41 protein-coding genes are annotated in these 50,256 nt (G+C 40.8%); 17 read left to right on the top strand and 24 right to left on the bottom strand.

Translation table 11 applies throughout. The features are described from left to right. Nucleotides 1–103 precede the first annotated feature (103 nt). From BV214_RS05640 to BV214_RS05685, 10 genes are all read right to left on the bottom strand, one after another. Entirely contained in the window at nt 104–1,690 is a 1,587-nt protein-coding gene (locus tag BV214_RS05640; protein ID WP_086476525.1) for an NADP-dependent glyceraldehyde-3-phosphate dehydrogenase, read from the bottom strand. 389 nt (nt 1,691–2,079) lie between these two features. Further along, complete coding sequence (gene ilvA, locus BV214_RS05645) at nt 2,080–3,333, bottom strand: threonine ammonia-lyase IlvA (protein WP_086476526.1); 1,254 nt, start codon at nt 3,331–3,333, stop codon at nt 2,080–2,082. Nucleotides 3,334–3,402: 69 nt separating this feature from the next. Beyond that, nucleotides 3,403–4,878: a ketol-acid reductoisomerase gene (ilvC, locus tag BV214_RS05650; protein WP_086476527.1), complete on the bottom strand. Its 1,476-nt coding sequence runs from the start codon at nt 4,876–4,878 to the stop codon at nt 3,403–3,405. Nucleotides 4,879–4,923: 45 nt separating this feature from the next. After that, a complete protein-coding gene (gene ilvN, locus BV214_RS05655) occupies nt 4,924–5,448 on the bottom strand; it encodes an acetolactate synthase small subunit (protein WP_086476528.1) in 525 nt (174 codons plus the stop codon). Between the two features lie 254 nt (nt 5,449–5,702). Beyond that, the gene (ilvB, locus tag BV214_RS05660) at nt 5,703–7,436 is read right to left on the bottom strand and encodes a biosynthetic-type acetolactate synthase large subunit (RefSeq protein WP_176328462.1); all 1,734 of its coding nucleotides are present in this window, start codon (nt 7,434–7,436) and stop codon (nt 5,703–5,705) included. A gap of 76 nt (nt 7,437–7,512) precedes the next feature. Next, the gene (ilvD, locus tag BV214_RS05665; protein WP_086476530.1) at nt 7,513–9,195 is read right to left on the bottom strand and encodes a dihydroxy-acid dehydratase; all 1,683 of its coding nucleotides are present in this window, start codon (nt 9,193–9,195) and stop codon (nt 7,513–7,515) included. A gap of 429 nt (nt 9,196–9,624) precedes the next feature. Next, the gene (locus BV214_RS05670) at nt 9,625–10,461 is read right to left on the bottom strand and encodes a 5-oxoprolinase subunit C family protein (RefSeq protein ID WP_086476531.1); all 837 of its coding nucleotides are present in this window, start codon (nt 10,459–10,461) and stop codon (nt 9,625–9,627) included. Then, a complete protein-coding gene (gene pxpB, locus BV214_RS05675; RefSeq protein WP_086476532.1) occupies nt 10,454–11,191 on the bottom strand; it encodes a 5-oxoprolinase subunit PxpB in 738 nt (245 codons plus the stop codon). The genes BV214_RS05670 and pxpB overlap by 8 nt, the downstream gene beginning before the upstream one ends. Beyond that, nucleotides 11,188–11,931: a 5-oxoprolinase subunit PxpA gene (pxpA, locus tag BV214_RS05680; protein ID WP_086476533.1), complete on the bottom strand. Its 744-nt coding sequence runs from the start codon at nt 11,929–11,931 to the stop codon at nt 11,188–11,190. The genes pxpB and pxpA overlap by 4 nt, the downstream gene beginning before the upstream one ends. Beyond that, complete coding sequence (locus BV214_RS05685) at nt 11,931–13,124, bottom strand: Nramp family divalent metal transporter (protein WP_086476534.1); 1,194 nt, start codon at nt 13,122–13,124, stop codon at nt 11,931–11,933. Before BV214_RS05685 ends, pxpA begins: the two co-directional genes overlap by 1 nt. A 582-nt stretch (nt 13,125–13,706) precedes the next feature. Here BV214_RS05685 and BV214_RS05690 point away from each other — a divergent pair. After that, nucleotides 13,707–14,150, top strand: a complete 444-nt coding sequence (locus BV214_RS05690) for a hypothetical protein (protein WP_086476535.1) — start codon at nt 13,707–13,709, stop codon at nt 14,148–14,150. 144 nt (nt 14,151–14,294) lie between these two features. Here BV214_RS05690 and BV214_RS05695 read toward each other — a convergent pair whose 3' ends face one another. Together BV214_RS05695 and BV214_RS05700 are read right to left on the bottom strand one after the other, a co-directional pair. Further along, nucleotides 14,295–16,802: an ABC transporter permease gene (locus BV214_RS05695; protein ID WP_086476536.1), complete on the bottom strand. Its 2,508-nt coding sequence runs from the start codon at nt 16,800–16,802 to the stop codon at nt 14,295–14,297. Nucleotides 16,803–16,852: 50 nt separating this feature from the next. Then, entirely contained in the window at nt 16,853–17,542 is a 690-nt protein-coding gene (locus BV214_RS05700; protein ID WP_086476537.1) for an ABC transporter ATP-binding protein, read from the bottom strand. A gap of 78 nt (nt 17,543–17,620) precedes the next feature. On the opposite strand from BV214_RS05700, the gene BV214_RS05705 reads away from it, so the two are divergent. The 3 genes from BV214_RS05705 (at nt 17,621) to BV214_RS05715 (ending at nt 21,127) form a co-directional block, all read left to right on the top strand. Beyond that, on the top strand, nt 17,621–18,313 hold the full coding sequence (locus BV214_RS05705) for an arylesterase (RefSeq protein ID WP_086476538.1): 693 nt from the start codon (nt 17,621–17,623) through the stop codon (nt 18,311–18,313). 133 nt (nt 18,314–18,446) lie between these two features. Then, a complete protein-coding gene (locus tag BV214_RS05710) occupies nt 18,447–19,184 on the top strand; it encodes a YoaK family protein (RefSeq protein WP_086476539.1) in 738 nt (245 codons plus the stop codon). Nucleotides 19,185–19,273: 89 nt separating this feature from the next. Beyond that, the gene (locus BV214_RS05715) at nt 19,274–21,127 is read left to right on the top strand and encodes a Xaa-Pro dipeptidyl-peptidase (protein ID WP_086476540.1); all 1,854 of its coding nucleotides are present in this window, start codon (nt 19,274–19,276) and stop codon (nt 21,125–21,127) included. A 115-nt stretch (nt 21,128–21,242) separates the two neighbouring features. Here the strand turns inward: BV214_RS05715 and carB are convergent, their stop codons facing one another. Then, entirely contained in the window at nt 21,243–24,095 is a 2,853-nt protein-coding gene (gene carB, locus BV214_RS05720) for a carbamoyl-phosphate synthase large subunit (protein ID WP_086476541.1), read from the bottom strand. Between the two features lie 98 nt (nt 24,096–24,193). Then, nucleotides 24,194–24,355, bottom strand: coding sequence for a 50S ribosomal protein L34 (rpmH, locus tag BV214_RS05725; protein ID WP_026809253.1), 162 nt, complete (start codon nt 24,353–24,355; stop codon nt 24,194–24,196). Nucleotides 24,356–24,565: 210 nt separating this feature from the next. Between rpmH and BV214_RS05730 the strand changes: the two genes are divergently transcribed. Further along, nucleotides 24,566–25,471, top strand: a complete 906-nt coding sequence (locus BV214_RS05730; RefSeq protein ID WP_086476542.1) for a DUF6263 family protein — start codon at nt 24,566–24,568, stop codon at nt 25,469–25,471. After that, the gene (locus tag BV214_RS05735; protein ID WP_086476543.1) at nt 25,452–25,967 is read left to right on the top strand and encodes a hypothetical protein; all 516 of its coding nucleotides are present in this window, start codon (nt 25,452–25,454) and stop codon (nt 25,965–25,967) included. Before BV214_RS05730 ends, BV214_RS05735 begins: the two co-directional genes overlap by 20 nt. 159 nt (nt 25,968–26,126) lie before the next feature. On the opposite strand, the gene cls is transcribed toward BV214_RS05735, so the two are convergent. The 3 genes from cls to BV214_RS05750 form a co-directional block, all read right to left on the bottom strand. Further along, entirely contained in the window at nt 26,127–27,590 is a 1,464-nt protein-coding gene (cls, locus tag BV214_RS05740; protein ID WP_086476544.1) for a cardiolipin synthase, read from the bottom strand. Next, a complete protein-coding gene (locus tag BV214_RS05745) occupies nt 27,591–28,556 on the bottom strand; it encodes a lytic transglycosylase domain-containing protein (RefSeq protein ID WP_086476545.1) in 966 nt (321 codons plus the stop codon). It abuts the gene before it with no gap. A gap of 96 nt (nt 28,557–28,652) precedes the next feature. Next, nucleotides 28,653–29,315, bottom strand: coding sequence for an alpha/beta fold hydrolase (locus tag BV214_RS05750; RefSeq protein ID WP_086476546.1), 663 nt, complete (start codon nt 29,313–29,315; stop codon nt 28,653–28,655). A gap of 138 nt (nt 29,316–29,453) precedes the next feature. On the opposite strand from BV214_RS05750, the gene BV214_RS05755 reads away from it, so the two are divergent. After that, on the top strand, nt 29,454–29,747 hold the full coding sequence (locus BV214_RS05755; protein WP_086476547.1) for an N-acetyltransferase: 294 nt from the start codon (nt 29,454–29,456) through the stop codon (nt 29,745–29,747). A gap of 119 nt (nt 29,748–29,866) precedes the next feature. Here BV214_RS05755 and mtaB read toward each other — a convergent pair whose 3' ends face one another. The 3 genes from mtaB to BV214_RS05770 all read right to left on the bottom strand — a co-directional run bounded on the left by mtaB (nt 29,867) and on the right by BV214_RS05770 (nt 32,841). Further along, nucleotides 29,867–31,198, bottom strand: coding sequence for a tRNA (N(6)-L-threonylcarbamoyladenosine(37)-C(2))-methylthiotransferase MtaB (gene mtaB, locus BV214_RS05760; RefSeq protein WP_086476564.1), 1,332 nt, complete (start codon nt 31,196–31,198; stop codon nt 29,867–29,869). 147 nt (nt 31,199–31,345) lie between these two features. Next, complete coding sequence (locus BV214_RS05765; protein ID WP_086476548.1) at nt 31,346–32,521, bottom strand: GlmU family protein; 1,176 nt, start codon at nt 32,519–32,521, stop codon at nt 31,346–31,348. Nucleotides 32,522–32,589: 68 nt separating this feature from the next. Further along, complete coding sequence (locus BV214_RS05770; protein ID WP_086476549.1) at nt 32,590–32,841, bottom strand: type B 50S ribosomal protein L31; 252 nt, start codon at nt 32,839–32,841, stop codon at nt 32,590–32,592. 168 nt (nt 32,842–33,009) lie between these two features. Between BV214_RS05770 and BV214_RS05775 the strand changes: the two genes are divergently transcribed. The 7 genes from BV214_RS05775 to fumC all read left to right on the top strand — a co-directional run bounded on the left by BV214_RS05775 (nt 33,010) and on the right by fumC (nt 42,627). Beyond that, nucleotides 33,010–33,534, top strand: a complete 525-nt coding sequence (locus BV214_RS05775; RefSeq protein ID WP_086476550.1) for a DUF4199 domain-containing protein — start codon at nt 33,010–33,012, stop codon at nt 33,532–33,534. 35 nt (nt 33,535–33,569) lie between these two features. Next, on the top strand, nt 33,570–34,532 hold the full coding sequence (locus BV214_RS05780; RefSeq protein WP_086476551.1) for a glycosyltransferase family 2 protein: 963 nt from the start codon (nt 33,570–33,572) through the stop codon (nt 34,530–34,532). A 40-nt stretch (nt 34,533–34,572) separates the two neighbouring features. Beyond that, nucleotides 34,573–36,282 carry a phospho-sugar mutase gene (locus BV214_RS05785; protein ID WP_086476552.1) on the top strand — a complete coding sequence of 570 codons (1,710 nt, stop codon included), beginning with the start codon at nt 34,573–34,575 and terminating at the stop codon, nt 36,280–36,282. Beyond that, on the top strand, nt 36,282–38,102 hold the full coding sequence (locus BV214_RS05790; RefSeq protein ID WP_086476553.1) for an ABC transporter ATP-binding protein: 1,821 nt from the start codon (nt 36,282–36,284) through the stop codon (nt 38,100–38,102). The genes BV214_RS05785 and BV214_RS05790 overlap by 1 nt, the downstream gene beginning before the upstream one ends. Nucleotides 38,103–38,350: 248 nt before the next feature. Further along, entirely contained in the window at nt 38,351–40,525 is a 2,175-nt protein-coding gene (locus tag BV214_RS05795; protein ID WP_086476554.1) for an endonuclease MutS2, read from the top strand. A 125-nt stretch (nt 40,526–40,650) separates the two neighbouring features. Continuing rightward, complete coding sequence (locus tag BV214_RS05800; RefSeq protein ID WP_086476555.1) at nt 40,651–41,061, top strand: thiol-disulfide oxidoreductase DCC family protein; 411 nt, start codon at nt 40,651–40,653, stop codon at nt 41,059–41,061. Between the two features lie 165 nt (nt 41,062–41,226). Then, entirely contained in the window at nt 41,227–42,627 is a 1,401-nt protein-coding gene (gene fumC / locus BV214_RS05805) for a class II fumarate hydratase (RefSeq protein ID WP_086476556.1), read from the top strand. A gap of 70 nt (nt 42,628–42,697) precedes the next feature. Here fumC and BV214_RS05810 read toward each other — a convergent pair whose 3' ends face one another. Continuing rightward, nucleotides 42,698–43,585 carry a hypothetical protein gene (locus tag BV214_RS05810; RefSeq protein WP_086476557.1) on the bottom strand — a complete coding sequence of 296 codons (888 nt, stop codon included), beginning with the start codon at nt 43,583–43,585 and terminating at the stop codon, nt 42,698–42,700. Between the two features lie 162 nt (nt 43,586–43,747). Here BV214_RS05810 and BV214_RS05815 point away from each other — a divergent pair, with 162 nt between their 5' ends. Both BV214_RS05815 and BV214_RS05820 read left to right on the top strand, forming a co-directional pair. After that, a complete protein-coding gene (locus BV214_RS05815) occupies nt 43,748–44,221 on the top strand; it encodes a GNAT family N-acetyltransferase (RefSeq protein ID WP_086476558.1) in 474 nt (157 codons plus the stop codon). 11 nt (nt 44,222–44,232) lie between these two features. Further along, complete coding sequence (locus BV214_RS05820; protein WP_086476559.1) at nt 44,233–45,033, top strand: MBL fold metallo-hydrolase; 801 nt, start codon at nt 44,233–44,235, stop codon at nt 45,031–45,033. Nucleotides 45,034–45,112: 79 nt separating this feature from the next. On the opposite strand, the gene ettA is transcribed toward BV214_RS05820, so the two are convergent. The 3 genes from ettA to BV214_RS05835 all read right to left on the bottom strand — a co-directional run bounded on the left by ettA (nt 45,113) and on the right by BV214_RS05835 (nt 48,388). Continuing rightward, the gene (ettA, locus tag BV214_RS05825) at nt 45,113–46,804 is read right to left on the bottom strand and encodes an energy-dependent translational throttle protein EttA (RefSeq protein WP_086476560.1); all 1,692 of its coding nucleotides are present in this window, start codon (nt 46,802–46,804) and stop codon (nt 45,113–45,115) included. Between the two features lie 318 nt (nt 46,805–47,122). After that, nucleotides 47,123–47,305: a CAL67264 family membrane protein gene (locus tag BV214_RS05830; protein WP_086476561.1), complete on the bottom strand. Its 183-nt coding sequence runs from the start codon at nt 47,303–47,305 to the stop codon at nt 47,123–47,125. 72 nt (nt 47,306–47,377) lie between these two features. Next, nucleotides 47,378–48,388, bottom strand: coding sequence for a Gfo/Idh/MocA family protein (locus BV214_RS05835; protein ID WP_262483063.1), 1,011 nt, complete (start codon nt 48,386–48,388; stop codon nt 47,378–47,380). Between the two features lie 180 nt (nt 48,389–48,568). Here BV214_RS05835 and BV214_RS05840 point away from each other — a divergent pair, with 180 nt between their 5' ends. After that, nucleotides 48,569–50,197, top strand: coding sequence for an acyl-CoA carboxylase subunit beta (locus tag BV214_RS05840; RefSeq protein ID WP_086476563.1), 1,629 nt, complete (start codon nt 48,569–48,571; stop codon nt 50,195–50,197). The last annotated feature ends 59 nt before the right edge of the window (nt 50,198–50,256 follow it).

Raw genomic sequence — 50,256 nt, forward strand, 5'->3', positions numbered from 1 at the left:
GACTTTCACCACCTAGCGAATTACCATGCACGGCACACAACTAAGAGACCTGTTGGATGATCATCCAACAGGTCTCTCTTAACTTACCTAAAGTGGTATTAGGCTATAAAATGTAATCGGTGCTTATAAAATTCGATAATTTAGCCTCCAATAGTTGTTCAACGGTAGCAGTGTTAAGCTCATTGTCTTTAAATGCTACAAAGGTCCTTACCGAGAACGATCGCAAAGCATCGTAAACACTCAAGGTAGCTTGTGCAGAATCCTTTCTTCCCGTAAAGGGGTATACATCGGGTCCACGCTGGCAAGAGCTATTAAGATTCACACGGCACACTAAGTTCACCAAGGTATCAATTAAGGGCGCAATGGCATAAATATCCTTCCCAAATAAACTTACTTGTTGTCCGTAGTTAGACTCGGCCATATCGTCTAGTGGCTCCTCTATATCTTTAAAAGTAAGAACAGGGATCACAGGACCAAACTGCTCTTCCTGGTATACCCTCATGCTCTTATCTACAGGGAATAACACTGCCGGCCAAATGTAATTGTCCATGTGTTGCCCGCCTTTTTCATTAAGGACGCTAGCCCCCTTCTCCACAGCATCATCAATCAATTCCTGAATATAGGCTGGCTTCCCCGGTTCTGGCAGGGGAGTGAGTTTTACACCCTCTTCCCATGGATTTCCAAATTTAAGGGCATCTACTCTTTCGGCAAATCGCTTGTTAAATTCGCTGGCGATATCCTCGTGCACATAGATTACTTTTAGCGCGGTACAACGCTGCCCATTAAAAGAAAGGGTTCCTGCAATACACTCATCAATGGTAAGGTCTAAATCAGCATCTGGAAGGATTATAGCCGGATTTTTGGCTTCCAACCCAAGTACTAATCGCAGTCTATTGCTCTTTGGATGCTGATTTTGAAGTGCATTTGCAGATTTACTGTTTCCAATTAGGGCAAGGACTTCAACTTTTCCTGTTTGCATAATAGGTCCGGCTACAGCCCTCCCCCGTCCAAAGACAATATTGACCACACCTTTTGGGAAACTACTCTGAAAAGCCTCTAGAAGAGGTGTAATAAGCAATACCCCATGCTTTGCTGGCTTAAAAATAGTGGTGTTCCCCATTATAATTGCCGGGATCAGCAAGGCAAAGGTTTCATTTAATGGATAGTTATAAGGTCCTAAGCAGAGAACTACTCCTAGCGGCCCTCTTCTAATATGGGCGTACACCCCATCGTGCTTCTCAAATTTGGCGGCAGCACGGTCCATATTCTTTAAATCTTCCATGGTATCCTCAATGTATTCCACGGTACGATCGAACTCTTTTTGGGAATCTGCCAAAGACTTACCAATTTCCCACATCAATAGTTTTACAACTTCATCGCGTTTGGTCTTCATTTTTTCCACAAAGGCCTCCATACATTCTAACCTTTCACGAACATGCATAGTTGGCCAAATTCCTTGGCCTTTGTTATAGGCTTTATAGGCAGCATCCAATGCTTCCATAGCCTCTTTCTCCCCCATATCCGGGATAGATCCCAATAAGGTGGGCGCATAGGTTTCCGTAGCGGAAATGGTAGAGTACACCTCGGTAGTCTGACCATTCCATTTCTTTAATTCCCCATTAATCAAATACTCCTTTTGGTGAATTTCAGAGGTAATCTGGAATTCCTCAGGTATGATTGTTTTACTCATACGTTTACTTTTAAATATTGTTATGGTAGCTTAAAAACTACTTTGATTGTACTAAATTAGTAAATGTGGTTTTCAAAAAATAATAAAAAATCCCGCTTGCTTGGCCAGATAAGACCGAAAACGGTTTCGCTTATTGAAAAATAATAAAAATGCGCCAAATTGTTACTATAATGAGACGCCGATTGGCCAAGAACCACCCTTGGTCCATAAAATTGAATTGTAGAATTTCACCAATGGCTGTTTTAAACCACCAAGGCAAATAAGACTTCTAATAAGAAAGGCAGTAAGGTGCTTAGCTTGCCGTCACTTTTTAGTAAGTCTACTATAAAACCTGCCCCCTTATCCAGGAAGCAGGGGTATTGTATAAAAGAAATGCTTACTTATAAATCTTAGATCAGATATTCAAAAAGATCTGGCTTATCGTTTATATATTCCCCGAAAAAGTTATTCTCTTTCATTCGCTTTATCAGGGGGGCCAAATCTTCTGGTCTGCTTAGTTCTATGCCCACTACGGCCGGGGCGTTTTCACGACTCGATTTTTTTGAGTATTCAAAATGGGTAATGTCATCGGTTGGACCTAAAATTTCGGCAACAAACTGTTTTAACGCGCCTGGACGCTGAGGGAAACGTACTATAAAGTAGTGTTTCAACTTCCCATAAAGCAGGGCTCGTTCTTTAATTTCTGCGGTTCTGGTAATATCATTGTTACTACCACTAACTATACAGACAACATTTTTACCTTTAATTTCTTCCTTATAGGTATCTAGAACCGCTAGGGTAAGTGCTCCCGCAGGTTCCACCACAATAGCATCCCTATTGTAAAGGTCTAGAATGGTTTGGCATACCTTTCCTTCTGGAACGGTAACCATATCGTGCAGATACTCCTTACAGATAGCAAAGGTAAGGTCCCCTACCCGCTTTACTGCAGCCCCATCAATAAACTTATCTATTTTCCCCAATTCGGTATTTTCTCCACGCTCTATGGAGGTTTTCATGGAAGGCGCGCCTTCTGGCTCTACCCCAATAATCTTCGTCTGTGGAGAAAGGGCGTTAAAAACCGCACACAGCCCAGAGGCCAATCCACCACCACCTACGGCTACAAACAGATAATCTATGGGTGCCTTAGATTGCTCCAAGATTTCCAATCCCACCGTTGCTTGTCCCTCTATGGTCTTAGGATCATCAAAAGGATGGATAAAGGTTTTGTTATTTTGGGTGCAAAATTCCTTGGCTGCCTGGGAAGAATCGTCAAAAGTATCTCCTTCTAGGACTACGCTTACCCATTCGCCACCAAATAGCTTTGTTTGCTCCACTTTTTGCTTGGGCGTTACGGAGGGCATATAAATAGTTCCATTAATGCCCAAATGGTTACAGGCAAATGCTACCCCTTGTGCGTGGTTTCCCGCGCTAGCACACACCACCCCATTTACCAGTTGTTGGGGGTCCAAAGAAGAAATCTTATTGAATGCCCCTCTTATTTTATAACTTCGGACACGGTGTAGGTCTTCCCGTTTTAATAATATATTGGCACCAAGAGCACTAGAGTAACGAATACTCTGAATTAACGGAGTTATGTCCGCTACTTGACGAATCGTAATTGCCGCCTTTTGGACATCTTCAATTTTGGGTAAATACGAACTCATTTAATTTTAAAAAAAAGAAGACCTGTCCAGTTTAAAAACCCGACAGGTCTTACCATTGTTTACTATAAGTTATACAATAGGTTTCATTGCGGTCATAGAAGCACGTAAACGCGCCCCTACAATCTCAACTGGGTGCTCACGTAGCGCCTTGTTCACAGCGATAAGCTTAGCATTGTCTACACCTAGATGTTTTTCATCTCCAAATTTCTTACCAATAACATCCGTGTCAATCTTCGTCATAAAGTCGGCCAACAACGGCTTACAAGCATGATCGAATAAATAACAACCGTACTCTGCCGTATCGGATATTACTCTGTTCATTTCAAATAATTTCTTTCTGGCAATGGTGTTGGCGATCAAAGGAGTTTCATGCAAGGACTCGTAATAAGCAGATTCTGCAATTATTCCAGACTCTGTCATGGCTTCGAAGGCCAATTCTACACCGGCACGTACCATGGCTACCATTAATACCCCATGGTCATAATACTCTTGCTCTGAAATTTCGTCGGATCCAGCTGGAGTTTTCTCAAAAGCTGTTTCTCCGGTAGCTGCTCTCCAAGTCAATAGATCTTTATCATCATTGGCCCAGTCTTCCATCATTGTTTTGGAGAAATGTCCGCTCATAATATCGTCCATATGCTTGTGGAAAAGCGGACGCATAATGTCTTTTAGCTCTTCAGAAAGCTCAAAAGCCTTTATTTTGGCAGGATTGGACAAACGATCCATCATATGGGTAATTCCACCATACTTTAATCCTTCGGTAATGGTTTCCCATCCGTACTGTATCAATTTAGAAGCGTAGCCTGGCTCAACCCCTTTCTCCACCATCTTATCAAAACAAAGAATGGAACCGGTTTGCAACAATCCACAAAGGATAGTCTGCTCTCCCATAAGGTCCGATTTTACTTCGGCAACGAAAGAAGACTCTAATACACCTGCCTTATGTCCGCCTGTAGCAACCGCATAGGCTTTAGCTTGTGCCAATCCCTTTCCTTCGGGATCATTATCTGGGTGTACAGCAATTAGAGTAGGTACTCCAAAGCCTCTTTTAAACTCTTCCCTAACCTCGGATCCAGGACATTTTGGGGCTACCATTATTACGGTAATATCCTTTCTAACTTCCATGCCCTCTTCCACAATATTAAATCCGTGAGAGTAGGATAAGGTAGCTCCTTTTTTCATTAGTGGCATAATCGCGGAAACTACTGCCGTATGCTGCTTGTCTGGTGTTAAATTAATGACTAGATCTGCCGTTGGGATCAATTCTTCGTAGGTCCCTACGTTAAAACCGTTCTCAGTAGCGTTAACATAAGACTGTCTTTTTTCTTTAATAGCCGCCTCCCTAAGCGTATAAGAAATATCCAATCCGGAATCGCGCATATTCAATCCTTGGTTTAACCCTTGGGCTCCACATCCTACGATTACAATTTTTTTACCTTTTAAGGCCGATACTCCATCAGAAAATTCTGTAGATTCCATAAACCTACATTGTCCCAATTGAATTAATTGCTCCCTTAATGATAGCGTATTAAAATAATTTGTCATTTTCTTAACTCGATTTATTATCCTGACAGCTGCCAGGGTTCCTATTTATTGATTAAACTCATTTATTAATGCCGAAATCTGCATCTCGGCTTTGGAAACTGCAATTCTTCCAGAGCGAACAAATTGCATGATCCCATAAGGTTTTAATTGCTGGTACATTTCCTCTATTTCGTTCCTTCTACCGCTTTTTGCCAACACAAAAAAATCTCTAGATACGGTAACGATCTGGGAATTGCTTTCCTTAATTATATTTTGGATCTGACGCTCATCGAATAATAAACTCGACTTCACCTTAAATAAAGCGGATTCCTGATAGATGATCTCTTCATCCGTATGATAAAAAGCTTTGATCACCTCGATCTGTTTCTCTACCTGTCCAACAATATTACGTACCCAATCTTCTGTGGTATATACCACTATAGTGAACTTGGATACATTTTCTATTTCTGATTTTGAAACATTTAAACTCTCTATGTTTATATGTCGCTTTAAGAATATACCAGATATTCTATTCAGTAATCCTACGCTATTTTCGGAGTATACTGAGATCGTTATCCACTTTTTTTCCATCTCCTAAACTCTTGCCCCGTTGCTATCTATGGCAACATTCAGGGCAGTTTTAATTATTATTTATTTTTTATCTCTTAACTACGGCACACCATCTTTTGGACAACCCTTAGGGCTTTACTAGTAAAATCTTATAAAACTTACCTCAGTAGCATGGGGATACCCAGCTTTTATGATCCGATGTAGACGTCTATAGACTATAAGGTAAAAGTCCCCATGATTGGTTAAAATGCCCAACTATTGGTGCGTACCTATGCTTATTTTAATCTAATGTCCGAAACCGAAGCTCCTGACGGAATCATAGGGAAGACATTGTCTTCTTTCTCTACACGCACCTCCAGGAAATAAGCGTCTTTAGATGCCATCATTTCCGCTACCGTGGCCTTAAGGTCTTTTCGCTCACTTACTTGTTTTGCTTGAATCCCGTAGCCTTCGGCAATCTTAATGAAATCTGGATTCACCATTACGGTAGAGGCATATCTGCTTTCGAAAAACAATTCTTGCCACTGACGTACCATACCAAGGTGTTCATTATTAAGCACCACAATTTTAACTGGGGTCTTGTTTTGAAAAATGGTCCCCAACTCCTGAATAGTCATTTGGTAACCACCATCACCGATAATAGCCACTACTTCGCGATCCATTGCGCCCATTTTGGCCCCTATGGCTGCTGGTAGTGCAAAGCCCATGGTTCCCAGACCTCCAGAAGTTACGTTACTTTTGGTCTGCTTAAATTTGGCATATCGGCAAGCGATCATTTGATGCTGCCCTACATCCGAAACGATGATAGCCTTGTGATCTGAAGCAATATTAATCTCCTCCAAAACCTCGGCCATGGTCAGTTTTTCCTTAGTAGGATACACATCGTTTTTAATAACCTCTTCGAACTCTATTTTATACTTTTCTTTAAAGACGTTATGCCAAGCTTTATGTTCATTGTTATTTACAAGTGGCAGCAAGAGCTCCAAGGTTACCTTGGCGTCTCCCAATACGGCCACATCGGCCTTCACATTTTTGTTTATCTCTGCGGGATCAATGTCAAAATGGATAATTTTCGCTTGTTTGGCGTAGGTATCCAATCTACCCGTAACCCGGTCATCAAATCGCATCCCGATAGCGATTAACACATCGCACTCATTGGTTAGCAAGTTAGGTCCATAGTTACCATGCATCCCAACCATCCCCACGTTTAAGGGGTGTTCGGTATCCATTGCAGAAAGCCCCAAAACGGTCCAAGCTGCAGGGATTCCCGCTTTTTCTACCAAGGCTTTTAATTGCTCCTCTGCCTCTCCCAAAATTACTCCTTGTCCAAATACAATCAGGGGCTTTTTAGCCGCGTTGATCAATTCGGCAGCAATTTCGATCGATTTAAGATCTGGGGTTGGGTACGGGTTATAACTACGTACTCCCTTACATGGCTCATAACTAAAATCGAACTCCTCAAACTGAGCATTCTTAGTGATGTCTACCAATACCGGTCCTGGTCTCCCAGACCTAGCCAAATAGAAAGCCTTTGCCAATACTTTAGGAATATCGGCAGCCTCGGTAACCTGACAGTTCCATTTAGTAACTGGGGTTGAAATACCAATAATATCCGTCTCTTGAAAAGCATCGGACCCCAATAATTCCCGGGGTACTTGTCCTGTTATACACACCATAGGGGTAGAATCTATCTGAGCATCTGCCAACCCTGTTACCAAGTTGGTTGCTCCTGGTCCAGAAGTAGCTACGGCCACTCCTACCTTACCAGTGACTCTTGCGTACCCTTGCGCCGCATGGGTAGCACCTTGTTCATGACGTGTAAGAACATGGGTTAATTTATCCTGAAATTTATACAGTTCGTCATATAGCGGCATAATTGCCCCACCAGGGTAACCATATATTAATTCTATCCCTTCAGCCAATAGGCAATGGATAATAGCTTCGGCACCACTAATCCTAAGGGTCTCCTTTTTTTCTGATTTTGCCTTCTCCTTTTTCAATGTTTCCATAATCACAAACCTAATCGGTTAACATATTGGTATTTCTACCTTTAAATTTCCTTGTACGGAAAATAGTTGTTTACAGTTAAAATTCATCTGTAATACACCCTTTGGATGCAGACGATACTGTTTTTGCATATTTATAGAGGACACCACGTTTAAACTTTAGTTCTGGTGCTGTCCAGTTTGCTCTTCTTTTCTCTAATTCTTCTTCCGAAATCTCAATATTTATAGTGTTTTTCACGGCATCAATGGTAATGATATCCCCATCTTCCACTAAGGCAATATTACCTCCATCCTGAGCTTCCGGTGCTACGTGACCCACAACAAAACCGTGTGACCCACCAGAGAAACGACCATCTGTAATTAAAGCAACATCTTTCCCCAGGCCTGCTCCCATAATAGAGGAGGTTGGTTTAAGCATCTCCGGCATTCCGGGTCCACCTTTAGGTCCTTCATAACGAATGATAACCACATCGCCTTTTTTAACCTCACCGTTTTTAATTCCCTCATTTACAGCATCTTCCCCGTCAAAAACATTGGCAGTCCCTTTAAAATAAAGTCCTTCTTTACCAGTAATTTTAGCAACAGCCCCTTCGGTGGCCAAGTTTCCAAAGAGAATTCTAATATGTCCTGTCTCCTTAATGGGCTTGTCCAAGGTACTTATAACATCCTGACCTTCAATTAAGTTTGGTACGTCTTTTAAGTTTTCTGCCAAGGTTTTCCCAGTAACTGTTAAACAGTCGCCGTGAAGCATATCGTTTTCTAACAAGTATTTTAATACCCCAGGAATTCCACCCACCTTGTGTAATTCTTCCATAGAATATTTACCACTTGGCTTTAAATCTGCCAACAAAGGTGTATTATCACTAATTCGTTTAAAGTCTTCTAAATCAAATTCGATATTGGCTGCTTTCGCAATGGCCAAGAAGTGAAGTACTGCATTGGTAGATCCCCCAAGGACAGTAACCAATCTAAAGGCATTTTCCAAAGATTTTTTGGTTACGATATCGGAAGGTTTTATATCTCTTTCCAATAACAATCGCAATGCTTCCCCTGCCCTTACAGACTCTTGCTCTTTTAATTTATCCGAGCTTACAGCCGGATTGGAGGAGTTAAAAGGAAGCGACATCCCCAAGGCTTCAATCGCAGACGCCATGGTGTTAGCGGTGTACATACCTCCGCAAGCACCTGCACCTGGACAAGCCTTATGGATAACCTCTTGGAATTCTGACTCATCTATGGTTCCTGCAACCTTTTGACCATACGCCTCGAATGCAGAAATAATATCTAATTTTTTCCCGTTATGGCATCCAGATGCAATGGTACCCCCATAGACCAAAATAGACGGCCTATTTAAACGTAGCATTGCCATTAAGGCACCTGGCATATTTTTATCACAACCTACAACAGTAATTAATCCATCGTAACTCATCCCTTCTACCACGGTTTCCATGGAGTCTGCAATAATATCCCTAGAGGGCAAGGAGAATCGCATCCCCGGAGTTCCGTTGGCAATACCATCACTAACTCCTATTGTATTAAAAATCAACCCGATCAATCCAGCATTTTCAGTCCCCTTCTTAATATGCGTAGCCAAATCATTTAAATGCATATTACAGGGATTGCCCTCATAACCAGTACTTCCTATACCAATTAATGGTTTTTTTAAATCTTCGTCCGTTAAACCAATTGCGTGCAACATAGCTTGAGCTGCGGGCAAACTGGGATCCTGAGTTACTTTTTTACTAAATTTATTTAATTCCATTGAACTATTTCTATCAATTTTTATACAGTACTTAATACAATACGACTTCCAAAGATAAATTAATAAAATCCCCTAAATTCCCAACCAATGGGAATGATTTAAATTCAGCAACACCAATAACCACTTAATAGACTAATAATCAGCTACTTAACGTTACAATTCCTATCATATTCAGTAGGATTTTATTCATCTTTTTTTCAATATTCCCAAGGTGCACTTAGGGGTTATTTTCACCTTCGATAAGGTGCAATTAAAAAGCCTGTATCTTTTTTATCTGATACAGGCTTTTTTTTAAAAAAAATAAAAACAAATCCGCATCATCCCCTCTAAGGGATAATAATAATCACATTAATGATGCTGTTGTTTATTTTCATAATGGTAAAATTAGGTATTAAATTTAAAACCACAAAAGTTTCTTCTAAATTAATACTAGAGTTTAAAGCGGATTGCGTCTCCCGATTTTTTTTGCGCCAATAGGCCGATGGCTTTATCTGATAGCTGTAATATTCTAGGGTATCCCCCTGTGGTCTGCCCGTCCATCATCAGGATAATTAATTTCCCTGATGGGGTTAACTGAACCGTACCCGGTAAGGTTGCAGAAGTAAGCATGGACAAGTCACTACCTGTTATGGTCTCATTTAACTGATACGCCATCCTGTTGTTTTGGTTAGCAACAGTAAATTCCCGAGCAAACAGTTCTTTCAGCTGCCCATCTGTCAATTCCCCAAACTCCGGCCCGTGAAAAACTTTTAGACTCTCTTTTGCAAGTCCAGAATCGACTTTCATTTCGGAAATCTTAGGTGAAAAATCGGTTATAGGGTCATAAGGCAATTCCACCATATCTTTTATGGAACTGAATTCCGTTATTGGGAAGTAAAAAGACCTACTCCCTAAAACAGCGGGGGTTTTAAAACCATTCTTGATCCCTAAATAGGCTCTAAATCCGCCTTCTAGCTTACCATAGGATAGCACATCCCCTTTTTCAATTTTTATAACCGTATAGTTGGAGACAGGCGAATCGTTTATTGAGGCCGACATAAGGGCTCCACCGAGGGCAATATAAGTTTCTTCGGAAAACTCCAGGGTAGGTCCGGTCATGGTTATTTCCAATACGGCCGCTGTCTCCTCGTTTTCTAGGAGGGCGTTTACTTTAGATACTGCATTGGCATCCATCACTCCAGAAACCGGTACTCCTTTATCCCTAAAGCCAAATCTTCCATTATCCTGAACTGTGGAGAAAAAACCAGGTTTTAAAATTTTAAGCATCCAACTCTAATTTTTCAATTTTATAAATTCCCACTTCATTTTCAATGAGCTGTAGTTGATACTCCCCCTTTGAGATGGGATAAAACTGTATTTTATCGCCCACCTTAACAAAGCAGGGATCGTCCTTACTGGAATTGAACATGGGCACTCCACAACTACCAATTATATTCCACCCCCCGGGGGACTCTTGCGGATAGATTCCGGTCTGTTTTCCGGCAAGTGCAACTGCTCCCCTAGAAACCTTGGGCCGTGGTGTTGCTTTTCTGGGCACCTCTAAAGCCGCCGGGAGTCCTCCTAAATACATAAATCCAGGCAAAAACCCTATACCATAGACGGTGTATACAGAAGAGGTGTGCAGCTTAATTATTTCCTCTACAGAAAGCTGTAACTGACGAGCAATATCCTTTAGGTCTATTCCAAATTCCTCCTCGTAGCAAACGGGAAGCCTCCATAAACTTCTACCTTTTAAGGGTACCACAGTTTTGCTTTGATACCATTTCAATATTTGCGCTTTCAACTCAGCGTAATCTAGATTCTGCTTCCTAGAAACCAAGGTAAGCGAATTATAGGCAGGTATAAACTCCCACTCCGGTTCCCGCAAATGATTCTCTTTTAGGTAACGGACAAACTTTAGAATATCCAGCAATATATCCTCCTCCACTTTTTTAGGCCACTCTACCAAAAGGGCGTGGCGTCCAAACTGCCGGATTGATATCTTATAATTCTTCAATGTTTAGTAAAGATTTTATGCTTTGGTAACTCTTGGGAAAGATACGCTAATATTTGCAATGTTGCTGCTTCATCCCCATGAATACAATAGGTATCTGCCATTAATTTTATGGAGGACCCATCGATGGTTTTTACGGCTTTTTCCTTAACCATATAACTCAAATGCTGTAAAACGGCCTTAGGATCATCAATCATAGCATTGGGATGTTTTCTACCTACCAGGGACCCGTCCGGATTATAGTTTCTATCCATAAATCCTTCGTATTTCACCTTAAAGCCTTTAACTAGGGCCAATTCTCCCATTACTGACCGGTACGGCGCGTACAGCACTACTTCCTCCTTATATTCTTCAATGGCTAACAAAAAAATATTGGCCACCCTTTCTTCTATGGCAGCGTCATTATACAAAGCGCCATGGGGCTTTATATGGTCCAACGGAATTTGAAGCTCCGCTAGCACCCTTGCTAAGGTAGAAATTTGAGACTTAATACTATTAATTAGTTCTTGCTCTGGAAGCTCTATGGAAACACGTCCAAAGTTTTCCTTATCTGGATAGGATGGATGCGCCCCCACCAATACCTTATGCTCTTTGGCCAAGTCAGCTACCATTTTCATAGTCTGAACGTCTCCGGCGTGCCCGCCACAGGCAATATTACAAGATGAAATATAAGGCATTATCTGCGCCTCATTATTGGCTCCCTCTCCCAAATCGCAGTTAATATCAATGGTGTAAACAGTCATTAAAAATATCCTAATACGGTTAAAATACTCCTAGCCCCTAAAACGATGGCCATACCTATAATTACAATGCCAAGGATGTTTTGAAATTTGGAATTGTGATGTCCTTGCATCACGGCTTTCAAATTTACCATCCATAAGAGGAACAAGGCAATAATAGGCAACAATAAGCCATTGGCCAATTGTGCTAGTTTAATTATTTCTATGGGCCTAATTCCAAAGGACATAAAAATTACTCCCATGGCAATAATCACCATCCACACCATTTTAAATCGCAGGTCTTTCATCCCTTCCTCCCATCCAAAACAGTTCTTAACCACGTAGGCGGCCGCTAGCGGAGCCGTTATGGCACTAGTGAGTCCGGCTGCAAAGAGCCCAACACCCATTATATACTTCGCTGCCTCTCCATAGAGTGGTTCTAGCCCTATGGCCATATCCATGGCAGTGACTATCTCTTTTAACGGAATCCCCGATGCTGTGATAATAATGGCCATAGACACCAATCCGCCTAAAACAACGGAAATCACCGTATCCCTCCTTGCCGCAGCTAGATCAGTTTTAGATTTCCATTTTTCACTCACCAAAGAAGCGTGCAAAAACAAATTATAAGGTACCACAGTAGTCCCTACCAAAGCTAGAATTGTGAGCAAACTCCCCTTGGGAATGGTGGGGACGAACATCCCCTTTAAAAGTTGCACCACATCTGGCTTGGTAATAATGGCAGTCAACAAAAAAGACAAGCTCATAATAACCACCAAGAGCACCAAAGTCCGTTCTAGGAATTTATAATTGCCCAAGTATAAAAGCACAAAGGCTACTATGCCCACTGCCAACGGATAAAAAGTAGAAAATCCTGAGCCAAAAACAGCCTCCAGGCCTAAGGAGGCCCCACCAATATTCCCCCCTTCATAAGCGGCATTACCAAGGACAATTGCCCCTAAAATTAAGCCTAAAACGGTATATCTAATCCACGAAACCTGCAATTGTCCCTTAATAACGGTGGCTAGTCCACTTTGGGTAACCACTCCTAACCTAGCTGCCATTTCCTGTAAGACCACCGTAGCAACAATAGATAAAATCATGGCCCACAAAAGCAGGAATCCAAATTGAGCCCCCGCCAAGGTACAGGCCGTAACAGTTCCTGGACCTATAAAGGCAGCTGCAACCAACATTCCAGGACCTACTTTACGAAACATATCCAGAAGAGTTTTGTGAATACTGCATAAAGAGCTAGTGATCCCTAAGCCCTAGCGTATAAAAATTATTAAAAGGTTTAAGTTTTGGAACCATAGGTATAGGTGTATGAGCCCTTAAACAAAAATATTCTTCTACTTGGAGAGCACTTTTTAGTTCCCCATGTTTTCCAATTTTTTAAACATCCAAAAAAACACGCTAAGGCCCGGCACTACGGTAACAGAATTATATTACTTAGGATACTGAAATCCTTGCAACGGAGCAATTAATAATCACTTTCCAAGTCAAATCCCTCAGGACAATCCCGCCTTAACAGTACAGGCTGGCCCGCCTGAACAGTACGGGCAGTCCCGCCTGAACAGTACGGGCAGGCATTCAAATTTCACTTAGTGAGTAAATATAAATGTATATTATTTAAATAGGAAGATTGATAAAAATTAAAATAAAGTTTACACAAATCACATACTGATTAACAGAAAACCTGCAGTTCATCTAAAACTTGACATTTTAACTTCCTCCTTACATAATAATCACATAATATTGAGGTTATATTAATCCCAAACTAATTTTCTTAACCTACTCAAATGATCTGTTTAGAATGTAAAGAAAGACTTACTTATAGTGACTATAAAAATGCGATGGACCTTTTTGGATTAGCATTGTGTAAAAAACACAAATCCAGAGTGGATAAAATAACCAAACTTAAAGGCACCCCCAAAGAGGCCATACGGTTATATTACGGTCTAAAGGATGCCGGCATGGATCCTACCCTAGAGTGGTGGGACGGTAAAAAATCCATTGATATAGCCATTTCCAGAGTACGGCTCAATATTGAAATAGACACGGAATACCATCGTATCTCCCACCAACAGGCTATTACTGATTTGGAAGAGGCGATGCACTCCTTTAAAAATGGCTTTACCACGATTAGGATTCCCCATGTCATCATCCAATTTTATTTTAAGGAGACTATACAAAATATCCTAGGCATAGCAGAAGGACTAAAAGCCAATATCAAGGCCATATAAGTCCCACAGCCATAACAATCCAACTAGGCCGACTAACTTATTTTCTAATAAAAGTTAAACCTATGGATTATAAAAAATAATGAGTTTGCACAAGCGGAGGGGTGTCCTAGTAAGGTCGCCCATGATAGCGGCCAATCTAAAACGCTATCTAGCACCCCCCTCCTTCCTTAGCACATCTAAGGGCGGACTCAAAATTACGCTTCTGCTATTTAAAAGACCAATAAGCAGTACCAATAATACAATGGCAGGAAATAAAACTACAAAAGGCACCTTAGACGGCACAAAGGGGGCATCAAACATATACCATGCTAAGAGTTGACTCCCAAGTAACGAAAGCAATATCCCTGATAGACTGCCCAAAACTCCCAAATAAAGATACTCCAGTGCGTTTATCTTTAATATCTGACTGCTTTTAGCACCTAAGGTCCTAAGCAGTACACTTTCCCTAATCCGCTGATACTTACTAGTCCTAATGGCACCTATAAGAACAAGTATACCTGTAAGTATACTAAACAGGGCCATAAAATTAATGATCCAGGAAATTTTATTTAACAAGCCCTCTACCACATTCAGTATTTGCCTTAGGTCCAATACTGAGATATTGGGAAAATTGCGCACCAGATCTCGTTGCAAGTTAGCAGATTGTGCCTGAGTGGGAGCATTGGTGGTGAGCACCCTAAATTGAGGCGCACTCTCTAAAACCCCTTTGGGAAAAACAATGGTGAAATTTGGCTGCATTCTACTCCAATCTACACTTCTGATACTTGCTACCTTGGTCTTCATCACCACCCCTTGTACATTAAATATTATTTTATCGTCCAAACCAACTACGGCATCCCTCGCAAAATTGTCACTGACAGATATTGGGATCTCTTCCTCCCCGGCTACTTCTTTAATCCACACCCCAGACTCCAAAGTTTCTGAAGCGGTTAAACTATCGCGATAGGTCACCCTAAACTCATGGTTCAATATCCACCTTCTCACTTGGGTGGTGGTATCCTTCCGCAGTTGGTTCACGGGGGTTCCCTTTAGATTTTGAATCCTCATGGTAACAATGGGAATATCATCCAATACGGAAAGATCCTTGTTTCGAATAGCTCCCGATACAGCTTCGCGCTGATTGCTTTGAACGTCTAGTAGGATTATATTGGGACTATCTGCCTGCTTTTCCACACTGGTCTGTGCCAGCAAGAGATCCTTTGTAAAATATAACGTACTAATTAAAAAGGTGCCTACCCCGATAGATAATATTAGAATTAAAGTCTGATTCTGGGGTCGGAATAAATTTAATAAGCTTTGCCGTGCCGTAAAGCTCCAAGTAGAAGGAAAATAGAACTTTATTCCTCGCATTAAGAAATGGGCCACTGCAGCGAGTATCGCAAAGGTGGTTAATATCCCTGCAACAAATCCCATAGCATCACGCCAATCCCTTAATAGCCACAGGGAGAAGAGAAAAATAAAAACAAACACCCCTCCAGATACCAGGACACCAGACAAGGTAGAGGCAGACGCATTGTTATTTCCAATCCGCAAGGCTTGCAAAGGAGACACATATAGGGTTCCCATTAAGGGATATAGGGCAAACAAAATGGACATAAATACCCCTAAAGTCAAGCCCATGAAAATTGCTTGGGGCGCCCAAGACAGCTGAACCTCAACAGGTAACAATCCCTCCAAAATAATTGGAAACCCTTGTTGCAATAGCAAGCCTAATGCAGTCCCTAAAATTCCGCCCAACAGTCCTATCGCTGCAATTTGGGTTAAATAGATCAAGAAGGTCTGTCTTTTTGTGGCTCCCAAACACTTTAACACCGCTACGTTAGGTAATTTTCCTTTAATATAGACATGGATGGCGCTTGCTATTCCAATACAACCCAACAACAGCGCTATAAAAGCTACTAGATTAAGAAAATCGCCAAAATTCTGGTACCGACGCCCCAAATTTCTGCTGGTAGACAAATGGGTATCCAAGTCTGCCTCTTCGGTTCGCAGCATGGGGTTTAATGCTTTCTCCATGGCTTCCAGATTCTCCCCCGAATTGGCCAGAAAATAGTACTCGTATTTTAAACGGCTTCCCTGTTGTATCAATCCCGATTCTTCTATAAATCGATGCGGAATTACTACTGGCGGGGCAATGGAACTAAATACCGAGGAACTCCCCGGAATGGATTGGATAGCCCCTGCAATTGGCAGTACCACCTCCCCTACTTTTATACTATCCCCGGGAAATACTCCCAGCTGAAGCATAACAGTAGCATCTACCAAGGCCGCACCTTGTTCCTGATAGTGTAGGGCTGCCTCTTTAGGCTCTGTATCTATTTCTCCGTAAAATGGGAATCCACCTTCAATTCCTCTAATTTGCACCAGTTTAGAGCTACTATTATTCGTAAAAGCAACCATGGAGGGGAAGTTAACTTCCTTAGCATTGGCACCTCCCAAGGAGTCCATAATTTGCACAACCCGCTCATTGGGCAGTCCCCTACTATCTATTTTAAAGTCGGCTCCCATGAGGGATTTGGACTGTTGGCCAATATTTTTCTTAAGGTTATCTCCAAAAGACTGGATAGACACAACTGCGGCTATCCCAATAACAATAGATGCCATAAAAAGCACCAGCTTCCTGGCACTGGCTTTCCCATCGCGCCAAGCCATTTTTAATATCCACAGAAAGTTTGCTTTGGAGTAATTGTTTGGTTGCCTATTCACGATATGGATGGATTTTGGTCCTGAACTATCTTTCCGCCTTTTAATCGCATTTGATGCTGCGTCATTTCTGCCAACTCCATGTCGTGCGTAACTATTACCAAGGTAGTCCCGGTATCCACATTTAGATCGAACAGCAATTTTATAATTTTATCCCCGGTCTTAGCATCTAGGTTCCCCGTAGGTTCATCGGCAAATAAAATAGTAGGTTTATTGGAAAACGCACGTGCCACCGCTACCCGCTGTTGTTCCCCGCCAGAGAGCTGGGAGGGATAGTGGTGTAAGCGACTTCCTAGACCTACCTTTTCCATTAGCTCAACCCCTACTTTTGAGGCGTTTTTAGCACCCTGCAACTCCAAGGGAACCACCACATTTTCTAAAGCCGTCAGTGTTGGTAACAACTGGAAATCCTGAAAAACAAACCCCACTTCCCTACTCCTAAGTAAGGCCCGTTCATCTTCGCTCAATGCTCCCAAATCCGTTCCACAGAGTTCAATACTCCCTGTATCGGCCCTATCCAGACCGGCACAAAGCCCCAGTAAAGTGGTTTTACCACTGCCTGAAGGCCCTACGATGGAAAAGGTGCTGCCCTTTTCAATATCAAAAGTAATCTCTTGTAATACCGGAAGCTCTTTAGAACCACTGGTGTAGGATTTCCCTAGTTTGCGTACGTTTAATATCTTTGTCATTATTCTTCTAAAGTTGCTTTTCCCTTTTATTGCAATAAGGCAAAATAAGAAAATGATTTGAATTAAATCCAATGTCACATGCGTAGTCTGTTAAGCTTTTGTTATTTATTTACCTTATCCCTATTGATATCCTGTGGGGAAAAATCACCAAAAAAATCTGAGGATGTCGAGGTGACTACCAAGCAGGAGGATACAGCCACCTCCCCTACCACGGACCAAAAAACTATTTTATTCTATGGAAACAGTCTTACCGCAGGTATGGGGTTAGATCCTACCGAAGCCTTTCCCGAATTAATACAGAAAAAACTGGATTCATTGGGATTTAAATACCAGGTAATTAATGCTGGTCTAAGCGGAGAAACATCGGCCAGCGGTAAGAACAGGGTTTCTTGGGTACTGAAGCAAAAAGTAGACGTATTTGTTTTGGAACTGGGTGCCAATGACGGATTAAGAGGGATCCCCCTCCAGGAAACCCGTACCAATTTGCAAGCTATAATAGATACGGTAAAGGATATAAATCCAGAAACAGTCATTATTTTAGCTGGGATGCAGATTCCTCCCAATATGGGACCAGAATACACTAAGGAATTTAGAGAGCTTTTTCCCCAATTAGCTAAGGAAAACAATTTGCCTCTAATTCCATTTTTGTTGAAAGATGTGGCGGGTGTTCCCGAACTAAACCAAGCAGATGGAATTCACCCTACCGCAGAGGGACAGCGTATAATAGCCAAGAATATATGGCCCATTATCGAGAAATCGATATCTAAGTAGTGCCCTAAAACCACTACCCTCCAAAAGATTATAAAATATTAAACATGGTCCTAACAGGGACTGTGTACAAATTTCATATATTAACAACTCCGATCTATCTCTACCCTATGGAATTTATTAGAATTAAGTAGAAATGTTTAGACATCAAGGTAAAAAAAGAACTGCCAAACACAATTTAAAAATTGCCACCTTACTTTCTTTTATTGCAGGAGTTGTAAACGTTACGGGCTTTTTGTCTATCCACAAACTCACTACCAACGTAACGGGGCATTTTGCTTTTTTTATTGATGAAATACATAGGTGGGAACCCTGGAAGGGAATGATTTATTTACTCTATATCCTTGCTTTTCTAGTGGGTTCTTTTGCAAGCAGTGCCTTAATTGAAATGAGCAGTCTTGGCGGACGGATAAAAAATTATGTATTGCCCACTCTTTTAGAAGCGGTGACCTTGGTCTTAATTGCCGTCCTAGCACAAGTAATGCTAGATCCCTCCCCAAGCTTAATTGCCTGTCTTTTACTATTTGCCATGGGGGTTCAGAACTCTTTTGTTACTAAAATATCCGATGCTGTGGTGCGTACCACCCATTTAACCGGACTCTTTACAGATTTAGGGATAGAATTATCCTATTTATTATTCCCTAAAAAGCATTTAAACAAAAAACAGTTATGGACCACCATTAAATTAAGACTCTATATCATCAGTTTTTTCTTTTTAGGAGGTATTATTGGGGGCTTTCTATATACTTTGATACACTTTAATGTTCTCTTGGTGGCCGCTGCCCTACTTATTTTTGGTCTCTTGTACAGTAGAATAAAATACCAAGCCCTCTTAGTCCGTAGACGGTATCAAAAAAAATCCATTGAAGCCTGATGGGGAATTCACATTTAATCCCTTCTATAAAAGGTTTTATGTAGCTTTATCAAAAAAATAATCCGTTCTGAATAAATAATAGAAACACTATGATTAAAACTTTAAAACACTCACTTTTTCTCACATTGCTTTTGGGGGTTGTAGGCCTAGTAAATGCCCAAAGCATAGAGGGCTCTACCACTACCAAGACCCTCCCTATAATTGAAAATGGAGAGGCCCAAATTGTCCCGGAATTTAAAGATGCTAGCAAATGGATTAGGCATGACCTCTGGGTAGAAACCGATTTTGATACGGATGGTGATGGAAAGAAAGATAGGATGCACGTAGCTGTCACAAGACCTTACCAGACCGACACAGAAAATTTAAAACTACCGGTTATTTACATCACCAGCCCTTATTTTGCAGGGGTTGCTCCTTTTAAAGAAGGAAGCTTCTGGAATGTTAAGCACGAACTGGGACAGCCAGCCCCCCCAAGGATACACCCAGAAGTAGTCCGCAAGGGAGAAAGACCTATTATCTCCAATTCCCATATAAACACCTGGGTACCCAGAGGGTTTATCGTAGTACACTCCTCCTCCCCGGGAACGGGTCTTTCCCAAGGTGCTCCTACCGTAGGTGGCGAGAACGAATCCTTGGCCCCTAAAGCGGTAATAGATTGGTTATGCGGGCGTGCCAAGGGGTTTACGGAACCCTATGGAAAGAAACGCGTAAAAGCCTATTGGTCTACTGGAAAAGTAGGGATGACCGGAACCAGTTACAACGGCACCCTTCCGCTAGCTGCGGCCACCACAGGAGTTAAAGGGTTAAAAGCCATTATTCCAATTGCACCCAACACCTCCTACTACCACTATTATAGGTCTAACGGCCTGGTACGATCACCAGGAGGCTATTTAGGGGAAGACATCGACGTGCTGTATGATTATATCCATAGTGGCGATGAAAGCAAGAGAGCGCATAACAATGCCACAGTACGAGACACCGAGATGAAAAACGGAATGGATCGTATTACCGGAGATTACAACGACTTTTGGGCGGGTAGGGATTACTTAAATAAGATGGAACCTATGAAAGCAGCCCTGCTGATGGCACACGGATTTAACGATTGGAATGTGATGCCAGACCACAGTTATAGGATATTTAAGGCTGCCAAAGAAAAGGGATTGCCGGTACAAATCTATTACCATCAAGAAGGCCACGGTGGAGAACCTCCATTATCTATGATGAATAGATGGTTTACCAGGTATTTGCACGGAGTAGAGAACGGGGTAGAAAATGACCCCGAGGCGTGGATCGTTAGAGAGGATGCCCCTAGGGATCAACCTACTCCCTACCCCCAATATCCACACCCCGAAGCGGAAGCTGTATCTCTATATTTGACAAAAGGCGCCCCGGAAGTCGGGGGACTAACCCTTAACAAGAAAACTGGGGAAGGAAAAGAAAAATTAATTGACAATTATTCTTTTTCTGGGGCAGTACTTGCACAAGCAGAATACACAGATCACAGACTCTTATATCTAAGCCCTAAACTAACCCAGGACCTACATATTTCTGGAATACCAAAAGTTACAGTTACCCTAGCAAGTAGCAAGCCTGCGGCCAATCTTTCCGTTTGGTTGGTTTCCCTTCCATGGAACACTTCCAAAAAGGCAAAGATAACCGACAATATTATTACCCGCGGCTGGGCAGATCCACAAAACCACAGTTCATTAACAAATGGGGAACCTTTAGAGCCCGGCATCTTTTATGAGGTTTCGTTTGATTTAATGCCAGATGATCAAATAATACCTAAAGGCCAACAACTAGGTCTCCTCATTTTCTCTAGCGACAGGGAATTTACGCTATGGCCAGAACCTGGCACCGAATTGACGATAGATTTAGACAAAACCCATTTAGAGGTTCCTATTGTGGGAGGTACGGAAAGCTTTAAGAAAGCGACTAAATAAGTTTATAGCTTTAAGGGCACTCTTGCGCTGTGATACCCCAAATAATAAAATCTCCTTTGCCAATCCAGGCAAAGGAGATTTTTTATTTAGGAGCAACCCCATAATTTGTATAGACTTATTTGCTTAGATACATCTTTCGCCTCGCATACAAGTTATAGAATTGATCGTCTTTTAAATTATCGATAAACAAAATACTCTCGCCGGTACTCTTCATTTCCGGACCTAAGTTTTTGTTTACATTCGGGAACTTTTCAAAGGAGAATACGGGTTGTTTAATAGCAAACCCTTCCAAAGATGGGTTGAAATTAAAGTCCTTCACCTTTTTTTCGCCCAACATTACCTTGGTAGCATAGTTAACATAGGGTTCCTTATAAGCTTTTGCTATAAAGGGAACTGTTCTAGATGCTCTAGGGTTGGCTTCAATGATATATACAATATCATCCTTAATTGCGAACTGAATATTGATTAATCCCACTGTATTTAAGGCAAGGGCAATTTTCTTAGTGTGATCTTTAATTTGCTGCATCACAAATTCCCCAAGATTAAATGGTGGAAGAATTCCATGGGAGTCGCCCGAGTGGATTCCGCAAGGCTCTATATGTTCCATAATTCCGATGATATACACATCTTCCCCATCACAAATAGCATCTGCCTCTGCCTCAATAGCACCGTCTAAATAATGATCTAGCAACAACTTATTGTTTGGAATCTTTCTCAACAAATCAACCACATGCTCTTCCAGTTCATCTTTATTGATTACAATCTTCATTCCTTGTCCGCCTAACACATAAGAAGGACGTACCAAAAGTGGGAAATCTAGCTCATCGGCAAGTTGCAATGCTTCGTCTGCGGTTTCGGCTACTCCAAACTGTGGGTAAGGAATATTGTTTTGCTCCAAAAGTGTGGAGAAACTACCTCTATCCTCAGCCAAATCCAGGGATTTAAAACTAGTACCTATGATTTTTATCCCATATTTATCTAGCTTCTCGGCAAGTTTAAGTGCGGTTTGCCCACCTAGCTGTACAATAACCCCTTCTGGCTTTTCGTGCCTGATAATATCATAGATATGCTCCCAGAAAACTGGCTCAAAGTAAAGCTTGTCTGAAATATCAAAGTCTGTAGAAACCGTTTCAGGATTACAGTTAATCATTACGGTCTCATAGCCACATTCTGATGCGGCCAACACTCCATGTACACAGCAGTAATCAAATTCTATTCCTTGTCCTATCCTATTGGGTCCGGATCCAAGAACTACAATTTTCTTCTTATCACTAACCACACTATCATTCTGCACATAGGTAGTACCGTCCGGTCTTTCTATTTCCGCTTCAAAAGTGGAATAATAATATGGGGTCATCGCCTCAAATTCTGCAGCACAGGTATCTACCAACTTATAAACCCTATTTATATTGAGGTTTACCCTTTTGTTGTACACTTCACTTTCGTAGCACCTCACCATATGAGCTATCTGTCTATCGGCAAAACCTTTTTGCTTGGCCTCTAGCAGCAGATCCTTGGTTAGCGATTCTATAGTGTACTCGGAAATCTTCTTTTCCAATTGGTAAAGCTCCTCGTATTGGCGTAGGAACCACATATCTATTTTGGTAATCTCATGGATACTACTTAGAGGAATCCCCATTTGTATAGCATCATAGATTACAAACACCCTGTCCCAACTGGGTACGGTTAGTTTTTGAATAATTTCATCGTAATTGGTGTAACCTTTTCCGTCTGCTCCCAGCCCATTTCTTTTTATTTCTAGGGACTGTGTAGCTTTATGCAAGGCTTCTTGGAAAGAACGACCAATACCCATTACCTCTCCCACAGATTTCATCTGAAGCCCCAAGGTTCTGTCCGACCCCTCAAATTTGTCAAAGTTCCATCTTGGTATCTTTACGATAACATAATCCAAGGTAGGCTCAAACAAGGCGGAGGTAGATTTGGTAATCTGATTGCTAAGCTCGTTTAAGTTATATCCGATAGCCAATTTTGCGGCTATTTTTGCAATAGGATACCCTGTTGCCTTAGAAGCCAAGGCCGAGGAACGCGACACACGAGGGTTAATCTCGATAGCGATAATATCTTCTTTTTCATCTGGACTAACGGCGAACTGAACATTACATCCACCCGCAAAATCCCCAATACTTCTCATCATCTTGATGGCCATATCGCGCATTCTTTGGAAGGTACTGTCAGACAAGGTCATTGCAGGAGCTACGGTTATGGAGTCTCCAGTATGGATTCCCATAGGATCCATATTTTCAATAGTACAGATAATCACTACGTTGTCATTCTTATCACGTAGCAGTTCTAGCTCGTATTCTTTCCATCCCATTAAGGCCTTGTCTATCATGACCTCATGGATAGGGGAAATTTCTAATCCTTGGGAAAGCATTTCATCAAAATCCTTTGGATCATAAACTATAGATGCTCCTGCACCTCCAAGGGTGTAAGACGCCCTAATCACCAATGGAAAGCCAAACTCTTGTGCTATTTCCTTTCCCTTTAAAAAAGAGGTAGCAGTAGCTTGAGGGGCCATACCTATCCCGATCTTCAACATCAGCTCACGGAACTTTTCACGATCTTCGGTAATATTGATGGCATCTATATCCACGCCAATGATCTCTACTCCATAATCTTCCCAAATGCCCTTATTATCTGCCTCGATACATAGGTTTAAGGCAGTCTGGCCTCCCATTGTTGGTAAAACAGCATCAATATTGGGGTGTTTATCCAATATTTCTCGGATAGAATTGGTGGTCAATGGTTTTAAGTATACATGGTCTGCCATGGTTGGATCCGTCATGATCGTAGCGGGATTGCTATTGATCAATATCGTTTCTATACCATCTTCCCTTAGGGACCTAAGCGCCTGTGTACCTGAATAATCAAATTCGCACGCCTGTCCAATTACGATGGGACCAGAACCAATAATTAAAATAGAGTTTAAATCTTTTCTTTTGGGCATTGTAGTGAATGTTAAAAATATAAAAACAAATTGGGCAAAAAAAAGGTGCTACTCTGGAAAAAGTAACACCTTTGTTAATTATAAGAACAGTATTATCATTATTTTTTATGCTTCAATTCAGAAGATACGGATAATTTCTTTCTTCCTTTTGCTCGTCTTCTAGCAAGAACTTTTCTACCATTGGCAGTAGCCATGCGTTCTCTAAAACCATGTTTGTTCTTTCTCTTCCTTTTTGATGGTTGAAATGTTCTTTTGCTCATCGTGGCGTATTTTTTATGATCTTCTTAAATTTCTTTTTTTGACTTCTCTTCGGATCTTGCGTAGTATCGGACAAAATCCGGCTGCAAATATACAAAGAGTTTTTGCTTTGGCAAATCTAATTAAAAAATTATTTTTTTATAGTTGCCCACCTTAAAGGAGGTACTATTTTATTACTTTTGCAACGGCTAAAATAAGATTCACCAGATAACATGAAACGCTATATATTATTAACATTTCTCTTCCTCTGCCACCTAGTGGTATTGGGGCAAGTATCATTAGCGTATCATTTGCAGAAAGGGGATATATACAGGGTGAAACAGGAAGCCCAACAAATCATCACCCAGGAACTAGACGGAGCCTCTCACCAAATTACGAATCTTATAGATGGAGTTCTGGAGTTTAAAGTACTGTCCGAAGTCCCTGAAGGGTATAAACTATCACTTACTTTTAAGGATTTAAATCTTAAGATGACCTCTAGCATAGAAGGAACATTGATGAATGTACAGGCAAAGAAAGTGGTGCCAGGGGATATACAATCCAAAATTTTCAATACCATTTTGGAGAATCCGGTTACCCTGCTACTTTCCAAGACAGGAGACATTCTGAATGTAAAGGGTGGAGACAGCCTTGTATCTAAAATGGCAAAAGTTTCTGGACTTACGGACGAATTTGCCATTAACCTGATGAAAAAGTCGCTGAGCAAGGAGTTTGGATCAGAAGCATTGGCCAACAGCTATAAGCAGATGACCTTTATATATCCCAACAAAACGGTACAGTTAAAAGACAGCTGGGAAAACACCTATACCGGAAAACTAAAGACCCATAATAAGTGGACCTTAAACGAAATTAATGGTCAAAAAGCCTTGATTAGCGGAATGGCCACCATAGAAATGAATATAAAAGACCCCAATACCACCATGCGTTTAAAAGGAACTCAGAAAACATCGATCCAATCCAATATCGATACCGGGTTTATCTTTACTATGACCGTGGAAGGGAGGTCTTCCGGGGTATCTACCCTAGCACAGTTGGGGGCTCAAGAACTACCCACCACCATACAATCTAAAATCACTTACAAATTAATTAACAAGGAACATGTTCAACAAAAACTTTAAGTTAATCATTGCCGCACTTATTATTGCTTATGCGGTGTACCAATTTATAGAAGGCAATATAGGAAATGGGATCTTCCTGATTCTCTTGGCTTCTATTTTTGTATTTCTTTATTTTAGAAATGAGATTATCCTCTTGGCATTTTTAAAAATGCGTAAACAGGATCTTGAAGGGACCAAAAAGTGGTTAGATAAAATTAAAAATCCCGAAGCAGCCCTTACCCAAAAGCAACACGGTTACTACAACTACCTAAACGGAATCATTTTTTCCCAAACCAACCTTACCCAGGCAGAAAAATACTTTAAAAAGGCTTTAAAATTGGGTCTTAACATGGATTACGATGTAGCTATGGCAAAATTGAGCTTGGCTGGTATTGCCATGCAAAAACGCAGAAAGAGGGAAGCCACTACCCTACTAAGGGAAGCCAAAAAACTAGACAAACAGAATATGCTTGCAGATCAGATAAAGATGATGCAACAACAAATGAAAAAGATTTAGGGATTAAGGACTTAACCAGGCTAGGAACCGACCTACATGTTCCCTGCTTTTTGTTTTTAGCGCTAAAAATTTCGCAGTTATTATTTATATTTTATCAATGCCAATACGAGTCAATTATGAATCGTGTTGGCATTTTTTTATTCCAACAAACACTTCAGATTATAACAAGGGCGCCCAAAGTCTACTGAAAGACTCTTTTAATTTGCGTTTAAGCCCCCTATTTTCCCATCGCTCTAAATCTACCTCTTCACAATCTTCCAGATCTAACTGAAATTGGTTTCCCATCTGCTGATTTACCTCCCTATTATAGAGTAAGGCATTAATCTCGAAGTTCATGGAAAAGCTTCTATAGTCCATATTAGCCGTACCAATACTGGTAAACATATCATCTATGACCAAGGTTTTAGCATGCACAAAGCCTTTGTGATACCGGAATATTTTAATCCCGGAACGCAAACACTCCTCTATATAGGAATCGGTAGCATATTGTGCCGCCCAAGAATCCGATTCGTATGGAATGATGATCTTCACCGCTACCCCACTCCTAGCAGCCGTAGTAAGCGCAGTAAGAATGGAATCGTTAGGCATAAAATAAGGGGTGGTGATTAATACGCGATCTTTAGCGGTATTAATCATACAGAATATGGCCTCCATAATATTGGCCCAATCACTGTCTGGACCACTTGCTGCCATTTGGATTGCAACAGGTTCTTTGGTGTTGGGCTTCTCTTTAGGCAATAGGGCCGCTTCTATTTCCTGTTCTTCCTTAGAAACGAAATTCCAACTTAGGATAAAGGAAGACTGCAAGGCTCCAACTGCACCCCCGGTAATGCGCAGATGGGTATCCCTCCAATATTTTTCGTTGTCAAAGCTATTGTCATACTTTTGATCTACGTTGATACCGCCAACATACCCTATCTCCCCATCAATCACCACAATTTTTCTATGGTCCCTATAGTTGAGCTTACTGGTAGAATTGGAAAATAAGACCGGTAGAAATGCAAAATGCTGCACCCCGCTTTTTGTAAGTCTCTTTTTGTTCTTGGACGAGATATCGCTCCCTACATCGTCGTAAATCAACCTAACCACAACCCCTTCCTCGGCCTTTTTACAAAGGAGATCAATGATACTTTCTCCCAATTCATCATCGAAAACCACAAAATATTCCAAATGAATATGTTCTTTGGCTGCCTCCAAATCTTTTCTGAGGTGCTTAAACTTCTCTTCCCCGTTTATAAGGATATTCACCTCATTATCGAAAGTAAGAACTGCCCGCTCATTATTCTTCAACAGGCGATAAACCTTAAATATCCCTTCCCCGAACAGCGATTCAAGGTCGTCTCGCTCTTCTTTATTGAGACTAATTTTATCTTTCCACTTCCTCAGTCTATCATCATCTAGCAGGTACTTTTTTTCAAATATCTTGTCCTTTCTGTAATCCTGCCCAAAAAAGTAATACACCAACAGCCCCACAAAGGGAAGTACGGCCAAGACAAAGATATAAGAGAGTGTTTTTACCGGATTCTTATTTTTAAGTACGATAAAAACGGAGAAGAATATTACCAATACATAATTCACCCCTAAAAGGATCTTCCATACATTTCCTTCTAGGAACCCAAGCATTTATTTGGAGAGTTTATAGTATCCTTTGTTAGGTATTTCTATGGTATACTTCTTTTTGGAAGCATTGTTAAGATGCGCCTCCCTTAACCATGGATTATGACGCTTTAATATCTTATAATTGATTTCATATGAATGGGCGAAGTCTGCAAAATCTGCAATAGGTTCATCAATTTCAACGGAGAAAGTGGGAACCATTTTATATAAATCCTCCTTCTCTAGATGAAAGCCATATTTCTCGGGATTGGAGAGAATCTCTTTTATTGCCAATATGCGAAACACATAACGTCCTGTCTCCTGCCCTAATAGAAGATCGTAATAATCTTCTACTTTCTGGGTCCTCATATATCTTTGCATTCCTGCAGCTCCGGCATTGTATGCAGCAGCGGCCATCGTCCAACTCCCAAATCTCTCTTTAGAACGTTTCAGGTACTTACAGGCCACTTCGGTAGATTTTTCCAAGTGATATCGTTCGTCCACATTTTTATTGATCTCCAAACCGTATTCCCTTCCGGTAGCACTCATTATTTGCCAAAACCCGGTAGCACCTGCAGGAGAAACCACATTTTGCAGTCCGCTTTCCGCTAAGGCCAAATATTTAAAATCGTCCGGAATCCCATTTTTTTTCAATATAGGCTCTATAATTGGGAAATATTTGTGGGCTCTTTTTATAAACAACAACGCATTGGACTGCCAATAGGTATTCACCAAAAACTCTCGGTCTACCCGCTCCATGATATCCGGATCATCCAAAGGCACCGTTTCACCAGCAAAATTTAATCCTTCAGGTATATCAACGGCCGTAATTCGGTATCCCGTATTCACCTCCGACTCACTGGCAATACTTTTTTCATTGGCCAACTCCGCTGCCGAAGCCTCATCCACAGTACTGTTTTTAACGGCAAATACCAACGTACTCCCCACAAAAACAACTCCTAAAATCATCAAAATATTCTTCAAAATCTTCATATCGAACGTTCTTTAATTCTTTCCTACCCAGTTAACGGTTGAGGCATATACAACTTTAACACTCAACTCTTTCCAAAGATATTAAATCCGACGGGCTTATCGCAAAATAATTGACGGCAAGTTTTCATTAAACCAGCGATATCTGTGAATTATCATGGTATGGGTGCCATTTTTAACCTGTATACAATCTTTAATATGATTTATGGGAAAAACAGGATCCTTTTCCCCATGGATATGCACCACATTTTTGGCCGGTTCCGTCTGGGACCAATTTACAATTTTGTCTATAGACCAATCCAGGTAAAATTTATTCCTAACCGAAAGGTATCGCTCATAGAGTTCCAGGCGTTTTAGGACCGGTTCCCCAAAGGCATATTTTGCCACTAACTCCATATTATTTACCAAACCCGTTGGCAAGAGCTTATGCAGCTTGGTGTATTTAGCAAAAACCATTCGCTTTGGCAGTTCGGAATTCTTTTTTACACTAGAGATAATAATCACTTTTTTTACTGCAATATGCTTAGCCATTTCCTGCACCAATATTCCCCCAAAGGAAACCCCCACCAAGACCGGTTCTGGATGTTTAATGAGCTTACACATTTGCAGGGCATACTCTTCTAAACCTATATCGGCAGTAGGGATTTCCCAATCTAGGTAATGTTGAACAAAGGCATCCTCCGATAGCTGTATATTTTCAAAAATTAAACTATTCGCAGCCATTCCTGGCATAAAATAAACATGTGTTTTACTACTGTCCATCACGTTAAGGATATGCTATTTAAATAGGAAAATATCTTTTTTATCATTAAATTTACAATTGGTAATTCTTTATGCACTACCTGGTTTGATAATTCAGCATTATACTCCAAAACTAATGATTAATAAAATTCAACCCCTATGAATGAAGTGGAAATTACAGACAACAGTTTCTTGCGTCAATTTGAAGCTAGGATCAATGGGCATTTGGCCAAGATAGAGTACGCGTCGCAGGAACGTAAGGTCTTTTTAACCAAACTGCATATTCCGGAAGAATTACAAGAAATAGAAATACAGGAAGAGTTTATTAGAAGTGTTTTAAATCACTTACAGGAACAAAATCTACGAGTAGTCCCTACCAGTCCTGAAATAGCTAGCTTTTTGAAAAAGAATAGGCAGTATCACGAAATGCTCCCGGTCGGAATTAGAATATAATATAAAAACCGCTTTTTAAAGCGGTTTTTTTTGTGTTTTACAGTCAGTTTCCTTAGCCTTTTTCTCTTAATATAGCAGCAACAATCAATCCTTCTCGCAGTCGCATATACTAAGGATTACTACACACTAGCACGCACCGATTCTAAAATAGTACATCTAACGAGGCCATCTTCTGCTATTTCGGTCAGCTTCACCTCTTGCAAGGTATTGCTTAAACTAGGGTCCCACGGAAATTTAACTTTTACGTAATTCTCGGTAAATCCGTGTATATAACCTTCTTTGTTTTCACTTTCAAACAAGACCGTACGCGTGGTACCCAGTTGCCCTTCATAAAATGCCCTTCTTTTTTTAACAGAGAGGCCACGGAGCATTTTAGATCTTTTACTTCTTACTTTTTTGGGCACCACCCCTTCCATTTCCGCTGCTAATGTGTTATCCCTTTCCGAATATGTAAATACGTGCAAGTAGGAGATATCCAATTCGTTTAAGAAATTATAAGTGGTTAAAAAGTGCTCTTCGGTTTCACCTGGAAATCCTACGATGACGTCTACCCCGATACAAGCATGGGGCATTACCTCCTTAATTTTGTTAACGCGATTTACATATAAATCGGTTAAATAACGCCTGCGCATCAATTTTAAAATTTCATCGCTACCACTCTGAAGGGGAATATGAAAATGCGGTACAAATGAATTACTATCCGCAACAAACTCTATGGTTTCATTTTTTAGCAGGTTGGGCTCAATGGAAGAAATCCTTAATCGATGTATACCCTCTACTGTATCTAATGCCTTTACCAAGTCTAAGAAAGTATGGTCGTGCTTTTTGTTGCCAAATTCACCCTTGCCATAATCCCCAATATTCACTCCCGTTAGGACAATCTCTTTAATATCTTGTTCTGAGATTTCCTTAGCATTCTTCAATACATTCTGTAAACTATCACTACGAGATATTCCTCTAGCCAAGGGAATGGTACAGTAGGTACATTTATAATCACAACCGTCTTGCACTTTTAAGAACGCCCTGGTTCTATCTCCAATAGCATAACTACCAACATAAAAATCGGCCTCCTCAATCTCACAGGAATGCACCTCTCCGTAATCGTTTTTGGACAGGTCGTTCACATAGTCGGCAATATTAAATTTCTCGGTAGCCCCCAAAACAAGATCTACCCCATCCACTGCCGCCAAATCCTCGGGTTTCAATTGAGCATAGCAACCTATAGCCGCAACAAAGGCATCCGGATTTACTTTTTGGGCCTGCTTTACTATTGTCTTAAAGCGCTTATCGGCATTATCCGTGACCGAACAGGTATTTATTACATACATATCTGCATATTCCGAAAAATCTACCCTAACAAACCCCTCATCCGTTAGGTTGCGCGCTATTGTTGAAGTTTCTGAAAAATTGAGCTTACAGCCCAATGTATAGAAAGCGACCTTTTTTTTCATATCCATCTCTCTTTCACCAAATTGCGATCCAATATGGTTCCCTTTTAAATTCTGCTAATTGCGATGCAAATATACCAATAATCCAAAACCTAGTCCAAAGAATAGTGATAGAGTATTTAGAGGTAGCTATTTAAAACAGCCTTAAGTTTATTCATTACGCCATTTCTTGGTATCCTCATAAACTTGCGTCAGGATTTTGGCATCCATCTCATTAAACTCCACATTTCGTCTGGCCATCATCACTTTAGCCGCTTCAAAAGCCTTTTCGGGTTGGTAGGTAGTAAAGCCTGTTGCACCACCCCAACTAAAACTAGGAATGAAATTTCTGGGAAATCCTGGTACATAGATATTGCAGTTCACCCCAATTACGGTCCCCGTATTAAACATGGTATTAATAGCCGTTTTACTGTGGTCTCCCATCATTAGCCCACAGAATTGCAATCCTGTTTGCTCAAAGGTCTCGGATTCGTAATTCCACAATTTAACCAAGGCATAGTTATTCTTGAGATTGGAGTTATTAGAGCTAGCTCCAATATTACACCACTCCCCCAATACTGCATTTCCCAGGTATCCTTCGTGCCCCTTACTGGAATAACCAAATATTACCGAATTACTGAGCTCTCCAGACACTTTACTATAAGGGCCTACGGTGGTAGCCCCATAAATCATGGTTCCCATTTTTACTACTGCCTTTTCACAAAGCGCAAAACCACCTCGGATAAGATTCCCTTCCCATACTTCCGAGTTTTTGCCTAAATAAATAGGCCCATCAGTAGCATTTAAAACACTGAACTCTACCTTTGCCCCTTCTTCCAAGAAGATGTTTTCCGGACAAATTAGGCTATTGGTTTTAGAAATAGGAGCACTCTTCCTGCCTTCGGTGATCAATTTAAAATCTGCCTCCAAGGCTTCGGCATTTTTTGAGAAAATATCCCATGTATGCTCTATCCTTAAAACCTCACCATTATAATCTATAGCATTATAGGTGGAAAAATCTATCTCCTCCTGTGTTTCTTTAGCATAAAAAGCAAGAATCTCCTCATCATAAAGGATAAGTTCATTCTCTTTAAGTTGGGTAACCAGCTCTACCAGGGAAGGATTAGGCAAAAAGGAAGCATTGATCAGGACATTATCTTCCATTTCCACCAAGGGAAATTTCTCGGACAAATAATCTTCTGTAATTGTGGTAGTAGTACTACCTAGATATTTCTCCCACTTTTCCCTAATGGTAAGAATACCAATTCTTATATCTGCTACTGGCCTGGTATAGGTAAAGGGCAATAATGCCGTTCTAACCGATCCGTCGAAAAGAATGTAATTCATACAACTAATTTAAAACAAAAAAAGTCACGCATAAGCGTGACTTTCCAACTTTTTAATAAAAAAAAGTCTTATTTCTTAAACTTACTGTATTTGTTCTTGAACTTATCAATACGTCCAGCGGTATCCAACACCTTGGCTTTTCCAGTGTAAAAAGGGTGTGACGTTCTAGAAATCTCTAGTTTTATCAACGGGTATTCCACTCCATCAACATCTAAAGTCTCCTTGGTGTCTGCCGCAGACTTAGTAATAAAAACCTCTTCATTGGACATATCCTTAAAGGCTACCAATCTATAATTTGCTGGATGTATATCTTTTTTCATTGTAATAACGTTAATTCCTTCTTGATTTCGAGCTGCAAATTTAATTGTTTTTCTGAAATTAGCAATTTATAATCTCAAAAAAAGAAAAATAAAAATTACTTACCTTTCTTTGTAACAAAGATAGTGAAAGAAACACTAACATTAAAAACATCTAAATCTTAAATAAATATGGAAATGGTTAAGCCCAATACTGGGAAATTTGCCTTGACGTACGGAGGTATCCTAGGCGCATTGAGTATTGTATTTGCATTAATGCTATATTCCTTGGACATGCATTACCAAGGAGGAATGATGGTACTGGCGGTAAGCCTTATTTTAACAATTGCCCTCATAGTCCTAGGAATGATCCAATTTAAAAAAGCCAATAACGGTTATATGTCTTTTGCACAAGCCCTAAAGATTGGCGTGGGCATTGGATTGGTAGGTGGTATCATTGGGATCCTCTTTAACCAACTCATGGCTGGGGTTATAGATCCCGATATGATGGACAAGGCCATGACCTATCAGCGAGCGCAACTTTTAGAAACCACCAAAATGACTCCAGAGCAAGTGGACGCTCAAATGGAAATGGGTAAGAAATTCACAACTCCCTCCATGCAAATAGTATTTGGTCTTATTTATAGTGTGGTAATTAGCTTTATATTTTCTTTAATCCCTGCTTTAATTCTAAAAAGATCGGAAACTATTCAGTAATTTGTACTTTTGAACAGATTTTGCATTAGTACTGAATGAATATATCTATAATAATTCCCTTACTCAACGAAGAAGAATCGTTACAAGAACTGCATGATTGGATTGTAGAGGTTATGCAATCCAATCATTTTTTATATGAGATCCTTTTTATAGATGATGGGAGCAGCGACCGTTCTTGGGAAATCATCTCCCAATTGGGCAAGCTAAACCCCAATGTTAAAGGCATACGGTTTTTAAAGAATTTTGGGAAGTCGCAAGCCTTGCATGCCGGATTTAAAGAGGCCAAGGGCGATGTTATCATCACAATGGACGCAGACCTTCAGGATAATCCGGAGGAGATTCCAGAACTCTACAAATTGATCCATGAGGACGGGTTTGATTTAATATCGGGCTGGAAGAAAAAAAGGTATGATTCTATTCTCGCTAAAAACCTTCCCTCCAAATTATTCAATTGGGCAGCACGAAAAACCTCTGGGGTAAAGCTCCACGATTTTAATTGCGGACTAAAGGCCTACAAAAAAGAGGTAGTCAAGACCATTGAAGTATCCGGGGAAATGCATCGTTATATCCCCGTATTGGTAAAATCGGCAGGTTTCTCTAAAATAGACGAAAAAGTAGTACGGCATCAAGCCAGGAAATATGGTAAGACCAAATTTGGTATGGAACGCTTCATCAATGGCTTTCTAGACCTGATCACCATTTGGTTTGTGTCCAAATTTGCACGACGCCCCATGCACCTCTTTGGTGCTCTTGGGGTAATGATGTTTACCATTGGCTTTGGATTTGCCATTTATCTAGGAATAGATAAACTCTTTATAAATCCTTTTGGAAGCCTACTTACGGATAGGCCACAGTTCTTTTTTGCACTTATTGCCATGGTGATAGGGTCCCAATTATTTTTAGCGGGATTTCTAGGTGAAATTATGGTAAGGTCCAGAAAAAATGAAACACGCTACACAATATCGGAAGGAATTAACCTTCCACAAAACAAATTATAATTCTTTGTATTTTTAAATACATAATCAAACCATTGAGACCATGGATACAATCGTGAATAAGGCAAAAAGTTGGTTAACGGATTTCTTTGACCCCAAGACCAAGGAGGAAATACAACAATTAATAAACAACAATACCGAGGAATTGAAAGATCGTTTTTACAAGGATCTTGAATTTGGAACCGGGGGCATGCGGGGTATTATGGGTGCCGGGACCAATCGCATCAACAAATACACCCTTGGGAAAAGCACGCAAGGATTAAGCAACTACTTAAAAATTGCCTATCCAGATACCGAATTAAAGGTGGTAATTGCGTACGACTGTAGGCACAACAGTGATACCCTTGCACGAACGGTAGCTGAAGTTTTTTCTGCGAACGGTATTAAGGTCTTTCTTTTTTCCGAATTAAGGACCACTCCAGAACTATCTTTTGCGGTGCGTCATCTAGATTGCCATGCAGGCATTGTACTAACCGCTTCCCATAATCCACCAGAATACAATGGATACAAGGTTTATTGGACCGATGGGGGACAAATTGTTCCTCCACAGGACGGGCAGATAATTTCGGAAATAGACCAAGTTTCCTACGAGGATATCAAGTTTGAGGCAAACGAAGATTTGATACAGCTAATAGGTAAGGAAGTAGACGAGGCCTTTATCAATGCCTGTGTAGAGAACGGAAACTTCAACGCACAAGGAAAGGACAATTACAAAATAGTATTTACCTCCCTCCACGGTACCTCCATTACTGCCATCCCAGAAGTGCTTAAACGGGCAGGCTACAAAAATGTAACCGTTATTGAAGAGCAGGCAAAGCCCGACGGAAATTTCCCTACGGTAAAGTCGCCCAACCCAGAAGAACCGGAAGCCTTATCCATGGCCATAGAAAAGGCCGAAGAAATAGGAGCGGATATTGTAATTGGTACGGATCCGGACTGTGACCGTTTAGGGGTTGCAGTACGTAACTTGGAGGGGAAGATGGAAATTTTGAACGGAAATCAATCCATGATTATGATGACCAAGTTTTTATTGGATCAGCGCAAGGCAAAAGGAATTAACGGGAACGAGTTTGTAGCTTCTACCATAGTTTCTACCCCCATGATGGATTCCCTAGCCAAAGCCTATGGGGTTGAGTGTAAAACTGCCCTTACCGGTTTTAAATGGATCGCTAAAATGATTAAAGACTACCCCGAGCAACCCTTTATAGGAGGTGGGGAAGAGAGTTTTGGTTTTATGGTAGGTGATTTTGTACGGGATAAAGATGCAGTAACCTCTACCCTATTGGCTTGTGAAATTGGTGCCCAGGCAAAAGCCAACGGCAGTTCTTTTTACAAAGACCTGATAGATTGCTACGTGGCCTATGGATTTTATAAGGAAAAATTGATTTCCCTTACTAAAAAGGGCATGCAAGGCGCCGAGGAAATTAAACAAATGATGAACGATTTTAAGGAGAATCCCGTAGCTTCCATAGACGGTTCTAAAGTAATCACCATTGAAGATTATAATACCGCTACTTCCAAGAATGTAGTAACCGGGGAAGTAACTGAACTGGATATCCCAAAATCCAATGTGTTGATATACATCGCAGAGGACGGCACAAAAATGGCCGCAAGACCCAGTGGAACAGAACCCAAAATTAAATTCTATTTCAGTATCAATGCTCCTTTGGAAAAGGCGGCCGACTTTAAAAAGGTGGATGCCCAATTGGATGCAAAAATCGATAGAATCCTAAATGAACTGAAAATTGATTAATGGAGTACTTTAAAAAGATCCTTCGTTTTGCGAAACCATACCGTAAATACGGTTTTTTAAACATTTTCTTTAACATTCTTTACGCCCTTTTTAGTGCGCTTAGCTTTGCCGCTTTGATCCCTATGTTGGACGTGTTGTTTAAGCCCGAAAAAAAGGTATTGCAAGAACCGGTCTATACCAGTTTTGGACAGTTGAAGGATTACTTGCAGGATTATATAAATTACCAGGTAACGGCCTATTCCGGAGACGACGAGATGAAAGGTCTGGTCTTGGTCATAGGCCTGGTACTAGTACTTTTTCTTTTAAAGAACTTCTTTAATTACTTGGCCATGTACTTCATCACCTTTTTAAGGAACGGAGTACTCAAGGACATCAGGAACAGTATGTACCAAAAGATAGTAGACCTACCCATCTCCTTCTATTCGGAAAAACGAAAGGGAGATGTTATTGCTAGGATTACTTCCGATGTACTAGAAATTCAACACTCCTTCCTTTCCGTGCTAGAATTGATTGTTCGGGAGCCTCTGACGATCGTTTTCACCATTTTGATTATGTTCGGAATCAGCACCGAGCTTACCCTCTTTGTCTTTATATTTATTCCTATTGCTGGCATGATAATCTCCAGGATCGGAAAATCGCTTAAAAGGCAATCTGATAGAGTACAAAAGGAACAGGGTGAATTCCTTTCCATTGTAGAGGAAACCCTGGGCGGACTACGAGTAATTAAGGCCTTTAATTCGGAATCCAGGTTTTTTAAAACCTTTAGCAACTCTACCAGTAGATTTTTCCATTACTCCAATCAACTGCTAAACCGGCAGAACCTAGCTTCTCCCACGGGAGAATTCTTAGGGATTTTAGTAATTGGGGTGCTATTATGGTTCGGAGGGAAAATGGTATTAATAGACCAAACCCTGGATGCTTCCTCTTTTATTGCTTATATGGGGTTGGCGTATAATATCCTTACCCCAGCAAAGGCAATTAGTAAAGCTTCCTATGGAATTAAAAAAGGAAATGCTGCTGCCCAACGGGTACTTGATATTTTGGAAACAGAGAATCCCATTGTGGAAAAAACCAATGCCCTCTCTAAGACCGATTTCAATACAGGAATCACCCTTCAGGATATCTCCTTTAAATATGAGGACGAATACGTGTTGAGAAACTTTAACCTAAAGCTCCCAAAAGGCCATACGGTAGCCCTAGTAGGGCAGTCTGGAAGTGGAAAAAGTACCATCGCAAATTTGGTTACTAGATTCTACGACGTAAATGAAGGGGTTATTGAAATAGATGGAACCAATATTAAGGATTTCACTAAAAAATCGCTCCGTAATTTATTGGGATTAGTCACCCAAGACTCCATCCTTTTTAATGATACAGTAAAAAACAACATTGGATTGGGTAAGGAAGGTGCCAGCGAAGAGGAAATTATTGAGGCTGCCAAAATTGCCAATGCCCACGATTTTATAATGGAACTTCCCAATGGGTATGACACCAATATTGGCGATAGTGGAAATAAACTAAGTGGGGGACAGAAACAGCGTCTCTCCATCGCCAGGGCCGTACTAAAAAATCCGCCAATCATGATATTGGACGAGGCAACCTCAGCCCTGGATACGGAAAGTGAGCGTTTGGTACAGGATGCCTTGGAGAAAATGATGAAAAACCGAACCTCCATAGTCATTGCCCACCGACTCTCTACCATACAGAATGCAGATAATATAGTGGTGCTTCAAAAAGGAGTCATTGTAGAACAAGGATCCCATTCACAATTATTGGAAGCAAACGGGGTGTACAAAAACCTGGTAGCAATGCAGCAACTCTAAAACCAGTATTCATATAAAGGTAGGCCCTCCAGAAGTCATTTCGATTTTCTGGAGGGCTCTCTATTTATGGGAAACTAGCTTAGAGTGTTAGATTCCTAATCATACAAAGCAGAAAACATTCCGGTTTTTCTTGGGTTTGCGAAATAAATAATTAAGGCCGCACCACTAAAAATTCAGCGATACCGCGGTAATATTTAGGCTTTCCATATCGCTCCTATTCCTTACCTTTGAACCGATTAACAGTTACTATGGCAAAAATAAGTTCCAAAACACTTCAAGATTTAGAGTTTCACACCGTTCTTCAACAGCTCTCCGTTAGATGTACTACGGAATTGGGGAAGGAACAGGTCCTAGATATAGCCCCAATAAGAGCCAAAGAAGAGCTCTTGGCCACCTTGGGACAAACATCGGAATACCTATCTAGTTTTACCAATGACAATAGGATACCCGGTCATGATTTTGATGCGATATCCCAAGAACTAAAACTTTTAAGGATAGAGAACACTACCATAGAGATCAGCGGTTTTAAAAGGATAGCAGGTATCTGTAATTCGGTAGCAACACACACCAAGTTCCTTAAGAAGTTTAAGGACTACTACCCATTGCTCCTTCAAGTTTCTGAAGGGATCACCTACCACCCAGAGATTGTTAAATCTATAAATGACGTCATCGATAAATTTGGGGAGATTAAGAATACCGCATCCCCTAAATTACAAGAAATCCGCTCTCAAATAGGGACGGTAAAAGCCAAGATCAATCAAAGTTTTGCTTCTGCCCTTACCACCTATCAGGCATCCGACTTATTAGATGAAATTAGGGAGTCTGTAGTAGACAATAGGCGGGTATTAGCCGTAAAGAGTATGCACCGTAAAAAGGTAAAGGGCTCTCTAATGGGTACTTCCAAAACGGGCAGTATTGTTTATATAGAACCAGAAGCTACCTTAAGATACAGTAGGGAACTCAATAACCTGGAGTTTGAGGAAAGGGAAGAAATCCAGAAAATATTAAAGGACCTTACCCAGCAGACTCAGCCTTATTCCCAGGATTTGTACGACTATCAGCAGTTTTTGACGCAGATGGATATTACGGCGGCAAAGGCCAAATACGCCTTGGAAATGGATGCCTTATTGCCAGAAATCACCGAGGAAAGAGAACTCTATTTAAGAGACGCCTACCACCCCTTACTTTTCCTAAACAACAAGTATAAAAAGGAAAAAACCTACCCACAGACTATTACCCTCCATCCAGAGAACAGAATCATTGTTATTTCTGGTCCAAACGCAGGGGGGAAAAGTATTACTTTAAAAACCATAGGACTGCTTCAATTAATGCTGCAGAGCGGCTTATTGATTCCGGTACACGAACGATCTAAAGTATGTTTATTCACCAATATACTAACGGATATTGGCGACAACCAATCCATTGAAAACCACTTAAGTACCTATAGCTACCGACTTAAGAACATGAACTACTTTCTGCGAAAAGTCAACGACAAGACCTTGTTCTTAATTGACGAATTTGGAACTGGTAGTGATCCCGAACTGGGCGGTGCTTTAGCCGAAACATTTTTGGAGGTATTTTATGAACGAGGTGCCTATGGCGTAATTACTACCCACTACTCCAATTTAAAACTTTTGGCAAACGAACTCCCCCATGTCACCAATGCCAATATGCTTTTTGATGGGAAGTCTTTAGAACCCACCTTTCAATTAGTCTTGGGCCAGGCAGGTAGTTCCTTCACCTTTGAGGTAGCGCAAAAAAATGGGATTCCCTATAGCTTAATCAATAAGGCGAAAAAGAAAATAGAACGCGGGAAGGTGCGTTTTGATGCCACCATTGCCAAACTACAGAAAGAACGTAGTAAAATGGAGAAAACTGGATCTAGATTACAGGAAGAGGAATCTAAAGCTAGGACGGAGGCCCAGAAGTTGGAAGACCTCAACTCCAAAATTAAATCCAAATTGGAAAATTACCAGGAGTTATATGACCACAACCAACGGATGATCTATTTGGGAAATAAGGTAAACACCGCTGCCGAGAAATATTTTCAGGATAAAAAAAGGCGCCCCTTAATCTCAGAACTACTCAAGATCGTTGAGACAGAAAACAGTAAACGGAAAAAGAAATCCCCAAAGGAGGTAAAGGCACAAAAGGAGAAAAAAGCCAAAGTAGAACAAGAGGTAATAAAAAAGGTAGAGGTAATCCGCGAAAGAAAAAAGGTGGCAAAAAAGAAGGCCGCGGTAGTAGAAAAAAACAAGCCTCGCCCTATTTTCAAAATTGGCGATCGGGTACGGATGATGGATGGAAAAGCGGTAGGAAGTATAGACAACCTAGAGAAGGACAAGGCCATCGTAAATTATGGCATTTTCACTACCAATGTGAACGTAGATCAACTGGAATTGGTGCAGGCGGCTAAAAAATAACTCCGAACCCCTAACTTCTTGCAACTAAGCATTGCGGGGATGACCCCTAAAAACACGATTATTAACCCTATAAGAAGTATTTATAACTATTGGAATTTAGCTTCCAGCCACTATATCTTTGCAAAATGGAAACAAATCAAAAGAAAATTCTATTGTTTGACGGTGTGTGTAATTTATGCAACAACGCTGTTCAATATGTAATAAAAAGAGATAAGAACGATTTGTATAGGTATGCCGCTTTACAGAGTGATATTGGGCGTAAATTAACTGCCGACCGTCATATAGATACCTCCCAGGTAGACTCCATCATTTTGATAGAACCTGGAGTGGCTTATTATACGAAGTCTGCCGCCGCTCTAAAAATTGCTAAGTCTTTTGGCGGACTATGGGGTTTGGCAGCTATTCTGGAATGGATTCCGGAAGGCCTAAGCAACGTGGTGTACGATTTTGTTGCTAAGAACCGCTATCGTTGGTACGGGAAAAAAGAGGCCTGCATGGTTCCCACCCCAGAACTGAAGGCCAAATTCCTGGACTAGTCCCCATACCTTAAAAAAATAGCAGTCCCTAAGATTCGTAACCTACTAATGAGATAATTAAAAGACATAAGTAATAGGAACTAACACGGCAAAGCTGAGGAATAAACTTTCTTTCTTGGGCATATAAGCTTAAATTTGTAACAATCATTAAACGGAATATCAATTATGGAATATCGCATTGAAAAAGATACCATGGGCGAGGTAAAGGTGCCGTCCAACAAATATTGGGGAGCACAAACCGAACGCTCCAGAAACAATTTTAAAATTGGTCCTCCGGCTTCCATGCCTTTGGACATCGTTTATGGTTTTGCCTATTTAAAGAAAGCGGCCGCTTACACCAACCATGAGCTAGGTGTTTTAGAAGTTGAAAAAAGAGATCTTATAGCCCAGGTCTGCGATGAGATCTTGGAGGGTAAGCACGATGATCAATTTCCGTTGGTAATTTGGCAAACAGGTTCTGGGACCCAAAGCAATATGAATGTGAACGAGGTGGTTGCCAACAGGGCCCATGAAATTGCTGGCAAGAAAATTGGCGAAGGGGAAAAGACCATTCAACCTAACGATGACGTTAACAAGTCGCAGTCCTCTAACGATACTTTCCCAACTGGGATGCATATTGCCGCGTACAAGAAGATTGTAGAGACCACCATCCCTGGAGTTACACAACTAAGAAACACCTTAGATAAAAAAGCAAAGGAATTTGCAAAGGTGGTAAAAATAGGACGTACCCATTTAATGGATGCCACTCCCCTAACCTTGGGACAGGAAATTTCTGGTTACGTTTCTCAATTAGATCACGGTTTACGAGCCCTTAACTACACACTAGACCACCTAAGTGAATTGGCTTTGGGAGGTACGGCCGTAGGTACTGGTTTAAACACCCCAGAGGGCTATGATGTATTGGTAGCAGAGTACATTGCCAAATTTACAGGTTTACCCTTTAAAACCGCTGAAAACAAGTTTGAAGCCTTGGCTGCCCATGATGCCATGGTGTCTACCCACGGAGCACTAAAACAATTGGCTGTAGCCTTAAACAAAATTGCCAACGATATAAGAATGATGGCTTCTGGCCCTAGGTCTGGAATTGGCGAAATTATAATTCCGGCCAATGAGCCTGGGAGTTCCATTATGCCTGGAAAGGTTAACCCCACTCAGTGTGAAGCCCTAACCATGGTATGTGCCCAAGTAATGGGGAACGATGTTGCGATTTCTGTTGGGGGAACACAAGGCCATTATGAGTTAAACGTTTTTAAACCAATGATGGCAGCCAACCTATTGCAATCTGCTCAACTACTGGGTGACGCTTGTGTAAGTTTTGATGAGCATTGCGCATCGGGAATAGAGCCCAATTACGAGGTAATAGAGGAGTTGTTAAATAATTCCTTGATGCTGGTAACTGCGCTTAATACAAAAATAGGGTATTATAAAGCTGCAGAGATTGCCAATACGGCCCATAAAAATGGCACCACCTTAAAAGAGGAGGCTATTAACTTGGGGTATGTAACCGCTGAGCAGTACGACGAATGGGTTAGACCGGAAGATATGGTAGGAACCCTCAATAAATAAACTTCACAATCTTCAATAAAAAAGGCCGATCTGTTGCAGATCGGCCTTTTGATTTGATGGGTGGATTTCCTTATTTCAATTCGAACTTGGAAGTGCCCAATAGTTTCAATCCATTATCATAGACATTCACCATATAATTTCCTTTCTGAAAATCACCGGCAGGCTTATCTATAAAGTCGCACACATCTAAGGCACGGTTCTCATAATAGAATTCGGTCCCCTTACTATAGGTTATAGATGCTCCCGACTCTGAGGTTTGGGAGAAGCTTTCACCCAAAACATTTCCTTGTGGATCCAAAACCTCGATAAAAAATTGTCGGTCTCCCGCCTGAGCAATAACATTGTCTGCAACAGTGAAACAAACTTTTAGTTTATCTGTAGCTCTTGCTCTAGAAGTAGAAACCAATTTACCATTTCTTCTTTCCCTTACCGCATCTACGCTAAACTTAGAAAGATTTAAGGTAGATCCTTTTTCAAGTACGTCGGCCAATTGGGTGTTCTGTACCACTAAAGAATCATTAAAAATAGTTTGTTTCTCCAATTCTACATAGGTACTATCCCTTTGCATAGCCAAGAAGGTGTTAGATCTGGTTAAGGAATCTACTTTTCTCAATAGCTGCTCGCGCTCTTTGGTTAAAATTCCAACTTGCTTTCTATATCTGTACAGACTTGCGATGTCGGATTTCATGGTTTTAACGGAATCTATGTATTTTGCAATATTATCCCTAGCCGTTACCAATTCTTCGTTGGTAGCATTGCTTTCCAAAATTGCTTTGTCATATTCCGATTTTAAACTAGTGAGATCCTCAACCACCAATTCTTTCTCTTTAGTGAGCAAGGCCTCATTTTTTTGCTTATCCTGATAAAGACTTACGGTATATATAATTACACCCAGTAAAATTACAGCGAGCAGCCCCGCTATAACCTTCAACCCATTATTGCTTTTTGTTTCAGTCATGATTTTAGTAATTAATTAATTTTCTTTGGTTAACTTTAATTTGTTTGTATCATACATATATACGAAAAGGTTTCGTTTTTAGATTTTTTTGGCAAAAAAAATAATTTATCCCTAAAAACTAAGATCCTTATATTAACTTTATAAAAACCGAATTTCAATACCATGTCCTTAGAAATTCTTCCTTTTGAGTCAGGCAATTCCGATCATGCTCACAGTTTTAAAATCTTAAACGAAGCATGGTTAACCAAACATTTTTATCTAGAGCCTAAGGATCAACAACTTTTAGCCAACAGTGAAGCTAATATAATCAATAAAGGCGGTTATATTTATTTTGCTCGGTTGAATGGAGAAATTATTGGTTGCTTTGCACTATTGCCCCATGCCTTTGGGGAGTATGAATTAAGTAAAATGGCGGTAGATCCCACTTACCAAGGAATGAAAATTGGGCAAGCCCTATTACAGCATGCCGTAGAAGTAGGAAAGAAAAATAAATGGAAGAAGCTGATGCTATACTCCAATACCCGCTTAAAAAATGCCATTCACATCTATAAAAAAATTGGTTTTAAAGAGGTTGTACTGGAAAATGACCTGCCCTACGACCGGTGTGATATAAAAATGGAATTGGCTTTAACCTAAAATCAACTATCATGAAAAACAACTATCTGTGTATCACGTTTTTATTTTTATGTATAGTTCTTAACGCGGGCTGCAAGGAAAAAACAAAGTCGGCCCCCGTCCCAACCAATACCCCACCATCCATCCAAGAGAAGGAGGATAGTTCCCTAAAAATTATACCAATAGAGCATGCATCAGCAGTTCTCATCATGGAGGATACTACCATATATATAGACCCTGTTGGGGGAGCGGAAAATTATAAGGAGGTGCCAGATCCGGATATTATCCTCATTACCGATATTCATGGCGATCATTTTAGCTTGGAAACCTTGGAGGAATTGAACACCCAAAATTCCAAAATTATTCTTCCTCAGGCTGTTGCCGATCTAATGCCTGCAAAGTTTACGCCTCAAATAGACATCTTAGACAATGGTGATCAAAAACTACGATCGGGTATTTTAATAGAGGCTATTCCCATGTACAATTTAAGGGAAGAGGCATTGCATTTGCATCCTAAAGGCAGGGGAAATGGCTATGTAATTAGTAAGGACGGTCAGCGTATTTATTTTTCTGGGGATACCGAGGATATTCCGGAAATGCGAAATCTTGCGCATATAGACATTGCCTTTATTTGTATGAACCTACCTTATACCATGACTGTAGAAAAAGCAGCCGATGCCGTCTTGGACTTTAGACCAAAACAGGTGTATCCCTATCACTATCGCGGTAAGTTTGAGGTGAGCGATGTAGCCTTATTTAAAGAATTGATAAATGAGAATAAGCCAGATATAGAAGTGGTTCTATTAGATTGGTATCCCAAGGCCGATTATTAATTCCTAAGCAGGAAACCCACTAAAAAAAAATCCGCCATAACCTTTGGGCTAGGGCGGACTCTTAGAACAGAAGTTAATTCTAGCGGATTAACTTTTTGTATTTTAATCGCTTTGGAATGGTATCCCCACCCAAGCGCTTCTTTTTATTCTCTTCGTATTCGGAGAAAGACCCCTCAAAGAAATAGACCTGAGAGTCTCCTTCAAAAGCTAGGATATGGGTACAAATCCTATCCAAAAACCATCGGTCGTGGGAAATAACCACCGCACATCCGGCGAAATTTTCCAATCCCTCTTCCAAGGCACGTAGGGTATTCACATCCAAATCGTTGGTAGGCTCATCCAAGAGCAATACATTCCCTTCTTCCTTTAAGGTCATGGCTAGGTGCAAACGGTTACGCTCACCACCAGAAAGCATACTTACCTTCTTGTTCTGTTCACTTCCAGAGAAATTAAATCGACTTAAATAAGCCCTGGAATTCACCTGTCTGCCTCCCATTAAAATAAGCTCTTGCTCATCACTAAAATTCTGCCAGATGGTTTTCTCTGGGTCAATATTAGAATGACTTTGATCTACGTAAGCGATCTTTGCCGTTTCCCCTACCTTAAACTCTCCTTTATCTGGAGTTTCCTCTCCCATAATCATACGGAAAATAGTAGTCTTACCCGCTCCGTTAGGACCAATAACCCCAACAATACCCGCCTGTGGAAGATTAAAATTAAGGTCTTCATAAAGCAACTTATCGTCATAGCCTTTACTTACCCCATTAGCCTCAATAACATTGGTACCCAAGCGCGGACCATTTGGAATATAAATCTCCAGCTTTTCGTCTAACTGCTTTTGATCCTGACTCATCAGTTTATCATAATTCTGTAAACGGGCTTTTTGTTTTGTTTGACGCCCTTTAGCACCTTGTCTCACCCATTCCAACTCTCGCTCCAGTACCTTCTGACGCTTGGAAGCTGTTTTGTTTTCCTGTGCCATACGTTTGGACTTCTGATCTAACCAGCTAGAGTAGTTTCCTTTCCATGGAATTCCTTCGCCACGGTCTAATTCCAGTATCCATCCCGCAACATTATCTAAGAAATACCTATCGTGGGTTACGGCAATAACCGTTCCCTTGTAAGCAGCTAAATGATGCTCTAACCAGTGTACGGATTCTGCATCCAAGTGGTTGGTAGGCTCATCTAACAATAATATTTCGGGTTCTTGCAATAACAATCTACACAAGGCAACACGTCTCCTTTCTCCACCGGAAAGGACACCAATCTTTTTATCGGAATCCGGGGTACGCAAAGCATCCATGGCAATTTCCAATTTGGTATCCAATTCCCAAGCATTGCTAGCATCGATCTGATCCTGTAACACAGCCTGACGATCCATGAGCTTTTGCATCTTATCGGCATCCTCGTATACCTCTGGAAGCCCAAACATATCATTAATCTTATTGTACTCGTCTAGGATGGCAACCGTTTCCGCAACACCTTCCTTCACCACTTCTAAAACCGTCTTGTCCTCATCTAACTGTGGTTCTTGCTCTAGGTAGCCCACCCTATAACCGGGCGAAAAGACTACATCTCCCTGAAAATTCTTGTCTACTCCGGCTATTATCCGCAACAAGGTGGACTTACCAGAACCGTTGAGACCTAAAATTCCAATTTTAGCTCCGTAGAAAAAGCTTAAATAAATGTTCTTAAGTACTGGGGTATTCGCAGTTTTATAAGTTTTGGTAACCCCAGACATGGAGAAAATCACTTTCTTATCGTCTGACATATCTTAATTAATGTGTTTAATGTTCATATCCTCTCATTTGGACCGTAGTCCGTAGTATTCCTTTACTATTGTAGTGTACTGGACTTTTTTAAGGATAACTCCTCATTTCCTCCAGAAAACAGCTATTGGTATTGGCGATAGCTTATCAAGGTTGGTGCAGAAATGCTAAAAGACCTCTACCTAACCCATTATCGTCTCCCATTTGCCATAAATTCTTTACCGACATCAGAAAATAAAAAATAGCCTAACTACCTTTTACAATGGGACCTAAATCTATTTCAATACAGCTCCAAATCTATTTTTCGCCAATTAGGAACGCTATACCCTACCCTTAAGGGCATTAAAAACCCAAGCTATAGCAAAGAAGCCTATACCTACAGAAGCAAATCCCCAACCGGCAACCTCATCATATCTAAAAGCGCCCAAAGCAATAAGTGCCAGCCCAACAACAATCATTATAAAGGTTGCCCAGGCCAGTACCGTATTCTTATTCATTCCCATGTTTAATTTAGTTTGATTTGTAGAAGGTCAAATATCGTAATTATTATAAGAATATTTCGGTCTATTTACACTTTATTCGGAGGACGGAAAATGTATCCCATTTTGATCCCTTATCGTATCCATTAATCCAATCAGATCCAAGCTGTTTTGATGACTCCAAAGGTCGCTCTCTAATTTCCCCTCTGCAAGACAGGCGTGCACTTCCTTTATCTCATAAAAGTATCCCTTGCCTTGAGTAGGGAGTCTAAACGCTTCTTGCTGTTGTTCTTTTTGAACACTATATCCTTGGGCCTGGTGCCATCGTTCAGGAATCGTAATAATTCCCTTTTCTCCTGAAATCTGTGCTCGCATTGTTGAATTACTGGTAAATCCTGAATATAAAACAGCCTGGGCATGCTGGTATTTAAAAATAATAGAGGTTTGTATTTCTGCCCCATTGGAGTAAAAACTGGAAGTAGACAACACTTCATCTGGCTTACCCAAGAGGAGGTAAGCTAGAAATATTGGATATATTCCTACATCCAAGAGAGAGCCACCCCCTAATTCGGGGTTTAAAACCCGACCTTTTAAGTCCCTATCCAATGCATAAAAAGCAAAATCTGCGTGCACATAAGCGATATTCCCTATTTCTCCATTATCTACCAATGACTTAACTTTTCGTATTGCGGGATTAAACCTACTCCAAAGCGCCTCCATCAAAAACACCTTGTTCTTCTTGGAAGATGCAATCATTGCCTCCACTTCCTTCTTATTGATACCCAACGGCTTTTCACAGAGCACATGTTTCCCCAAATCCATCGCCATAATGGATAGGTTTGCATGAAAACGATGTGGTGTAGCTATATATACTACATCTACTTCCTCGCATTCCATCAACTCCTTATAACTTCCAAAGGCCAAAGAGACCTCATATTCCGACGCAAACTCTTTGGCTTTCTCTAGACTTCTAGAGGCAACGGCAGTGATAACTGCCTCGTTCACCAGGGCTAAATCTTGCACAAAGGAATGGGCTATCTTCCCCAATCCAATTATTCCCCATCTTATTTTTTGATCCATACTATTCTGAAATACTTCCTTTAAAATTTTTTATAATTTAGAACTATGGGCACTCTCCCATCATTTTGATTAACCCCCTAATAGTCAGCCAGTCTCCCTAAGATCAATAATAATGATAAAACCAATTGTGCCGTTCCCCGCTAATTTATTTTTAAGTTACTAAAGATAACTCCTTATCTTTAGGGCACAAAGAAAACCCGTTACTACATGGACATCAACTTCAACATTAACGAAGACCACAATAAGCTTTTACTTTCAGATTTAAAACGCAGGCTTGCCAAGGTAGCACTTGGTGGCGGAAAACAGCGTTTAGAGAAACAACATTCCCTTGGTAAAATGAGTGCTAGGGAACGAATAGATTACCTCTTGGATTCGGACCGTGAGCAGGTTGAAGTTGGCGCATTTGCCGGAGATGGCCTATATGAGGAACACGGTGGATGTCCTTCTGGAGGAGTCATTGTGAAAATTGGATATATAAAAGGAAAACAATGTATAGTAGTTGCCAATGATGCTACGGTAAAAGCAGGAGCTTGGTTTCCCATCACTGCAAAAAAGAATTTACGCGCACAGGAAATCGCCATGGAAAATAGGCTTCCCATAATTTATTTGGTAGACAGTGCGGGGGTCTACCTTCCCATGCAGGACGAAATTTTCCCAGACAAGGAACATTTTGGGAGAATTTTTAGGAACAATGCCATTATGAGCAGTATGGGAATCACCCAAATTGCTGCCGTTATGGGTAGTTGCGTAGCGGGAGGCGCCTACTTGCCTATTATGAGTGACGAGGCGCTGATAGTAGACAAAACCGGTAGTATCTTTTTAGCGGGTAGTTATTTGGTAAAAGCCGCTATTGGAGAGATTGTAGACAACGAAACCCTAGGGGGCGCTACTACCCATTGCGAAATTAGTGGGGTAACAGACTATAAAGCGAAGGACGACCAAGAGGCCTTGGAGACCATAAAAAATATTGTGGATAAAATTGGCGACTATGATAAAGCTGGTTACAGCCGGACTACTCCTCATAAACCAAAAGAGAAAGAAGAGGATATATATGGAATTCTCCCAAAATCGAGGGCAGAACAGTATGATATGCTCGAAATAATAAAACGTCTGGTAGATAACTCGGAGTTTGAACAGTACAAGGAAGGCTATGGAAAATCCTTACTTACCGGCTATGCCCGTATCGATGGATGGGCCGTAGGGATTGTGGCCAACCAACGCAAAGTAGTAAAAACAAAGAACGGGGAAATGCAGTTTGGCGGAGTAATCTATTCCGATTCTGCAGATAAGGCAACGCGATTTATTGCCAATTGCAACCAAAAGAAAATTCCCCTTGTATTCTTGCAGGATGTCACCGGATTTATGGTGGGTAGCAAGAGCGAACACGGCGGCATCATAAAAGATGGAGCCAAAATGGTAAATGCGGTGAGTAATTCCGTAGTGCCCAAATTCACCATTGTAATTGGCAATAGTTATGGAGCTGGAAATTACGCTATGTGTGGAAAGGCTTATGACCCAAGGTTGATTGTAGCCTGGCCAAGTGCAGAGTTAGCGGTAATGAGCGGCAACTCTGCCGCCAAGGTACTGCTGCAAATAGAAACGGCTTCCCTAAAGAAAAAAGGAGAAGAAATAACCCCGGAGAAGGAAGAGGAATTATTCAATAAGATTAAGCAACGATACGACGATCAAATATCGCCCTACTATGCTGCCGCGAGATTATGGACCGATGCAGTCATAGACCCCTTAGATACTAGGAAATGGATTTCCATGGGCATAGACGCCGCCAATCATGCTCCTATAGAAAAGCCTTTTAATTTGGGGGTAATTCAGGTTTAATTTGGAAATGTGTCGATTTGAAGATTTGGAAATGTGGGGGTATCTAAGGTAGCAATTGA

Origin of the sequence: Arenibacter amylolyticus (assembly GCF_002150785.1) — a bacterium.
GTDB lineage: Bacteria > Bacteroidota > Bacteroidia > Flavobacteriales > Flavobacteriaceae > Arenibacter > Arenibacter amylolyticus.

Coding starts and splice junctions, on each gene's coding strand:
- BV214_RS05640 (WP_086476525.1), bottom strand. CDS start 1,690: ATGAGTAAAACAATCATACCTGAGGAATTCCAGATTACCTCTGAAATT.
- ilvA (WP_086476526.1), bottom strand. CDS start 3,333: ATGAGTTCGTATTTACCCAAAATTGAAGATGTCCAAAAGGCGGCAATT.
- ilvC (WP_086476527.1), bottom strand. CDS start 4,878: ATGACAAATTATTTTAATACGCTATCATTAAGGGAGCAATTAATTCAA.
- ilvN (WP_086476528.1), bottom strand. CDS start 5,448: ATGGAAAAAAAGTGGATAACGATCTCAGTATACTCCGAAAATAGCGTA.
- ilvB (WP_176328462.1), bottom strand. CDS start 7,436: ATGGAAACATTGAAAAAGGAGAAGGCAAAATCAGAAAAAAAGGAGACC.
- ilvD (WP_086476530.1), bottom strand. CDS start 9,195: ATGGAATTAAATAAATTTAGTAAAAAAGTAACTCAGGATCCCAGTTTG.
- BV214_RS05670 (WP_086476531.1), bottom strand. CDS start 10,461: ATGCTTAAAATTTTAAAACCTGGTTTTTTCTCCACAGTTCAGGATAAT.
- pxpA (WP_086476533.1), bottom strand. CDS start 11,931: ATGACTGTTTACACCATTGATATTAACTGCGATTTGGGAGAGGGAGCC.
- BV214_RS05685 (WP_086476534.1), bottom strand. CDS start 13,124: ATGTTTCGTAAAGTAGGTCCTGGAATGTTGGTTGCAGCTGCCTTTATA.
- BV214_RS05690 (WP_086476535.1), top strand. CDS start 13,707: ATGATCTGTTTAGAATGTAAAGAAAGACTTACTTATAGTGACTATAAA.
- BV214_RS05695 (WP_086476536.1), bottom strand. CDS start 16,802: ATGGCTTGGCGCGATGGGAAAGCCAGTGCCAGGAAGCTGGTGCTTTTT.
- BV214_RS05700 (WP_086476537.1), bottom strand. CDS start 17,542: ATGACAAAGATATTAAACGTACGCAAACTAGGGAAATCCTACACCAGT.
- BV214_RS05705 (WP_086476538.1), top strand. CDS start 17,621: ATGCGTAGTCTGTTAAGCTTTTGTTATTTATTTACCTTATCCCTATTG.
- BV214_RS05710 (WP_086476539.1), top strand. CDS start 18,447: ATGTTTAGACATCAAGGTAAAAAAAGAACTGCCAAACACAATTTAAAA.
- BV214_RS05715 (WP_086476540.1), top strand. CDS start 19,274: ATGATTAAAACTTTAAAACACTCACTTTTTCTCACATTGCTTTTGGGG.
- carB (WP_086476541.1), bottom strand. CDS start 24,095: ATGCCCAAAAGAAAAGATTTAAACTCTATTTTAATTATTGGTTCTGGT.
- rpmH (WP_026809253.1), bottom strand. CDS start 24,355: ATGAGCAAAAGAACATTTCAACCATCAAAAAGGAAGAGAAAGAACAAA.
- BV214_RS05730 (WP_086476542.1), top strand. CDS start 24,566: ATGAAACGCTATATATTATTAACATTTCTCTTCCTCTGCCACCTAGTG.
- BV214_RS05735 (WP_086476543.1), top strand. CDS start 25,452: ATGTTCAACAAAAACTTTAAGTTAATCATTGCCGCACTTATTATTGCT.
- cls (WP_086476544.1), bottom strand. CDS start 27,590: ATGCTTGGGTTCCTAGAAGGAAATGTATGGAAGATCCTTTTAGGGGTG.
- BV214_RS05745 (WP_086476545.1), bottom strand. CDS start 28,556: ATGAAGATTTTGAAGAATATTTTGATGATTTTAGGAGTTGTTTTTGTG.
- BV214_RS05750 (WP_086476546.1), bottom strand. CDS start 29,315: ATGGACAGTAGTAAAACACATGTTTATTTTATGCCAGGAATGGCTGCG.
- BV214_RS05755 (WP_086476547.1), top strand. CDS start 29,454: ATGAATGAAGTGGAAATTACAGACAACAGTTTCTTGCGTCAATTTGAA.
- mtaB (WP_086476564.1), bottom strand. CDS start 31,198: ATGAAAAAAAAGGTCGCTTTCTATACATTGGGCTGTAAGCTCAATTTT.
- BV214_RS05765 (WP_086476548.1), bottom strand. CDS start 32,521: ATGAATTACATTCTTTTCGACGGATCGGTTAGAACGGCATTATTGCCC.
- BV214_RS05770 (WP_086476549.1), bottom strand. CDS start 32,841: ATGAAAAAAGATATACATCCAGCAAATTATAGATTGGTAGCCTTTAAG.
- BV214_RS05775 (WP_086476550.1), top strand. CDS start 33,010: ATGGAAATGGTTAAGCCCAATACTGGGAAATTTGCCTTGACGTACGGA.
- BV214_RS05780 (WP_086476551.1), top strand. CDS start 33,570: ATGAATATATCTATAATAATTCCCTTACTCAACGAAGAAGAATCGTTA.
- BV214_RS05785 (WP_086476552.1), top strand. CDS start 34,573: ATGGATACAATCGTGAATAAGGCAAAAAGTTGGTTAACGGATTTCTTT.
- BV214_RS05790 (WP_086476553.1), top strand. CDS start 36,282: ATGGAGTACTTTAAAAAGATCCTTCGTTTTGCGAAACCATACCGTAAA.
- BV214_RS05795 (WP_086476554.1), top strand. CDS start 38,351: ATGGCAAAAATAAGTTCCAAAACACTTCAAGATTTAGAGTTTCACACC.
- BV214_RS05800 (WP_086476555.1), top strand. CDS start 40,651: ATGGAAACAAATCAAAAGAAAATTCTATTGTTTGACGGTGTGTGTAAT.
- fumC (WP_086476556.1), top strand. CDS start 41,227: ATGGAATATCGCATTGAAAAAGATACCATGGGCGAGGTAAAGGTGCCG.
- BV214_RS05810 (WP_086476557.1), bottom strand. CDS start 43,585: ATGACTGAAACAAAAAGCAATAATGGGTTGAAGGTTATAGCGGGGCTG.
- BV214_RS05815 (WP_086476558.1), top strand. CDS start 43,748: ATGTCCTTAGAAATTCTTCCTTTTGAGTCAGGCAATTCCGATCATGCT.
- BV214_RS05820 (WP_086476559.1), top strand. CDS start 44,233: ATGAAAAACAACTATCTGTGTATCACGTTTTTATTTTTATGTATAGTT.
- ettA (WP_086476560.1), bottom strand. CDS start 46,804: ATGTCAGACGATAAGAAAGTGATTTTCTCCATGTCTGGGGTTACCAAA.
- BV214_RS05830 (WP_086476561.1), bottom strand. CDS start 47,305: ATGGGAATGAATAAGAATACGGTACTGGCCTGGGCAACCTTTATAATG.
- BV214_RS05840 (WP_086476563.1), top strand. CDS start 48,569: ATGGACATCAACTTCAACATTAACGAAGACCACAATAAGCTTTTACTT.